The organism is Caballeronia sp. A2-2 (assembly GCF_057612605.2).
In genome coordinates this window covers 2,623,524-2,680,749 of record NZ_CM172587.1, presented here as the reverse complement: position 1 = coordinate 2,680,749, position 57,226 = coordinate 2,623,524, and the positions used below count along the sequence as shown (strand labels likewise).

The following is a 57,226-nucleotide window of genomic DNA, read 5'->3' as shown; positions in this document are numbered from 1 at the left end:
GCTGCTGACGTGGCGAGAGCGACAGCTCGGCGCGTACTCTGCGCGGCGGCCGCGTTATTTTCGGCGCCGCGGCGCGCGCCCGCGGTCCGCGTCCGAAGTTCGGATCGATGATGTCAGGCGGCACGTAGTGACCTCCGATCATTACCATTTCGAAGGCGCGAAGCACCAGAACAGAGTCCAGCGTGCGGGGAATGATGCCCATGGCGCCCGCGCCCATGAGTGTGAAGACGTGCATCGCCGTAGGCCGATTGACCACGATCGCCGAGGGCACACCCCGCGCGCTGTCGAGCAGGCGCTGAAGGTCGCTGACGCGCAGCGCGGAAGACCAGTCGATGACGATCAATTCCGGCTTGCACCGCTTTTGCGCAGCATGCGCTTGCTGCCAGTTCTCCACTTCGATGAACTGAGCGTGGCGTGCGACCCGGCGCAACAGCGTTTTCAGACCCGCGCGACGTTCCGCATCGAAGCCAATAATGTTGATTTTCATGCTTTTTACCTCGTTCCATTTCTACCCGTGCCATGTCTCGGGACTTGATGCCTTCAAATTGTCAGCAACAGGGAGAATGGTGACAAAAATTTCGTGTTTCCGCCTCCTGTCCGAATGGCATAGGCCAAAAGCACAAAAACCCCGTGTTTACAGGGTTTTTGCATGCCTTTTAGTTAATTTTAATGCTTGATGTCAGTGAAAATGAGGTTGTGCTGGCTCCGCGTCCTCCGGCATTTCGGCGTGGACGATTTCGCCCAGCGGATCTGCGTAAAGCGGAACGCCGCAGTCGTCGCAGAATTCGGGTTCAAAACGGCCGGCGTGGCGGCGCACATCCGACACCCCTGCCTTCTTCAACAATTCAACGATTTCTTCGACCGGACCTTCCGGACCTTCGAGATCCGCGGCTTCGTCTTCCATGCCGAGTTCGCCATTTTCGCGTCCGTACAAGGGCCACACGACACCGTAGATCACGTCGTTGCTGCCACGGCGTGTGAAACCGATGCGATATTCATCGATGCGCCGCTCCCCGAACCCCGCGATGACCGCGCGCAACTCCTGCGGCGCACTGCCGAGCGTGTCGAAAAGATAGCGCACGGCAGTCCGTACGGTATGCGGGCGAACTTGCTCATCGGCATCGCGACAGGCCGAATAGTAGGCATCAGGCAGCAAGCATTCGAATTCGCAGCCAGGAAGAATGGTGCCGAAACTTGGGCCACCCTGAGCCATCCACTGTTCGAGGCATTGACCGCGTTCGATCCGACCGCCGTTTTCATGCTCCTGCCAGCGAAAGAACGCGGCGCCGTCCGGCACGACCGCGACGGCGAGCAGGAAACGCGGGTCAGCGAGAATAGGTGACGTTTCCGGCAGATCCGACAAATTCAGGCGCGACGTGGGTCCGCCGAGTGCGGTCTGCATCAACTGTTGCGCCATGCGTGCCGTATCCACGTGATGACGCGGTAACTGGTCGATGCTGAAGAGATAGGGCGCCACTGCCACGCGCGCGCCTTCCGCGAGAACGTGAGCCTGTAGCTGCGTTTTCAGTGCGTCGATCGTGTCGGGTTTCAGCGTGCCCGACGGAATCGCATAGCGCGTCCACGCGAGCACGGGCGCGGCTATCAGCAAGGCCTCATGAGGCGCGCCGTCCACCTCGATTCGGAACGACTCGCTATGCGTTTCGGCCATATCGGCGAGCGCGCCGTACGCGTCCGGGTGATTTTGTTGTAGATGATCAAGCGCAGCGTCGAGCGTGGTTTGATTGCCGTTACGCACGAGCTTGGCAATCAATTCGTCGAGGCGTGCTTCCCAGAAGCGATCCTCGACGCGGCTGCCCGACGCGAACAGCGCGAGCGACAGGCTGACGAGCTTGTCGGCATCCGGGGGAATACGTTTTGCGATTCGCGAGCGCATATAAGTACAAGTTGTTGGGCAGGGAACCTTTGATTGTAGTCGCTCGGTCGCCGGTTGATCGCTGAACTTGGACGCTAAGTCTTTGTTGGCCGTCAGGACTATGACTTCTTACGAACGACCTCGGCCTTCAAGATTTTCTGCTTTGCCCCCTTGCGCCCTGTGTTCCGAGCCACTAGAATTCCGTTCCTTCGCGATTCAACGAACGCGAAGGGAAGCGGGAAAAGGCGGTTTGGTTGGAAGTGTCGGGCAAAGGTGGTTTGAAGCGCTTGACAGGTTCTCAGGTGAATAAAGTTTCAAAAACCTGTTGACACTCCCCGAAACGTTGTTCATAATCTCGTTTCTCTGCTGCTGATGCAGCGACGCAGAACGGTCCGGGTGGTGGTGAAGTGGTTCCGGGCGGTGTGCGATGTGCTCTTTAAAAACTAACAGCCGATAAGTGTGGGCGCTTGATGCGAGTGCGGTTTCAGTCTTTCGGGGCTGGAGCAAAAGCAAAAGTATCAAGAGTCTCACACGAAGTATAGAGGAAGGTTATTTCATCTTCGGATGGAAGCAATCATCGTCAGTACGTTGAGTGAGCGACCGGTTCTTAACGGAACCGAAAAACAGTAACAGGGTTTGAACTGAAGAGTTTGATCCTGGCTCAGATTGAACGCTGGCGGCATGCCTTACACATGCAAGTCGAACGGCAGCACGGGGGCAACCCTGGTGGCGAGTGGCGAACGGGTGAGTAATACATCGGAACGTGTCCTGTAGTGGGGGATAGCCCGGCGAAAGCCGGATTAATACCGCATACGATCTACGGAAGAAAGCGGGGGATCGCAAGACCTCGTGCTAGAGGGGCGGCCGATGGCAGATTAGCTAGTTGGTGGGGTAAAGGCCTACCAAGGCGACGATCTGTAGCTGGTCTGAGAGGACGACCAGCCACACTGGGACTGAGACACGGCCCAGACTCCTACGGGAGGCAGCAGTGGGGAATTTTGGACAATGGGGGCAACCCTGATCCAGCAATGCCGCGTGTGTGAAGAAGGCCTTCGGGTTGTAAAGCACTTTTGTCCGGAAAGAAAACCTACCTGTTAATACCGGGTGGGGATGACGGTACCGGAAGAATAAGCACCGGCTAACTACGTGCCAGCAGCCGCGGTAATACGTAGGGTGCGAGCGTTAATCGGAATTACTGGGCGTAAAGCGTGCGCAGGCGGTCTGTTAAGACCGATGTGAAATCCCCGGGCTTAACCTGGGAACTGCATTGGTGACTGGCAGGCTTTGAGTGTGGCAGAGGGGGGTAGAATTCCACGTGTAGCAGTGAAATGCGTAGAGATGTGGAGGAATACCGATGGCGAAGGCAGCCCCCTGGGCCAACACTGACGCTCATGCACGAAAGCGTGGGGAGCAAACAGGATTAGATACCCTGGTAGTCCACGCCCTAAACGATGTCAACTAGTTGTTGGGGATTCATTTCCTTAGTAACGTAGCTAACGCGTGAAGTTGACCGCCTGGGGAGTACGGTCGCAAGATTAAAACTCAAAGGAATTGACGGGGACCCGCACAAGCGGTGGATGATGTGGATTAATTCGATGCAACGCGAAAAACCTTACCTACCCTTGACATGGTCGGAAGTCCGCTGAGAGGTGGATGTGCTCGAAAGAGAACCGGCGCACAGGTGCTGCATGGCTGTCGTCAGCTCGTGTCGTGAGATGTTGGGTTAAGTCCCGCAACGAGCGCAACCCTTGTCCTTAGTTGCTACGCAAGAGCACTCTAGGGAGACTGCCGGTGACAAACCGGAGGAAGGTGGGGATGACGTCAAGTCCTCATGGCCCTTATGGGTAGGGCTTCACACGTCATACAATGGTCGGAACAGAGGGTTGCCAAGCCGCGAGGCGGAGCCAATCCCAGAAAACCGATCGTAGTCCGGATCGCAGTCTGCAACTCGACTGCGTGAAGCTGGAATCGCTAGTAATCGCGGATCAGCATGCCGCGGTGAATACGTTCCCGGGTCTTGTACACACCGCCCGTCACACCATGGGAGTGGGTTTTACCAGAAGTGGCTAGTCTAACCGCAAGGAGGACGGTCACCACGGTAGGATTCATGACTGGGGTGAAGTCGTAACAAGGTAGCCGTATCGGAAGGTGCGGCTGGATCACCTCCTTTCTCGAGCTTCGCACGAAGGTACTGGGTGTTCGCACACAGTACCGTGCATTCAAGCGCTCACGCTTATCGGCTGTTGTAGAAGACAGGCTAAGGGTCTGTAGCTCAGTCGGTTAGAGCACCGTCTTGATAAGGCGGGGGTCGTTGGTTCGAATCCAACCAGACCCACCACGAGTCGGGATGTATGACAGGGGGGATTAGCTCAGCTGGGAGAGCACCTGCTTTGCAAGCAGGGGGTCGTCGGTTCGATCCCGTCATCCTCCACCACGCATGACCTTTGAGTCTTCAATGCACAGCGTTCGACCCCGAGCGCTGTGCATTGGCGACTGTAGCCAGTTGATGTCGCGGGCAGTGAAGTAGCTTGTCGGCTAAACGTTCTTTAACAATCTGGAAGAAGTAGTAGAGAGATGCACTGAAAGCACTTAGAGATGGGTGTGAGTAGGGGCATCAGGGTAGTGATTGTATCGAGTATGAAAAGTGATCTTAAATGATGACTTGGAATACGGCACAACGCGAATACTCAGCCTATAGCGGGACGTGACAAGCGCAAGCAGACACACTCGTTATAGGGTCAAGCGAACAAGTGCATGTGGTGGATGCCTTGGCGATCACAGGCGATGAAGGACGCGGTAGCCTGCGAAAAGCGGAGGGGAGCTGGCAAACGAGCTTTGATCCTCCGATATCCGAATGGGGAAACCCGGCCCGTATGGGTCATCCTAAGCTGAATACATAGGCTTAGCGAAGCGAACGCGGTGAACTGAAACATCTAAGTAACCGCAGGAAAAGAAATCAACCGAGATTCCCAGAGTAGTGGCGAGCGAAATGGGATCAGCCTGTACCTTTTATCTGTATTGTTAGTCGAAGGCGCTGGAAAGCGCGGCCATAGCAGGTGATAGCCCTGTAGACGAAAACAGTATGGAAGAACTAGGGGTACGACAAGTAGGGCGGGACACGTGAAATCCTGTCTGAAGATGGGGGGACCATCCTCCAAGGCTAAATACTCGTGATCGACCGATAGTGAACCAGTACCGTGAGGGAAAGGCGAAAAGAACCCCGGGAGGGGAGTGAAATAGATCCTGAAACCGCATGCATACAAACAGTCGGAGCCTGGAAACGGGTGACGGCGTACCTTTTGTATAATGGGTCAGCGACTTACGTTCAGTAGCGAGCTTAACTGATTAAGGCAGGCGTAGCGAAAGCGAGTCCGAACAGGGCGATCAGTTGCTGGGCGTAGACCCGAAACCAAGTGATCTATCCATGGCCAGGTTGAAGGTGCGGTAACACGTACTGGAGGACCGAACCCACTAACGTTGAAAAGTTAGGGGATGAGCTGTGGATAGGGGTGAAAGGCTAAACAAACTTGGAAATAGCTGGTTCTCTCCGAAAACTATTTAGGTAGTGCCTCGTGTATCACCTTCGGGGGTAGAGCACTGTCATGGTTGTGGGGTCCATTGCGGATTACTACGCCATAGCAAACTCCGAATACCGAAGAGTGCAATCACGGGAGACAGACATCGGGTGCTAACGTCCGGTGTCAAGAGGGAAACAACCCAGACCGCCAGCTAAGGTCCCCAAGATTGGCTAAGTGGGAAACGAAGTGGGAAGGCTAAAACAGTCAGGAGGTTGGCTTAGAAGCAGCCACCCTTTAAAGAAAGCGTAATAGCTCACTGATCGAGTCGTCCTGCGCGGAAGATGTAACGGGGCTCAAGCCAGTCACCGAAGCTGCGGATACACGTTGAAAGACACGTGTGTGGTAGGAGAGCGTTCCGTAAGCCTGCGAAGGTGCGTTGAAAAGCGTGCTGGAGGTATCGGAAGTGCGAATGCTGACATGAGTAGCGATAAAGGGGGTGAAAAGCCCCCTCGCCGTAAGCCCAAGGTTTCCTACGCAACGTTCATCGGCGTAGGGTGAGTCGGCCCCTAAGGCGAGGCAGAAATGCGTAGCTGATGGGAAGCAGGTCAATATTCCTGCACCATTGTTAGATGCGATGGGGGGACGGATCGCGGAAGGTTGTCCGGGTGTTGGACGTCCCGGTCGCTGCGTTGGAGAAGGCACTCAGGCAAATCCGGGTGCGTAATTCAAGGGCGTGGCGCGAGCTTCTTCGGAAGCGAAGCAATTGGAAGTGGTTCCAAGAAAAGCCTCTAAGCTTCAGTCTAACGATGACCGTACCGCAAACCGACACAGGTGGGCGAGATGAGTATTCTAAGGCGCTTGAGAGAACTCGGGAGAAGGAACTCGGCAAATTGGTACCGTAACTTCGGGATAAGGTACGCCTCTGTAGCTTGACTGGCCTGCGCCAGGAGGGTGAAGAGGTTGCAATAAACTGGTGGCTGCGACTGTTTAATAAAAACACAGCACTCTGCAAACACGAAAGTGGACGTATAGGGTGTGACGCCTGCCCGGTGCCGGAAGATTAAATGATGGGGTGCAAGCTCTTGATTGAAGTCCCGGTAAACGGCGGCCGTAACTATAACGGTCCTAAGGTAGCGAAATTCCTTGTCGGGTAAGTTCCGACCTGCACGAATGGCGTAACGATGGCCACACTGTCTCCTCCCGAGACTCAGCGAAGTTGAAGTGTTTGTGATGATGCAATCTCCCCGCGGCTAGACGGAAAGACCCCATGAACCTTTACTGTAGCTTTGCATTGGACTTTGAACCGATCTGTGTAGGATAGGTGGGAGGCTATGAAGCGTGAACGCTAGTTTGCGTGGAGCCGTCCTTGAAATACCACCCTGGTTTGTTTGAGGTTCTAACCTTGGTCCGTGATCCGGATCGGGGACCGTGCATGGTAGGCAGTTTGACTGGGGCGGTCTCCTCCCAAAGTGTAACGGAGGAGTACGAAGGTACGCTAGGTACGGTCGGAAATCGTGCTGATAGTGCAATGGCATAAGCGTGCTTAACTGCGAGACCGACAAGTCGAGCAGGTGCGAAAGCAGGTCATAGTGATCCGGTGGTTCTGTATGGAAGGGCCATCGCTCAACGGATAAAAGGTACTCTGGGGATAACAGGCTGATACCGCCCAAGAGTTCATATCGACGGCGGTGTTTGGCACCTCGATGTCGGCTCATCTCATCCTGGGGCTGTAGCCGGTCCCAAGGGTATGGCTGTTCGCCATTTAAAGAGGTACGTGAGCTGGGTTTAAAACGTCGTGAGACAGTTTGGTCCCTATCTGCCGTGGGCGTTGGATATTTGAAGGGGGCTGCTCCTAGTACGAGAGGACCGGAGTGGACGAACCTCTGGTGTACCGGTTGTCACGCCAGTGGCATCGCCGGGTAGCTATGTTCGGAAGAGATAACCGCTGAAAGCATCTAAGCGGGAAACTCGCCTTAAGATGAGATATCCCCGGGGCTTCGAGCCCCTTGAAGGGTCGTTCCAGACCAGGACGTTGATAGGTCAGGTGTGTAAGTGCAGTAATGCATTGAGCTAACTGATACTAATTGCCCGTAAGGCTTGATCCTATAACCAGTGTGTTTGCGTCTCCTCAGGAGCCAACACTGGCGAGTACAGCGTGTGTGATCAATCACCACCCGAATTCAATACTGCTTCTTCCCAGATTGGTTGTGTGCCCCCAAGGCCCGCAACAACAAGTCATGCCTGATGACCACAGCGAGTTGGTACCACCCCTTCCCATCCCGAACAGGACCGTGAAACGACTCCACGCCGATGATAGTGCGGATCTCCCGTGTGAAAGTAGGTAATCGTCAGGCTCCTCTTGCCGAAAACAAAAACCCCACCCCGAAAAGGTGGGGTTTTTGCATTGGGCAGCGAAAAGTAACCAATCAACCATTCTTCCAGGCCCTACCTCGCTAGGCGCCTAAAGCAATTCCTTTCCTCCTACGTTTACCGCAACCACGTCAAATACTGTATAAATATACAGTACAAGTCGAGGCCATCGAGCTGATCTCGAACCGGCCCTTGCTGCATCGGACGGGGAACGCATGGGCGCAGCGCTTTCATTAGTCGATATCGGGTTGGCATCGCGCCTGCAGCAGCAGTTATGGCAAGGCGAAGGCGTCAACGTTCAGGACTCGGACATCGTCTCGAGTGGGCATCGCATGCTCGATCGGGCTTTGCCAAATGCGGGATGGACGCCCGGCGCCGTCACCGAATTGTTGATCGAAGAGAGCGGTGTCGGCGAAATCAGGCTGCTCGCGCGTTCGCTTCGGGAACTGACAGTGAACAAAAGCCGGTTTGTCGTCTTCGTTGCGCCGCCCTGGCAACCCAATTTCGCGTGGTTCCGGAGGATGAAGATCGCGACGAGCAAGCTCGTGTGGGTCAAAGCGGCCGAGGATCAAGTGTTGTGGGCCGCAGAGCAATCGCTGAAGCAGGAAGGCATCGGCGCGGTGTTGATCTGGCTACCAGAGGCGCATCCTCAGGCCCTGCGCAGACTTCAGGTAGCGGTGCAGGAATCGCAGTCGCTGGCGTTCGTGTTTCGGCCGCTCAAGGCGGCGAAGCAATCATCCGCCGCGCCGCTGCGCATGGTGTGCAAGCCGATTCTCCCCGCCCACGCGCAGACGATGAACCGTCGCGAATGGATGCAGACCGTCATGCTCGAAATCGACATCATCAAGCGGCGCGGTCCTTTGTTGGTGAAGCCGTTGCAATTGCGCCTGCCTTTGCAGATGCCCGCGCTGCCCGAACCCATCCGCCGTGCGCAGCAGGCCAGGAAAGCACGAGAGGTCAACCATGTTGTGGATAGCGGTGACATTGCCGCTTTTGTCGCTCGAAGCAGTCAGGCCGCCATCGATGCCGCCCGTATCGGGAAGTTCGATTTCGCCTGGAGCGACGTCGATATCGACGTCGAATGATGACATCGAGCAGCCTTGTTTCGCGCTCGCCGATCACGCTCGCATTCTGCTGCCGGATCTCATCGCGTTCAGGCTTGGTGTGCGGCCGGGCTGCACACGCTCGCACGCGTTCGCGCTGGCGCCGCGGCTGAGCTTGCTCGCCGTCGATATCGACGAGGAGCAGCACGCGCTCGAATCGGTGGCGCTGGCGTTGCTCGCCTTCACGCCGAAGGTCGTGCTCGCGCACGCCAACACGGTGTTGCTCGAAGTCGGCGCGAGCATGCGGCTCTTCGGCGGATTGCGGACCTTGCTGTCGAAAGTGATGGCGACGGTGAAAGGCTGCGGCTTCACCTCCCGCGCGGGCTGCGCGCCGACCGCGTGGGGCGCGTGGCTGCTCGCGCATGCGCGCACGCGCCGCGTGACGCGTCGGGTGCGTATCGTGAAGCCGGAAACGCTCGTGCGCGTGCTCGATGCCCTGCCGGTTTCGCTGGTGCCATCGGCGGAATCGCACGGCAACGCGTTCGAGCAGATCGGCTGCACGACGCTCGCAGACTTGCGCCATCTGCCGCGCAAGGGCGTGGCACGCCGCTTCGGACCGGGCATTTTGCTGTGGCTTGCGCAAGCCTACGGTCAGGCCGCCGATCCGCGCGAGGCGTTTTGCGCGCCGGCATCGTTCGAGGCGCGGCTCGAATTGCAGGCGCGCGTGGACAGCGCCGAAGCGTTGTTGTTCGCGGCGCGTCGTCTGGTGCTGCAACTCGCAGGCTGGTTGAGCGCGCACCACGCAGCGGTCAGTGAGTTTTCGCTGCTGCTCGAACACGAACTGGCCGCACGTCACGCGCCGAAAACATCGACATTGAGAGTCGCGTGGGCCGTGCCGACGCGCGATGCCGATCACGTCCTCTGGCTCTTGCGCGAAAAGCTGAACCAGACCGCGCTCGCCGCGCCCGTGATCGAAATGAGGTTATTTGCCGACAAGATCAGCGAACATGCGCCTCCTGCCGACACGTTGTTTCCCATGCCGGGTTCGGGCGATGACTCCATGGCGCAACTGCTCGAACGCCTGAGCGCGCGGCTCGGTGCGGAGAACGTCGTGCAACTGACCGCGCATGAAGATCACCGCCCGGAAGCCGCAATGACGGTCGAGCCGTATCAGGCAAAAAGCGAAGCCAAATCGAAGCGCAAGAAAAAGACTACACAAGAGAAAACCGAAGTCGAAACAGAAAGCGAGGAAGCCGAAGAGCAACCCGTAGAAATCGACGAATCGCTGGCACTCCCAGACCGCGCCGTTCCGTCCCAACCCCGCCCGTCGTGGATACTCGAAACGCCGCAAAAGCTGATGTTGCGCAACGAGCGGCCGTTCTATCGCCGTCCGCTGAAGCTGATCAGCCGGACCGAGCGCATCGAGTCGGGCTGGTGGGACGGCAACGGCGTCCAGCGCGATTACTACGTCGCCGCCGACGAGCGCGGCCGCATGTTCTGGGTGTATCGCGAACGTCTGACCGGCGCCTGGTTCCTGCACGGATTTTTCGGATGAGCGCGCGATGGAAGACCTGAGCGACATCATCGGCTTCGAGAATCTCGGCACTCTCGGCAATCCGGACGCGTCGGTGTTTTCATCGTCCCTGTTGCCGGGTTATGCCGAACTGCATTGCCTGAGCAATTTTTCGTTTTTGCGTGGCGCGTCGCATCCGCAGGAACTGGCCGCGACGGCGCTCGAACACGGCTATACCGCGCTCGCGATCACCGACGAATGCTCGCTCGCGGGCGTCGTGCGCGCACACGGCGCGATCAAGGATATCGAGGCGCAAGTGAAAGCCGCCGCCGATGCAGCGCGCAAGGCCGGTTTGCCGCTGCCGCAAAAGCAGCCGTTGAAGCTGATTATCGGCAGTGAACTGCATCTGACCGATGCCGATGGCGCGCCGTTCTGCACGCTGATTGCGCTCGCGACCAACCGCGAAGGCTACGGCAATTTGTCGGAACTGATTTCACTCGGACGCTCGCGTTCGCCGAAAGGCACCTACCACCTCACGCCCGATGACTTCACCAATCCCGCTGCGTCTTCCGATACGAGCGATCTTCGCGGCGACATCGCGCATCTGAAACACTTGCCCGATTGCCTGCTGATTCTCGTGCCGCAGCGCGCCGCGACGCTCGCCGACACGCTCGACCGCGCGCATTGGCTGGCAAGTTTCGCGGCGGGCCGCGCGTGGCTCGCGCTGGAGTTGTGGCAAGACGGCAGCGACGACGAACGTCTCGCGTCCTGCCGCGTGATCTCGCAGGCGAGCGGTCTGCCGCTCATCGCGGCGAGCGGTGCGCTCATGCACGCGCGCTCGCGCAAGCCCTTGCAGGACACGCTCACGGCGGTTCGTCTCAATCGCTCGCTCGCCGAATGCGGCTACGCGCTCGAAGCGAACGCGGAACGGCATTTGCGCACGCGCTTGCGGATCGGCGCGCTCTATCCGAAAGAGGCGATCGCCGAGACGCTGAAAGTGGCCTCGCGCTGCACGTTTTCGCTCGACGAACTGCAATACGAATATCCCGAGGAACTCGTGCCGCCGGGCGAGACGCCGGCGAGTTATCTGCGCAAACGCGTGATGTTCGGTGCGCGCATCCGCTATCCCAATGGTCTCGATGCCGACACGATCGGTCTGATCGAGAAAGAACTGGCGCTCGTCGCCAAGCTCGAATACGAGAAATACTTCCTGACGGTCTACGACATCGTTTCGTTCGCGCGCAGCCAGAAGATTCTGTGTCAGGGACGCGGTTCGGCGGCGAATTCGGTCATTTGTTATTGCCTGTTCATCACCGAACTCGATCCGATCAAGATGAACCTGCTGATCGAGCGCTTCATTTCGAAGGCGCGCAACGAGCCGCCGGACATCGACGTGGATTTCGAGCATCAGCGGCGCGAGGAAGTCATCCAGTACATCTACGGGAAGTACGGGCGGCATCGCGCGTCGCTGGCGGCGTCGGTCACGACGTATCACACGCGCAGCGCGCTCAAGGATGTCGGGCGCGCGCTCGGGCTGGATGCATCGCTGATCGAGCGCATTGGGAAAGCGCAGCAATGGTGGGATGGGCCGTCGGCGGTCGCGGGCTATCTGAAGGAAGCGGGCTTCAAGGAGGACTCGCACGTCACGAAGCATCTGATTCGCCTGACGCGCGAACTGCGCGGATTTCCGCGTCATCTGTCGCAGCACGTCGGTGGTTTTGTGATCGCGCGCGAACGTCTGTCGCGCCTCGTGCCAATCGAAAACGCCGCGATGAAAGACCGCTGCGTGATCCAGTGGGACAAGGACGACATCGATCAACTCAAGCTGTTGAAGATCGACGTGCTCGCGCTCGGCATGCTCTCGGCGATCCGTCGCGCGCTCGAATTCATCGCGCTGCGGCGGGGCATTCCGGATTTCGGCCTGAGCCACGTTCGTCGCGAGGATAAAGCCGTCTACGAGATGTGCTGCCGCGCGGACACCATCGGCGTGTTTCAGATCGAGTCGCGCGCGCAGCAGAGCATGCTGCCGCGCCTGCGTCCGGAGACGTATTACGACCTCGTGATCGAAGTGGCGATCGTGCGGCCCGGTCCGATCCAGGGCGGCATGGTGCATCCGTATTTGCGGCGCAAGCAAGGTTTGGAACCTGAGGATTATCCGAAGGAAGAACTGCGCCCCGTGCTCGGCCGCACGCTCGGCGTGCCGATCTTTCAGGAACAGGTGATGAAGCTCGCGATGGTCGCCGCGGGCTACACGGCGGAACAGGCCGATCAGTTGCGCCGCGCGATGGCGGCATGGCGACGCGGCGGGCATCTGGAAAAGTATCAGGCCGATCTCATGACGAAGATGCTCGCGCGCGGCTACGAGCAAGAGTTCGCGGCGCGCGTGTGCAAGCAGATCGAGGGCTTTGGCGAGTACGGTTTTCCGGAAAGCCATTCGGCGAGTTTCGCGCTGCTCGTCTACATCAGCGCGTGGATCAAGCGTTACGAACCGGCGGCGTTTCTGGCCGGTTTGCTGAACAGCCAGCCGTTGGGCTTTTATTCGCCGTCGCAACTCGTGCAGGATGCGAAGCGTCACGGCGTGCAAGTGTTCGCGCCGGACGTGTCTTTGAGCGACTGGGAATCCGTGCTCGAAAGGCCGCCGGGCGTGGGCGAGCGAGTCGTGTTCGATGGCGATCGCGAGCGGCTTCGTCAGCAGTTCTACGGCGTGCCGTTGCCGGAGCAAGTATTTCGCAAGACCACGCGGCGCGGTGCGCGCAGGCTTCGGAAGCGCGTCTATTTGGCAGCGGAGAAATACGGCGCGGGCGGGCCGGGCGTGCGCATCGGTCTGCAACTCATCAAGGGGTTTTCCGAAGCGGCGGCGCTACGAATCATGATCGCGCGCGCACAGGCGCCGTTTTCCGATGTCGATGACCTCACGCGCCGCGCCGACCTGTCGCGTCGCGAACTGGAAGCGCTCGCCGCCGGGAATGCGCTGGCGAGCATCGCGGGGCATCGGCGTCAGGCGTGGTGGGCGGTGACCGCGCAACAGCGCGCGCCCGAACTGCTGCGCGACGCGCCGATGACCGAACTACCGCTCGCGCTGCCGCACGCATCGGAAGGCCGCGAGATCGTTGATGATTACGCAAGCCTCGGGCTCACGCTCAATCGTCATCCTTTGGCGCTGCTGCGCGAACGGCTATCGCGGATGCGCTTCAAGACCGCAGCCGAACTCGGCGATACGCGCAACGGCCGCATCGTGCGCGCGTGCGGCATCGTGACGGTCCGGCAGCGGCCGGGCACCGCGAACGGCACGATCTTCATTTCGATCGAGGACGAAACCGGTGCGATCAACGTGATCGTCTGGCCGGCGCTCGTCGAGAAGCAACGCAAGGTGTTGTTGGGCGCGTCGCTGCTCGGTGTGCACGGCGTCTGGCAAAAGGACGGCGACGTGCGGCATCTGGTCGCCCAGCGTCTGGAAGATCACAGCGCGTTGCTGGGCCGCCTGTCCGCATCGAGCCGCGATTTTCACTGATCTTGCGGCAAGGCCGGATAGTGCTCGATGATCGATGCAATCGCGCGATCGAACGGCGTGCGCCTGCCGATGCCGAGCGCTTCCAGCCGTCCCGAATCGAGATGACAGTCGCGCGGGCGCGGCGTCGAATCCGTCGGCGTGCGCTGCGCGACGAGTTTCGCGTCCAGCTTCAACACCCGCGCCATGCGTTCGGCGATGTCGAACTTCGTCATCGGTTCGTCGCCGGACCAGTGCGCGATGCCGGAAATGGACTCGCCGCGCGCACGATGTTCCAGCATGCCGCGAATCACGACGGCGACATCGGGCGTGAAAGTCGGATAGCGCGTGGCCCACGCATCCATTTTCGCGGGCGCGCTCGCCGCGTTCGCGGATTCGACGATGGCCGGCGTCAGGCTCGTCACCGCCGATTCGCTCCATTCCACGCACGGTCCGTAAAGCAGCGGCAGACGCAACACGCAGGACGACGGATCGCGCGCGAGCAGGGCGCGTTCGCCGTCGAGTTTGCTGTGACCGTAGGCGTTGAGCGGCGCGGGCGTGCTGTCGGGGAAGTAGGGCGGCGACGTGCCGTCGAACACGTAGTCGGTCGATATGGACAACACCCACGCGCCGATTTCGCGCGCTTCACCGGCAATCGCCGACAGCGCATCGACGTTCAGCGCGCGTGCGAGGGCCGGGTCGTTCTCGCAGACATCGGGACGGCGCTCGGCTGCCGCGACGACGATCGCGTCCGGCGCTTTGGCGCGCAGGAAAGCGCGGATCGCGTCGTGATCGCGGATGTCGAGGCGCACGCTTTCCGCATCGGCGCGCCGGTGTGCAGTGCGCACGACACGCCAGTTCGGCACATTTGCGAGTTCACGCGCGACCGCCCGCCCCAGCAAGCCCGATGCGCCGATCAGCGCAACGGTGAACGGTTTCGCCGCGCTCATGCCGACGCGACGCCCAGCACGGTGTAACCGGCATCGTCGATGGCCGCCTTGAGTGCATCGTTCGATTGCGTCGATTCGACGCTGACCTTGCCGTTTTCCAGATCGACGCGCACTTGCGCTGTGCCATCGATTTCATGGATCGAGCGCGTCACCGCAGCGACGCAATGCTGGCAACTCATGCCTTCGACATCGAATTCGGTCATTTCGGGTGTCCTCGGTTGAAAAATGCATCGATGAACGTCATCGTATACGTTCCCATCATGGGAAGGTGTAGAGTCGGGGCGAGAAAATTTTGGGAGCGACGGATGAACATCGGCGAAGCGGCGCGCGCATCGGGCGTGACCGCGAAAATGATCAGGTATTACGAGAGCGTTGGATTGTTGAATCCCGTGGGGCGTACTTCGTCGGGATATCGCGTCTATGGCGCGCAGGAAGTTCACGCGTTGCGGTTCGTCCGGCAGGCGCGGCGGTTGGGTTTTCTCGTCGAAGACATTCGAAAGTTGCTGGCGTTGTGGCAGGACAGATCGCGCGCCAGTGCGGAAGTCAAGCTGATCGCGCTGGAACATGTCGCGGAATTAGACCGCAGAATTGCAGAACTGACCGACATGCGCGACACGCTCTCGCACTTGGCTCATCACTGTCACGGCGATGAACGGCCCGATTGCCCCATTTTGGATCGTCTCGCCGAGTGATGCACATAAGTAGTGCGTGAAACTTGACCGACTCGTCAGAAACGGCCAGAAATCAACAGAATAATCATCGACTTATAGCCCTTATAAAGCACGCACCTTTTCGAGAAAAAATGCACAGTCTTCACGCATTTTTCTAACACAATGTCAAAAAGTTAGGTATACTCCGGGTTATCCCTTACGCGGGTAATCCCGTACCCGACCAACGCCAGGGACTCATTCTCTGGAGCACATCATGTTTGCCATCGTCATCGAAAAATTGAGCCTGTGGTTCGAAGCTGCTGAACAACGCCGCCGCGAAGAGTACCTCGCGCAATCGTCGGATATCGTTCAGCTCGAAAAGCGCATCCGCTCGCTGGAACAGAACGGGTACAACGCCTGAAGCTGTTCGCCGACTGCGCCGAGGCGCATCGGACAAAAGAAAGCCCCGCATTGCGGGGCTTTGTCGTTTCTGGAGCAACGCCTTCCTTATTGATTGTGCGGATGCGCCGCTATCCATTGCTTCATGAACGCGATTTCCTTCTCCTGCGCCGCGATGATGTCCTTCGCCAGCTTGCGCAGCTTCGCGTCCTTGCCATACTTCAACTCGACTTTCGCCATCTCCACCGCGCCTTCATGATGCGGAATCATGTGCGCGACGAAATCTCGGTCGGCGTCGCCGGTGAACTGAACGCCTGACATGCCCGACATCATCGACTGATCCGCTGCCTTGAACACGGCGGTCGACCCGTCGCCCGTCTTGCTCGCTGAATGCTGCGTCATGTCCATGCCGGGCATCGCGTCGCCGCTTGAGGCCGCGGTTTGCGCGAAGGCGGTGACGCTTGAAACCGCCAAGAGCGCGGCGAGCAGGATTCGTGTCGGTTGCATCGAGACTCCTTTGAAAAGCGGGTTGTGTGACGAAACGCCTAGCCTAAAGCTTGACACCGGGGTAAGGTAAAGCCGTTTTCGTCTGAATATAAGAGCGAGCGATGCAAGGCCAAATCAAACTAAATGGCGTAATCCTGTTTGCATTACTGAGCGTCGTGCGGAGTGCATGTGCGACGCCGGGCGGTGAGCCGTTCGTACTCGATACAGAGACGGGCATTCACAGCGGCGTGCCGGGAACGGTGCTTCAAACCGCGCCGCTCGGTTCGTCCGGCATGGTGCAGATGCAGACCTTGCCCGAGTTGCAGCCACAGGGACAACAGCAGCCGATCGTGGTTTCGCCGTATGTCGAATATGGTGGCCAAACTACTTCGGCACCTTCGAGCGGAAATGGCTACGGCGGACGCAATCGCCCACGCGCGCCCTCCGGCCAATAAATTTTCAGTCCGCGCGATATTCCAGCTTGAACGACGCGTCCGCATCTTCACCGAGCGTTTCGGCAAGAAACGGCAGCGCGGTCTTCAATTCCTTCGCGAGCGTGTAGGGCGGATTCAGCACGAACATGCCGCTGCCAAATAAACCGAAGCCATCGGACGGCGGCGCCTTCACAGTCAGCGACGCGTGCAGCCAGCCGGTCGGGCGAATCGCTTTCAGTTGCTCCGCGAACCGTTGCGACTCCGGACGCGTGACGATCGGATACCAAACCGCATACGTGCCCGACGCAAAGCGCTTGAGCGATTCCTGCAAGCAAGTCAGCGTGCGCGCGTAATCGCGCTTGTCCTCATACGACGGATCGATCAGCACGATCGCGCGACGCGGCGGCGGTGGAAGAATCGCCTTGATGCCTTCGAAACCATCGCCGTCGTAGATCATCGCGCGGCGGCCAGCATCGCGGAAATTATGGCGCAGCACATCGATCTCTGTGCTGTGCAGTTCGTACAGACGCATGCGATCCTGCTCGCGCATCAGCCGCCACGCGACATACGGCGAGCCGGGATAAAACCGCAGCGTGCCGTCCGCGTTGAGCGCTTTCACTTCATCCACGTAATCCGCGACGAGCGGCGGCAAATCCTTCCGATCCCACAGCTTCGCGATGCCCGACTCGTACTCCGCGTTCTTCGCCGCGAACCCTTCGTTCAGCGCGTAGACGCCCGCGCCCGCGTGCGTGTCGATGTACCAATACGGTTTGTCCTTCTGACCGAGATACCGAAGCATCTGCAGAAGGATGGCGTGCTTGAGGACATCGGCGTGATTGCCCGCGTGGAAGGCGTGACGGTAACTGAGCATGGCGAGCGGTTGAGACAGGTTGAGTGTGTCATTCTAGCCGAGGCCTTCGCTGCGGCGCGTCACGTCCTTCATGCACAATAGCCGCTCCGGATGGCTGCAAACAAGGAGCGACGACGCATGGCGGAAAACGACGACAACCCGGCACTGCAAACATCGGCGGAGCGCGCGGCGCGGCGCATCGCGCTGCCGCCTTACGAAACCGTTGCGCTGATGCTTCAGGGCGGCGGGGCGCTCGGCGCGTATCAGGGCGGCGTCTATCAAGGGCTGCACGAGGCGGGCATTCATCCGAACTGGATCGCGGGGATTTCCATTGGCGCGCTGAACACGGCGATCATCGCGGGGAACGCGCCCGAGAATCGCGTGACGAAGCTCGCGGAGTTCTGGGACACCATTTGCCAGCCGGCCTTCGGTTTCCCGATTCCGCCGTTCATCGAGCGCGCGTTGTTCGATTCGGCCGATGAAATCCGCAAGGCGTTCACCGCGTGGCAGGCGTTCGATGCGGTCGTCGAAGGGCAGAAGGGCTTTTTCGTGCCGCGCTTTCCGCCGCCGTCGCTAATTACGTCGAGTTCGCCGCAGACGGCGAGTTACTACGACACCACGCCGCTCAAGGCCACGCTCGAACGTCTCTGCGATTTCGACCGCATCAATTCCGGCGAGACGCGCGTGTCGGTCGGCGCGGTCAATGTGGCGACGGGCAATTTCGCGTACTTCGACAACACGCAGATCACTTTGCGCGCGGAGCATTTCATCGCGTCGGGCGCGTTGCCGCCGGGGTTCGCGGCGGTCGAGATCGACGGCCAGTTCTACTGGGATGGCGGCCTCATGTCGAACACGCCGCTTTACGAGATCGCGCAAGCCACGCCGCGCCGCGACACGCTCGCGTTTCAGGTCGATTTGTGGAGCGCGCGCGGGCCGGTGCCGGACAGCATCGTCGATGTCATGGGCCGCGTGAAAGACGTGCAGTTTTCGAGCCGCACGCGTCTGGTCACCGATCAGATGCAGCGCGCGCAGCGATACCGCAACGTGCTCCGGCACGTGCTCGACCTACTGCCTGAAGATGTCTGCAAGAGCGATCAATGGTGCAAGCTCGCCGAAGAACTCGCGTGCTCGAAGCACTACAACATCGTTCACCTGATCTATCGGCACAAGGAATACGAAGGGCATTTCAAGGATTACCAGTTCGGTTTCTCGACCATGCGCGAGCATTGGGAAAGCGGGCTGTCGGACATTCGACGCACGCTCGCGCATCGCGACTGGCTGGACATGCCGACCAACGAATCGCGCTTCATCACACACGATATTCACCGCGACGAACGCTGACGCGCTTTCGGACTTATCCGGCAGATTTGCGCGGAAATTCGTGCCCCTTTGTATAATCCGGGACGCATTCGGGCAGCGTCGCCCGCGTCCGACCGGAAATGCTTTCGATGAAACCCATCGCCGTCTGCTTCGTCTGCCTTGGCAACATCTGCCGGTCGCCCAGCGCCGAAGCGGTCATGCGTGACCGCGTCGAGCAATCGAAGCTGGCGGATCGCATCGTGATCGATTCGGCGGGGACGGGCGTCTGGCATATCGGCGCGTCGCCGGACGAACGCGCGCAGCGCGCGGGCAAGAAGCGCGGCTACGACCTGTCCGCCATTCGCGGACGCCAGATCGAAGCGGACGATTTCTCGCGCTTCGACTTGCTCATCGTGATGGACGACGACAACGCCGCCGCGCTCGCCGCGCTCTGTCCGGCGGAGCATCGCGACAAGATTCGTCTGCTGATGGAATTCGCCACGCGCGACGACAGCCGCGTGGTCGCCGACCCTTTCTTCGGTGGCGACGAAGGCTTCGAAAAAGTGCTCGACCAGTGCGAAGACGCCTGCGACGGCCTGCTCAAGGCGCTCCGCACGCAGCTTGTAGTCTGACAAGCGCGAAAAAGCCTGTTAAACGGCTACATATTTCGCCCTGCATACTTGACTAAATTTGTGGGCTATTTATACTTGATCAAAACCATCGAGTATTAGCGGTAGCCCCCAATTATGAGACTCACCACGAAAGGCCGTTTCGCTGTAACAGCGATGATCGACCTGGCCCTGCGCCAGGAGCATGGCCCGGTGACGCTGGCAGGCATCAGCCAGCGCCAGCGCATCTCGCTGTCCTATCTCGAACAACTGTTCGGCAAGTTGCGCCGGCATGAGATTGTCGAGTCGGTCCGCGGGCCGGGCGGCGGGTACAACCTCGCGCGCCGGGCGGAAAACGTCACGGTCGCGGACATTATCATCGCGGTCGATGAACCGATCGACGCCACGCAATGCGGCGGCAAGGGCACGTGCGAAGGCACCAAGCAGCACGACGGCCACTGCATGACGCATGAACTGTGGGCGACCCTGAACCAGAAGATGGTCGAGTATCTCGATTCCGTCTCGCTCAAGGATCTCGTCGATCAGCAGCGCGCGCGCGAAGGTTCGCCCACGGTGTTGCGCGACCGGCGCACCGAATCGTCCAGCGTCGAGGCGACGCGCGTGGTGCCCAAGGGCCCGAATTCCATTTTCAATCTGGCCGGATGACTTCCCGCGCTGCGCCGGCATCAGCGAGCCCGCGCGCGAACGAAGTCCCGAGCCCGATGCATTGACCGTTTCCCGGAGCGACTGATGAATAACGATATTCCCCACCTGCCCATCTACATGGACTACAGCGCGACGACCCCCGTCGATCCGCGCGTGGCGGACAAGATGATTCCGTATCTTCGCGAGCAGTTCGGCAATCCGGCCTCGCGCAGCCATCAATATGGCTGGGATGCGGAGCGTGCAGTCGAGGAAGCGCGCGAGAACGTCGCGGCGCTCGTGAACTGCGATCCGCGCGAAATCATCTGGACCTCGGGTGCGACGGAATCGGACAACCTCGCCATCAAGGGCGCGGCGCATTTCTACAAGAGCAAGGGTAAACACCTCATCACGGTGAAGACGGAGCACAAGGCCGTGCTCGACACCATGCGCGATCTGGAGCGCGAGGGCTTCGAAGTCACGTATCTGGATGTGAAGGACGACGGTCTGATCGATCTCGACGTGCTCAAGGCGGCCATTCGCCCGGACACGATCCTCGTTTCCGTGATGAGCGTGAACAACGAGATCGGCGTGATTCAGGACATCGAGGCAATTGGCGAGATCACGCGTGAGAAGGGCATCATTTTTCACGTCGATGCAGCGCAGGCTACCGGCAAGATCACCATCGATCTGCAAAAGCTGAAGGTTGACCTCATGTCGTTCTCGGCGCACAAGACGTACGGTCCGAAGGGCATCGGCGCGCTGTATGTGCGACGCAAGCCGCGCGTGCGGATCGAAGCGCAGATGCACGGTGGCGGTCACGAGCGCGGCATGCGTTCGGGCACGCTGGCGACGCATCAGATCGTTGGCATGGGCGAGGCGTTCCGCATCGCGCGTGAGGAAATGGCGACGGAGAACGAGCGTATCCGCATGTTGCGCGACCGGTTGCTCAACGGTCTGCAAGCAATGGAAGAAACGTACGTGAATGGCGACATGGAACGCCGCGTGCCGCACAACCTCAATATCAGCTTCAATTTCGTCGAAGGCGAATCGTTGATCATGGCGGTGAAGGATGTTGCGGTGTCGTCGGGTTCGGCGTGCACGTCGGCGTCGCTGGAGCCGTCGTATGTGCTGCGCGCGCTCGGCCGCAACGACGAACTCGCGCATAGCTCGATCCGCTTCACGGTGGGCCGTTTCACCACCGAGCAGGACGTCGATTACGTCATCAACCTGCTGAAGAACAAGATTGCGAAACTGCGCGATCTGTCGCCGCTGTGGGAAATGCACAAGGACGGCATCGACATTTCGAGCATCCAGTGGGCCGCGCACTGAAGCTGCGGGCGCACGACCGAACGACATCGAATATCTGGAGAGTGTGAATCATGGCTTATAGCGACAAGGTTCTGGACCACTACGAAAACCCGCGCAACGTCGGTTCGTTCGCGAAGGACGACGACACCGTCGGCACCGGCATGGTCGGCGCGCCGGCCTGCGGCGACGTGATGAAACTGCAGATTCGCGTGGGCGCGGATGGCGTGATCGAAGACGCGAAGTTCAAGACGTATGGCTGCGGTTCGGCCATTGCGTCGAGTTCGCTCGTGACGGAATGGGTGAAGGGCAAGACGCTGGATCAGGCGCTCACCATCAAGAACACGCAGATCGCCGAGGAACTGGCGCTGCCGCCGGTGAAGATCCACTGCTCGATTCTGGCCGAAGACGCGATCAAGGCAGCGGTTGCCGATTACAAGCAGCGTCACGGCGTTGCGGCGCCGGAAGCGCAGGCATCCGAAGCCAAGCAACACGCAGCTTAAACGTTGGAAGCGGGCGTCACGCGTGTGCGCGGCGCCTTGACAAGAGAAGAAGCGAAGATCATGGCAATCACGTTGACGGATAAAGCGGCACAGCACGTGCAGAAGTATCTGACGCGACGCGGCAAGGGCGTCGGTCTGCGTCTGGGCGTGCGCACGACGGGCTGTTCCGGGCTCGCGTACAAGCTCGAATATGTCGATGAACTCGCGCCGGAAGATACCGTGTTCGAATCGGCGGGCGTGAAGATCATCATCGATCCGAAAAGCCTCGCGTATCTCGACGGCACCGAACTGGACTTCGCGCGCGAAGGCCTGAACGAAGGCTTCAAGTTCAACAACCCGAACGCGAAGGACGAGTGCGGCTGCGGCGAATCGTTCCGCGTCTGACGCGGCAAGCGCCGGCGGCATCGGCAAAAGAGGCGGCGCGTGCCGCCTTTTTCATTCGCGCGAGCTAAAACACACATGACGTCATGGCTTCATTGAGCGACACCCATTTCGAGTTGTTCGAACTGCCGCCGACCTTTGCCGTCGATCAGGCGAAGCTCGACGACGCCTATCGCACCGTGCAGACGCAGGTTCATCCCGACCGGTTCGCCTCCGCCGGCGATGCGCAACGCCGCCTCGCCATGCAATGGGCGACGCACGCGAACGAGGCGTACCAGACCTTGCGCGATCCGCTCAAGCGAGCGCGCTACATGCTCTCGCTGCGCGGCATCGATGTCGGCGCGGAGAACAATACCGCGATGGAGCCCGCTTTCCTGATGCAGCAAATGGAATGGCGCGAGAATATCGAGGATGCCGCGGGCGCGAAGAATATCGGCGCGCTTGAAGCGCTGCTCGACGAACTGCGCGACGAAGAACGCGTGCGCTTCACGAAGCTCGAAGCGCTGCTCGATAGCCAGTCGAATCAGGCGGCGAGCGAAGCGGTGCGTCAACTGATGTTCATCGAGCGCGTGGCGACGGAAATCGGCGCGCAGATCGACAGGCTGGAGCACGCTTAAAGCGAACCTGCCATAACCCCATAAGACTCAACGATGGCATTACTGCAAATCTCAGAACCCGGCATGGCGCCCGCGCCGCATCAACGGCGCGTGGCAGTCGGCATCGATCTCGGCACCACGAATTCGCTCGTGGCGGCCGTGCGCAACAGCGTGCCCGAAGCGCTGCCCGACGAGGACGGCCATGTGCTGCTGCCGTCGGTCGTGCGTTATCTGGAAAAGGGCGGACGGCGCATCGGGCGGATCGCGAAAGAAGAAGCCGCCACGGACCCGCGCAATACCATCGTGTCGGTGAAGCGCTTCATGGGGCGCGGCAAGAGCGAAGTGGAAGGCGCGGAGAACGCGCCCTACGATTTCATCGACGCGCCCGGCATGGTCCAGATTCGCACCATCGATGGCGTGAAAAGTCCGGTGGAAGTCTCGGCGGAAATTCTCGCGACGCTGCGTTATCGCGCGGAAGATTCGCTCGGCGAGGATCTCGTCGGCGCGGTCATCACGGTGCCGGCTTATTTCGATGAAGCGCAGCGTCAGGCGACCAAGGACGCGGCAAAGCTCGCCGGTCTGAACGTGTTGCGCCTGCTGAACGAACCGACTGCGGCGGCAATCGCCTACGGTCTGGACAACGCCGCCGAAGGGCTTTACGCGGTCTACGATCTCGGCGGCGGCACCTTCGATCTGTCGATTCTCAAGCTGACCAAGGGCGTGTTCGAAGTGCTCGCGGCGGGCGGCGATTCCGCGCTCGGCGGCGACGATTTCGATCACGCGTTGTATCGCCATGTGCTGGAGCAGGCGGGCATCGCGCTCGATACGCCGGAAGACGTGCGGCTGCTGCTCGATCGCGTGCGCACCGCTAAGGAAGCGTTGTCGTCCGCACCGGAAACGCGCGCGCAGGCGGCGCTTTCCAACGGACGCGAAATCGATGTCGCCGTGACCGAAGCGCAATTCGCCGCGCTGACCGAAGCACTTGTCGCGCGCACGCTCGGGCCGACGAAGAAAGCCCTGCGCGATGCGAAAGTCACGACCAAGGAAATCAAGGGCGTCGTATTGGTCGGCGGCGCGACGCGCATGCCGGTGATTCGTCGCGCGGTGGAAACGTTCTTCGGCCAGCCGCCGCTCGTCAATCTCGACCCGGATCAGGTCGTCGCGCTCGGCGCGGCAGTGCAGGCCGATCTGCTCGCGGGCAACCGTCGCGGCGATGGCGACGACTGGCTGCTGCTCGATGTCATTCCGCTGTCGCTGGGCGTCGAAACCATGGGCGGGCTGACGGAGAAGATCATCCCGCGCAATTCGACCATTCCGACCGCGCGCGCGCAGGACTTCACGACCTTCAAGGACGGCCAGACCGCGATGGCCATTCACGTCGTGCAGGGCGAGCGCGAACTCGTGTCCGATTGCCGGTCGCTGGCGCGTTTCGAGTTGCGCGGCATTCCGCCGATGGCGGCGGGCGCGGCGCGCATCCGCGTGACGTATCAGGTCGATGCGGACGGCTTGCTGTCCGTGTTCGCGCGCGAGCAGTTGTCGGGCGTGGAAGCGTCCGTGGTCGTGAAGCCGTCCTACGGCCTCGCCGATGACGAAGTCGCCCGCATGCTCGAAGAAAGCTTCAAGACCGCCGAAGTGGACATGCACGCCCGCGCGCTGCGCGAGGCGCAAGTGGAAGCGCAACGCCTGATCGAAGCGACGCAAGCCGCGCTTGAAGCGGACGGCGAATTGCTCGACGACGCCGAACGCGCGCAAATCGCCACGCTCACCGCGCAACTCGCGGAACAAGCGCAGGGCGATTCCGCCGAACGCATCGAGGATGCCAACAAGGCGCTGGCCGTGGCCACCGACGAATTCGCCGCGCGGCGCATGAACAAGAGCATCCGGCGCGCGCTCGCGGGCCGCAAGCTCGACGACGTCTGATCCCATCTCAAGCATTCACAAAAAATCATGCCTCAAATCGTTGTGCTGCCTCACGTGGAACTCTGTCCGGACGGCGCGGTGATCGATGCCGATGTTGGCAAGAGCATCTGCGACAATCTGCTGGAACATGGCATCGAAATCGAGCACGCGTGCGAAAAATCCTGCGCGTGCACGACGTGTCACGTCATCATCCGCGAAGGGTTCAACGCGCTCGAACCGTCCGAGGAACTGGAAGACGATCTGCTCGACAAGGCGTGGGGACTCGAACCCACATCGCGTTTATCATGTCAGGCGATGGCGCCCGCGGACGAGGATCTGGTGGTCGAGATTCCGCGCTATACCATCAATCACGCCAAAGAAAATCACTGACGGGAGGCTCGCTCATGAAGTGGACGGATACTCAGGACATCGCGATGGCACTCACCGACGCGCATCAGGATATCGATCCGCAGTATGTGCGTTTCACGGACTTGCATCGCTGGGTGACGGAGCTGGACGGTTTCGACGACGATCCGCAAAAATCCAACGAAAAGATTCTCGAAGCGATTCAGGCGGCATGGATCGAAGACGCGGATTATTGACGGTCGATTCCGTCGTCCGGTTTAGAAAATCTGATTTACGACAAACGGCGGCTTCCTTGTGAAGCCGCCGTTTTATTATGCCTGCGGTGTTTGCTCGTTCGCGCGACCACAAACGTTTCAGTCTTTGACACAACTTGACGTGATGAACGTCATTTGGCGATTGCCCGCGACTTAAAATCGCGCCCGCTGCGGGTGCTAAGTCGATCTATTGCATTCGCGCACGGCGCAAGTCCGCGTCATTGTTTCGGATTGCAAACAAATTTTACATGCCTGCGTCAACGCGGCGCGCGGCCGTTTCCATTTCATTGGGCGAACGGCTTTCGGGCGATCATCTGAAGGAGAAGTACATGGGGAAACTCGGCCTCTCGCGTCGCGGTTTTCTGAAGGCGAGCGCGATCGCCGGCGTGACGGTATTCGTCGCGCCGCTCGGCAGCCGCGCTTTCGCCGCATTGTTCGAAGAGAAAATCCTCACGCCGGTTCAATGGGATGCGACGAGCGGCAACGCGAAATTCCGCATCGACGGCATTGCCAAGGTGACGGGTTCGAAAGTGTTCGCGCGCGACATCCGCGCCGCCGACATGCCGCACTGGCCGAACTCGCAATCGCACGCGATGATCCTGCGCACCACGCAAGCCGACCGTCTCTACGAAGGCTTCGACCTGTCGATGCTCGAAGCGGCGGGTCTGGCTCCGGATCGCGTCGTGACCGCGGACGACCTCGCGCGCGATCACATCGCGTTCCCGGCGTTCTATGGCGACGACATGCTCTTGCCCACGGGCAAGACGCCCGCGTATCTGGGCCAGGCGGTCGCCATCCTGATCTATCACGACTTCGCGCGTTTCCGTTTCGCCAAGAACAAGCTGCAATTCCGCGATGACGTCATCCGCTACGGCGCGCAAACCGGGCCGCTCGAACGCGATCCGTGGGCGGCGTTCCGCTTCGTGCGCGTGGGTGGCAACACGCCGTACGACGACGACACCTTCTCCAGCATGAAGGACTCGCCGCTCTTCCCACACATGATGAAGAAGCGCGAGCCGGTCTGGGCCGATGCCAGCGAACACGGCAAGCTGGACGAGCAGGGCATGTACTACGCGGACATGATTTCGCGCGCGCTCGATCATCCGCAGGAACATTGGCTCGTCGTCGAGCGCGAATACCGCACGCAGTCGACCGACACGGCCGCGCTCGAACCCGACAACGCCAACTGCTGGTACGACCCGGCGACGCAATCCCTGCACATGGTGATTCCGACGCAAGGCCCGTTCGAGGTCGCGCAGAGCACGATCGAAATGGCGTCGAAGTCGCACTTTCCGGTGAAGAACCTGTTCCTGCATCCGTGCTACACGGTCGGCTACGGTTCGAAAGATCACTACAACATGCCGTTCTACGGGCTCGTCGCCGCCATGTACGGCGATGGCCGTCCGGTGCGTCTCGCCAACGACCGCTTCGAACAGTTCCAGACTTCGCTCAAGCGCCACGCGTTCGACATGCGCTATCGCATGGCGGTCAATAAGAAGACCGGCCTCATCCAGTCGTTCAAGGGCGCGTTCGAAGCGAATGGCGGCGGACGCAGCAACTTCTCGCCGTCCGTCGCGATGGTCGGCGCGACCGCCGCGCAATCGATCTACTACATCCCGCAGAGCGATCTCACGGCGGTCGCCATCGCCTCGCGCGCGATCGATGCCGGTTCCGCGCGCGGTTACGGCACGCTGCAAAGCATGGCCGCGACCGAGATGATGATCGACGACATCGCCGCGCAACTCGGCATGGACCCGATCGAACTGCGCCTTAAGAACGTGATGCGCACCGGCATGAAGAACACGCAGGGCGCGATTCCCGCAGGCGCGATGCGCGCCGAGGACGTGCTGCTCAAGGCACGCGCGCATCCGCTATGGCAGGAGCGCGCGAAGCGCAAGGCGAACTATGAGCTTGCGCATCCCGGCAAGCGTTACGGCGTGGGTTTCGCGTGCGTGCAGAAGGACTTCGGCACCGGCGCGGAAAGCTCGTTCGCCAAGGTGGAATTCACCGCCGACGGGCGCATCGTGCTGACGCATTCGGGTTCGGAAATCGGCACGGGTTCGTCCACGTCGCAGGCGCTGGCGGTGGCGAAGTGGCTCGGCAAGCCGGCCGCCGAAGTGCACATGGCCGTCACCGACTGGGCCGATTTGCCCGTGGTGACGAGCGGCGATCCGTACATCATGTCGCAGGCGGAGCAGGACAAGCTCGTGACGAATCCGCGCTGGTCGCCGGCGCTGGCATCGCCCGCGAGCGCGACGAACTCGGCCTACTACTTCACGCATGCGACGCACGAGGCGGCGCGCGTGGTGTTCCGCCACGGTCTGTGGCCGGCGGCGATGGCGATCTGGGGGCAAGGCATCGGCGGCGGTCAGGCGGCGTCGTTCGTCGTGCGTATCGAAGATGCGCGCTGGGTCGACGGCAAACTCACGGCGAACGGTCTCGAACCGCTGGCGCTCGACACGCTGATGAACAAGGCGCACGAACTCAATCTGGTGACGGGCGCCGCCGTGCACGTGTTCAACCGCTGGCAATGGGCCGAAGCGGAGTTCGACATCGGCGGAAACGTGGATCGCGTGCCGCTGGATGGTTTGTCAGTACGTCTGGGCAATGGCCAGTCCGGCAAGGTCACGGCCAACGGCTACACCGTGCTGGACCGCAAGAAGGTCTTCATCCCGCCGGTTCAGCGTAACAACGCGACGGTGACGTATTACAGCGCCGTCGGCACGCTGGTGGAACTCGCGATCGATGAAGCCAGCGGCAAGGTCGATCTGCTCTCGCATCACTCGATCATGGAATGCGGCAATCAGATTGCGCCGCCGCTCGTGTCGGGTCAGTTGCAGGGCGGTCTGGCGATGGGCATCGGTCACGCGCTGCACGAGTATCTGCCGCTCTACGAAGACGGTCCCGGCAACGGCACCTGGAACTTCAACCGCTATCACATGCCGCTCGCGAGCGATGTCGCCGTGTGGAAGCAGACGGGCGAAGTGCTGCCGCCGCTGTCGGAAACCGATCCGCCCAAGGGCATCGCGGAAGTGGTGATGATTCCGGTGGTCGGAGCCATCGTCAATGCGATCGCGCACGCGATCGACCATCGCTTCACCGCGCTGCCGGTGACGCCGCAAAACATTCAGGAGGTGCTCGCATGACCGCGACCCAATCCGCGGGCATCGAAACGCGCTCGCTCTCCATGACGCTCAACGGCAAGAAAATCGGCCCGATGGACGTGCCATCCGGCCTGCCGATGATCGATTTCCTGCACGAGTACGTGGGCCTGACCGGCACGCGTCTCGGCTGCGGCCAAGGCATCTGCCACGCGTGCGTGGTGATCGTCGATGGCGCGGACGGCGTGAGCGAAGAAGCCCGCACCTGCATCAAAGGCGCGCATTTCTTCGACGGCAAGACCGTGCGCACCGTCGAAGCCCACGCGAAGCGCAACGAGCAGGGCGAAGTGGTCGAACTCGCGGCCGTGCAGCAGAAGTTCCTCGAACACTTCAGCTTCCAGTGCGGCTACTGCACGCCCGGTTTCGTCAACGCGGCGATGGTGCTGCTTGAAAAGCTCAAGCGCGAGCCGATCGCGAAAGACCAGATCGAGCCGGTCATCATGGACGCGCTCAACGACCACATCTGCCGATGCACGGGCTACGTGCGCTACTACGAGGCCGTCAAGGACCTCGTGCTCTCCACGCCCGGACTCGTGAAGGACGCCGCATGAAGAAACTCAATCTGATGCGCGGCGCGCTCGCGATCGTGGCGCTGGCGCTGTTCGGATGCGGCCAGCCGCAGGATTCCGCCGTGAGCGTGAAGAGTTCGCCTGAACAGATTGCGCGCGGCCGTTATCTCGCGCACGCGGCCGATTGCGCCGCCTGTCACACCGCGTCGGGCGGCGCGCCGTTCGCGGGCGGCGTGAAGCTCGCCTCGCCGTTCGGCACGTTCTACGGCAGCAACATCACGCCGGATGCGACCAACGGCATCGGAAAGTGGAGCGCGGACGAGTTCTACACCGCGCTGCACGATGGCGTCGCGCCAAGCGGCAAGCTGTATCCGGCGATGCCGTACACGTCGTACCGGCAGATGTCGCGTGAGGACAGCGATGCCATCTACGCTTACCTGATGGCGCAGAAGCCCGCCGCCGTGCCGAGTATCGACGCCGATCTGCGGTTCCCGTTCAACCTGCGTTTCGCCGTGCGTTTCTGGGACATGCTGTATCTCAAGGACACGTTGCCGGATGCATCGACGGGTCAATCGGCCGACTGGCGGCGCGGGCGTTATCTGGCCAACGCGCTCGGTCACTGCGCGGAATGCCACACGCCGCGCGGCGTGTTCGGGCAACTGGACTTGTCGAAGCCGTTGCAGGGCGGCGCGCTCGGACGTGTCGGCGCACCGGATATCACGCCGGGCGCATTGGCGGCGCGGGGTTGGGCGAGCGCCGATCTTCAGGCGTTCTTCTCGACGGGGATGGCGAAGCAGGGCAGCGCGTTCAGCGAGATGCATCCCGTGGTCTATCTGAGCACGCAGCATTTGAGCAGCGATGACCTGCGCGCGCTCGCCACGTATCTGCTCGGCGATGCACCGGCCACGCCCGCGCCCGTCGTCCCCGGCGATTCGAGCAAGCTCACGGTCGGCCACGATCTGTATCTCGACTCCTGCGCGGGCTGTCACGGCAGCGAAGGTCAGGGCAAGCCGCACGTCGCGGTCGCGATGGATGGCAATTCGACCTTGCGCCAGTCCGATCCGCGCAATCTGATCGTGTCGATGCTCGACGGCATCGAAGCGCAGCCGTTCACCGGCACGGACGCGATGCAGGCCATGCCCGGTTTCGCCTCGACCTACAGCGACGAACAGATCGCGCAACTGGCGAACTATCTGCGCGTGCGCTACGGCGGCCGTCGCGCCGATGTAACGGCGGCGGAAGTGAAGTCGCTGCGTTGAAGTTAAAAAAGAGGCCACGCAGATACGTGGCCTCTTTTGCTTTCAAACGCGCACGCCGCGCTGCTGCAATTGATCCTTGAGCGCCGGCCACATCTTCGTGACCGCTTCCTCGCCCGCCAGGATCGACGCGTTGCGTTGACTGAAGTCGCTGCTGCTCATCGCGTTGAGATTCGGGCGGATCACGACATTCGCGTACTTGTCGAGTTCGTAGGTCTTGATCGACTGGCTCATGATCGTGAAGGTCTGCATCAGCACGTCGAACGAGCTATGCGTGATGGCGTCTTCCGGGCGCGCGGAAATATCCACGGCGATCACGAAATCCGCGCCCATCTTGTGCGCGAACGCGGCGGGCACCGGACTAACGAGCCCGCCATCCACATACTCGTGATCGCCGATCTTCACCGGCTCGAAGATCGACGGCACGCTGCACGACGCGCGCACCGCGATGCCCGTGTTGCCGCGCTGAAAGAGGATCGGCTGGCCGTTGCGCAAATCCGTGGCGACGATGCCGAGCGGCTTCGTCATCTTCTCGATCGGGCGATTGTCGAGCGTCTTGTTCAGATAGTTCTGCAGCGCGACGCCTTGCAGCAGACCGCGCGTGCGAAAGGGCGTGGCCCAGTCGCTGATCGAGGCTTCGTCCATCGTCAGGGCGAGCTTGTTGATGGCGATGCCGTTCATCCCCGACGCGTACAGCGCCGCGATCACCGAACCGGCGCTCGTTCCCGCGACGAGATCCACCGGCACATTGCGCGCTTCCAGCGCCTTGATGACGCCGATGTGCGCGAACCCGCGCGCCGCACCGCCGCCCAGCGCCAGCCCGATGCGCACGGGACGCTGCGGTTCGGTCTTGGGCGTGGCAGTGGCGAGCGTATTACCCGACGTGCTTCCGCCCGTAGTCGTGCAGGCAGCAAGTACAGACGAAGCCGCCGCGAGCGAAAACGCGCGGCGCGACAAGCGAGGTGAGGATTGCGTCAAAATGAACTCCACCGATGCGGCAAAAACAAGGCGCGCACATCATAAAGCAAAGCGCTGCGGCCCGGCAGAAAGCGCCCGGCGGGTATAATTCGGGCTCATTTGATCGAGCGCCCGCCGCGCATGTTCGAAGGCCGACAGTTGAATTTGAACCGGCTTTATCGAACGGCCTCGCGCAACACGCGCGCTTCTTCCGCCGCGCTCGCATCCACCATCCGAGTACAACCGCAATGACCACCCAAGTCCGCACCCGTTTCGCGCCGAGTCCGACCGGCTTCATCCATCTCGGCAATATCCGCTCCGCGCTGTATCCGTGGGCGTTCGCGCGCAAGATGAAGGGCACTTTCGTGCTGCGCATCGAGGATACCGATGTCGAGCGTTCCACGGATGCCTCCGTCGATGCGATTCTCGAAGGCATGGGCTGGCTCGGTCTGGACTACGACGAGGGCCCGTTCTATCAGATGCAGCGCATGGACCGCTATCGCGAAGTCGTCGCGCAGATGATGGACAAGGGTCTGGCGTACCACTGCTACATGTCTACGGAAGAACTCGATGCGTTGCGCGAGCGTCAGCGCGCTGCCGGTGAAAAGCCGCGCTACGACGGCACGTGGCGGCCCGAGCCGGGCAAGGTGCTGCCGCCGGTGCCCGAAGGCGTGAAGCCTGTCGTGCGCTTTCGCAATCCCCTGACGGGCGCGGTCGCGTGGGACGACGCGGTGAAAGGGCGCATCGAGATTTCGAACGAGGAACTGGACGATCTCGTGATCGCGCGTCCCGATGGCACGCCGACCTACAACTTCTGTGTCGTCGTCGATGACCTCGACATGAAGATCACGCACGTGATTCGCGGCGACGATCACGTGAACAACACGCCGCGCCAGATCAACATCCTGCGCGCGCTGGGCGGCGAAACGCCGGTGTATGCGCATCTGCCGACCGTGCTGAACGAGCAGGGCGAGAAGATGAGCAAGCGTCACGGCGCGATGAGCGTGACGGGTTATCGCGATGACGGTTATCTGCCGGAAGCGGTGGTGAACTATCTCGCGCGCCTCGGCTGGTCGCATGGCGATGCGGAAGTTTTCTCGCGCGAGCAGTTCGTCGAATGGTTCGATCTGGAGCATCTCGGCAAGTCGCCCGCGCAATACGACCACGACAAGCTCAAGTGGCTCAATGCGCATTACATCAAGGAAGCGGACAACGCGCGTCTGGCGGACCTCGCACGTCCGTTCCTGCGGCAAGCCGGTATCGATGCCAGCGCGATCGACGGCGGCGCGCCGCTGGATCAGGTGGTCGGGCTGCTGAAGGACCGCGCATCGACGGTCAAGGAAATCGCCGACAGCGCCGCGATGTTCTACCGCGAGCCCGCCATCGACGCCGATGCCTTCGCGCAGCATGTGACGGAGGCGGTGAAGCCGGCCATCGCCGACTTGCGCGCTGCACTCACCGACGCCGAATGGACGAAGGAATCGATCGCCGCCGCGATGAAGGCCACGCTCGGCGCGCACAAGCTCAAAATGCCGCAACTTGCTATGCCGGTGCGCCTGCTCGTCGCCGGTACGACGCACACGCCATCGATCGATATGGTGCTCACGCTGTTCGGCCGCGAAACGGTGCTCAAGCGACTGGAACGAGCGGCCGACTGAAAATGTCGTCAAGTCAATAACTTGCGCGTGAATGGCGAAATCCGAGTCAAAAAAATTTCGCTTTGAGCGTCGAACGGTATTTACAGCTTCAAAAATGGCCTATACAATCTCGTTTCTGTTCTGCAAGGGGGTATAGCTCAGCTGGGAGAGCGCTTGCATGGCATGCAAGAGGTCAGCGGTTCGATCCCGCTTACCTCCACCAAGCAAGAACAGATGAAGTGACCGCGAAAATCACTTCACAGGAAACGCTAAGTTGTATAGAATCTCGGTCTTTGCCAAATAGCAGTAAGTGTTCGGCAAAAAAGCCAGTAGAATCAAGCGTTAAAGACAGAATCACAAGTTTCTGTCCCCTTCGTCTAGAGGCCTAGGACATCACCCTTTCACGGTGAGTACAGGGGTTCGAATCCCCTAGGGGACGCCAGAACATCGGCGGCTGCTAGTAAATAGCGCTGCGAGATTCGCGGGTGACGCCGCGAAGAGTAAGGAAGCGCTGGAGCGGTAGTTCAGTTGGTTAGAATACCGGCCTGTCACGCCGGGGGTCGCGGGTTCGAGCCCCGTCCGCTCCGCCAACAACCTTGCGAGCAGGAATACTCCGGCTGACCAGCCGGTTTTTTTTCGCCGCAGGGTCGTGTTTGAAGTTGAAGTCCCCTTCGTCTAGAGGCCTAGGACATCACCCTTTCACGGTGAGTACAGGGGTTCGAATCCCCTAGGGGACGCCAGAACATCGGCGGCTGCTAGTGAATAGCGCTGCGAGATTCGCGGTTAAAACGCGGATCGATGAAAGAGTTGGAGCGGTAGTTCAGTTGGTTAGAATACCGGCCTGTCACGCCGGGGGTCGCGGGTTCGAGTCCCGTCCGCTCCGCCAGCCAAGCGTTGAAAAACGCTAGAAAAATCCAGCCTTCGGGCTGGATTTTTTTTGGCCTTCGTTTTCGATCGAAGCGAAAGTTCATCGATTGAATTCATCAGACGGTATTTGCATCCATTGCAAGGCGGCGCGTGCTGTCATAGTGTTGAGGCACTTGTTATCGTGCCCGGCCTGCGTGCAATGCTCGACCCGACCGAAGACCTCTCTCTTTTCCAACTCCGCCAGGCGTCGATGGCCGACTTTCCGTTCGCCGAGGCGCTCACGCACGACAACATGGTCGGCTACTACCGGCGACATGGGCTCGTCTGGCGCGGCGATCTTTTCCTATCAAGCTGGCGCGAGTCGGAGAACTTCGTTCTTCAGGCGGACGGCGTGCCGATCGGCGTGATGCGCGTGACCGAAGAAGACGATTCCCTGCATATCCGCGATGTGCAGATCGCCAAGGGTTACCGCGGTCGCGGAGCGGGCACGTTCCTGCTGAATACGGCGCATCGCTGGGCGCGGGCGCGCGGGTTGTCCGAATGCCAGTTGCGCGTGTTCGTCGACAATCCGGCGGCGCGGCTGTATGTGCGGCTGGGTTATCGGCCAGCGGGTTCGCGTCTCGCGCAACTCGGGGCCATCCGGCACATGGTTCGTCGCGTTTAAGCCGTTGCTGCGCGAGCGTCACGCTTCGTCCGAACGCTCCACATGCGCATCGCTACCGTCACGCGCGAAGAATTCGCGTGGGCTTTCGCCGAAGGCGCGTCGGAACATCGCTGAGAAAGCGCTCTGACTTTGATATCCCAGTTCCCGTGCAACTTGCGCCAGCGGCCGCCCCTGGCTCAACAGCGGAATCGCGCGCGCAAGCACGGCCTGCTGACGCCATTGCGAAAAGCTCACGCCCAGTTCGCGCTGAAACAGCCGTGCGATGGTGCGCGTACTTGCGCCCGCTTCGGACGACCATCGTTCGAGATCGGAATTCGACGGGTCGGCAAGCACGGCATCGCACAGGGCGCGCAGGCGCTTTTCATTGGGCATCGGCACAGACAAGGGCAGCGGCTGCGAGCGGATGATTTCATCGAGCGCGAGCGTGCCGAGCAACCGCTCGCGATGACGCGGCAACGTGCCTTCATCCAGCGCGGCGATCACTTCACGCAACAGCGGCGACACTTCGACGACGCGGCACGCGCCCAGACCGGCCGGCACGACGCTCGCATCGACATAGAGCGTGCGCAGGTAAGCGTCTTCCACGATCACGACTTCGTGCGTCACATTCGGCGGAACCCAGATCGCGCGCGACGGCGGGACCATCCACGTCGAATTCGCCGTGGCGACGCGCAGCACGCCCCGCGACGTATAAGCGACTTGCGCCCACGAATGCGTATGCAGCGCGATGCGCACGCCATACGGCATCGGCCGCGAGCGCACGCGAATGGGATGATCGAGCGTCGGAGCATGCTCGACAGGGATGTCCAGATGCTCGACCTTTTCGCTCCGTGGTTTCGAGTCGATGAGCGTCGTCATGAAGGTTTGTGCCCGGCATTGATGCTCCGATGGTAATCGAAACATGGGAGCGCCATGCCAAAGCAATGAGCGCATTTCGGCACGGCATAATCGCGGAGACGACTTCACCACGAAAAGGCGCTCCTTCCGATGCAACACGTCTTTGTCTACGGCACGCTGCGCGCGGGCGAAATCAACGATATCAACCGGGCAGCGGATCGCAGCGGCGTCACGCGGCCGACCTTGATCGGCGCGGCGACCGTGCGTGGCTCCTTGTTCGACTTCGGAAGTTATCCGGGACTGGTGCTGGATGAAAATGCCTTGCCGGTTCGCGGCGATGTCTACGAAATCGAAGAAGCGCTGGTCCCGGTTCTCGATGAGATCGAAGAGGTGTATCCGGGCGTGGAGGGCTTGTTCCGCTCACATCGGCTGCATGTCGAGGTCGAGCTGCAGGACGGGCGCAAGCATATCGATTGCCTGATCTATCCCGTGGCCGCCGAGGCCGTGAACGGCTTGCCGCGCATAGAAGGCGGCGACTGGGTGAAGCATCGCGCAGCGCGCGGGTAATGCGTCGATACACGACCGCACGACGGCCGTGTATCGACGCTGCGCTCCTAAGTTAGAGCGAGAAACGCGCTTACTGGCTGGCGGCCGGCTTCGCGTGCTTCTTGTGATGCATCGGCTTGTGCGAGCCGCTCTGCATTTGCATGTTTTGCATGCTTTCCTGCTGCGATTGCAGGCTCTGCGCGCGCGCTTCGACGTCTTGGGCGACGGCGGGGTCGGTGCTCATCCGCACGCCTTGATCGCTCTGCGCAAACGCGCTCGTCGTGAGCGCGCCAAGGGACAACAGAACAGCCAGGGACACTTTCTTCATTGTTACCTCCTAGTAGTAGTTGAACCCGGGAATCGTCTGTCCGATCCGGTTGGGAAAAGCGCTTCGTTCAAAAGCGCTTAGGTCAGAGCAAAAAACGCTCCTGTCCGCCTCGTGGCAAACGTTGGCGTAAGCTGACGCAAACCGCCGGCATTCATCTGACTCACCGCCTGCTGCACGTTTGGAACCCGGACAGACGACATCATAGGCTCAGAATCGGTCAGCGGTGTGTCGTGCATGGTTCGATTCCTTCAGCCATGAAAGCCGGTCTGAAATCATAGAGGCGCGATGCCTTGGTTTCCAGTCCTGATTAATCATAATTTGTGTTCGCGACGCCTCGACGCAGACGTCGCATCTTGCTTAGTACAGCTTGAGCCAGCGCCACACGCGAAAGCGCGCCAGGCCGACCAGTTCGTGCACTGCAAGCTCGCTGTTCTCGAAGCTGCGAAAGCGCGGAAAGAGCGTGACGGGATTGAGCCGGACATCGGACACATAAGGCTGCGGATGGTAGCCGAATGCCTCGAACGCTTCGAGCGAACGCTGCATGTGATACGCCGATGTCACGACGATCAAACCGGTGTCACGCGCATGGCCCACGATGCGGGCGACGTTCTGCGCATTCTGGTACGTGTTGAGGCTCTGGTTCTCACGGATGAGATGCGCGGAATCGACACCCTGCGCGACGACGTAAGGCGCGTAGTTATCGGCTTCCGCCTGTCCGTGATGTTGCGGATCGCCGCCGCTCAGAATCACGCGACAATCAGCGCCGGACGCGTGGCACGCCTTGTAAAGCGTCGCCGCCGCCGCGATGCGCGCCATCGAATCCGCCTTGGGAATCAGCGCGCCGGAATCGGTCTTGTCGGTGCCGCCGCCCATCAGCACGATGGTCGTGTCAGGCGCGAAGCCGGGCGTGTTCGTCTGCGGAAAGTCGTGTTGCGTCAGGTCGAGAAGCGGGGTGGCGAACCATCCCGCACCGCATGCCCATGTCAGCAGAATGATCGTGACGGCAATTTGCGCACGGCGGCGTCGCCAAAGCGCAAATAATGCAAAAAAAAGCAGCAATAAGGTGATGAGAACCAATTTGATTGGGGTAACGTATTGGTTTAAGGACGAAACGTTCCGTCATCGCGTGCCTGGGAACGCATCGGCGGGTGTCGCAGTAAAGCGCGTGATCAGCGCGCTGTCACGGGGGCTTTTAATAGAAAGCAGCACCTAACGCAAGCGGCGGCCAAACATTCGCACGGCATCTCTCTTCACGCCGGCGCGAAATTCGGCGTGCCGCGTTCAGGCGACGTCGCGGACCTTCTCAGCGACCGTCTCGCGCGTCGTCATGGCTGCACAGGAAGAAACAACGAGATGACCACGTATTCTAACGAAGCCGTACTCGAAGCACTTCGCCGGGCTCAATATCGTCAGGTTCCGTGGGCGAAACGCCCTAACGTTTTCGATCTTCTGCGCGCCCTCGGGCTGCTCGAACTGACGCGTCAGCGCACCGTCGCCCCCGCGCCCGGGTTTCATGCCCCGGTCGATATCGCGGTGGTGACCGAACGCGGCAGGCTCGAGTTCTCGCGGCTCTCGCGCGACGAACGTTCCATCGACTGGGATCTGCGGCGCATCGAACCTTATTCGTTCGGTGGCCACGAAGCCGTTCTGGAGGCGAGGGTTTAACGACAGCGCGCCGCGAAGAGGGAACCGCGGTCCCCTCGTTTTTAGGCGCTTTGTCCGATGAAAGCCGATCGGCCGGTGCCGAGGGACGCGTGTCGTTTCGAGAAATGCGCGGTAAGCCATGCGCAAGCAGCACGAAAAAAAGCCCGTATCGCGAGACACGGGCAGACCGGATTCCACTGTTGCCACAATGCTCATGGCTAAGGTGTGACTGACGCGCATCGGACTGGTTCCGCCGATGCGCGCATTCAGTGATGTCGCGACCTTTCCTCGCGTTCGTTGTCCGGACGCGCGCGTGCGTTGCTGGCGATATCCCCGCGCAGGTCGCCGCGCGGCGCGGGCGGCGCTACATCGCGCGTGCGTGCGAATTCCTGCGGCGAACCCGCTGAGTTTCGGCTTGCCAGATCGGATAAGGGCGGCGGCTGAGCCTGGCCCGATGCCATCACCGCGAGCGCGGACAGCGTGCCGGCGGCGAGCAGTATCGATACCTTCATGATGAATGTCCTCAAGCTCACAAAGAGCCTGTTGGGTCATCCATCAAACTAAGCGGAGCGGCGTCATGCCGCTGTAAGCATTAGTAAAGAGTTGTATCGGCGGAAGGTCGTCGCGAACGCGCCGCGCATGACGAGAACCGCGAAGAAGGAAGTGCGAACCGAAGCCGGCGCGAAACCGGCTTCGATGTGGCGGAGCGATGTGGTACTCAGGCCATCTTGGCCGGAGCGCGCCAGGATTCCGGGTTGGTCCAGAACGCGCCACGCAGGCGATCGCGGCTCGGCGGCGCGGGCGGCTTTGCCGCGCTCGAACCGATCCGGCCACGCAGCGAGACTTCGCGGCCGTTGCTGGCAAGACGCTTCACGATTTCGGCCAGCGTGCCGTCCGCTTGCCACTCGTCGAAACGACGACGGCAGGTCGGGGGCGAAGGATAGCGGCCCGGCAGCTTCGACCAGCCTTCACCCGTCGAAAGCACCCAGAGGACCGCATTCACCACCGCGCGAGCTTCAACACGCGGCCTGCCGCGCCGCTCACTACGTGCGGGTTCGGAACAAAACAAAGCCTCAACCAGCGCCCACTCGTTATCTCTCAAATCGTCGAACAGCACCATATTTCACCTCAGCGAAGCTAACCCCGGTGCGCTGCCCCGCGCCGCGCACTCTGGTCGAATCCGAAGAACGAATACCAGGGGAGGACGAAGCGCTGCGGTGAGCGATTTTTTCGAGAACCGCGTGGCTTCGACCTCTGTGCGCAATGAAATGCGAGAACCGTGCCATGCGTGCCTGAAAACCCGGGAAAGCCGCATGGCAGTAGGCTGACGCGATGTCAGCATGGCCCGTATGAGACCCGAAACAGACTAATTCCGAAATCGGGACAATCACCAATCGAGTGCAAAAGGCCCTCCGAGCGTGCGTTGAGGCGCTTTTGCTGCACCGCAGCGAAACGCTCGTTCGGGTCGATCTGAAGCCGCCATCTTATAATTCGGGAATGAAAACGCGTTATCCATGAGTTTGGCGAATGAACGTACCCTTGAATGTCACGTTACGGCAGTTGCGCGTGTTTATAGCGGTATCGCGGTTGCGCAGCTTCAGCCGCGCCGGCGATGAAATCGGCCTCACGCAATCCGCCGTCAGCCGCTGCGTGCGGGAACTGGAGGGCGAGATCGGCCTCAAGCTCATCGACCGAACCACGCGCGAAGTGCAACTGACCGACATGGGCGTCAATCTCGTCGGCACGGTGTCGCGCCTGCTTTCCGATCTCGACGAGGCGCTGCGCGAAGTCCGCGACCTCGGCCAGCAAAAACGCGGGCGCGTGATCGTTGCGGCGAGTCCGACCATCGCGTGCCGGTTGATGCCGCGGGTCATCGCCTCGTGCATGCAGCAGTTTCCGCTCGTCACGCTGAGTCTGCGCGATGACGTCCAATCCGATGTCCTGCGCCGCGTGAAGTCCGGCGAAGTGGATTTCGGCGTCGTGATCGGGCCGTTTTCATCGGACGAGCTTCTTGGCCAGCGGGTGATGACCGACTCGTTTTGCCTCGTCGCGCGCCGCGATCATCCGCTCGCGCGCGAAACAGCCGTGCCGTGGGGCGCGTTGACGGGCGAGCGGCTCGTGATGCTCGATTACGCGTCCGGCAGCCGTCCGATCATCGATGCCGTCATGCAGGAGCACGGCATCGAGGCGCAGGTGGTGCAGGAACTCGGTCATTCGGCGACCGTGTTCGGGTTGGTCGAGGCGGGCGTCGGCGTGAGCGTGCTGCCGTGGCTCGCACTGCCGCTGCCTGCGGATTCGTCGCTGGTCGCGCTGCCGCTCATGCCGCGCGCCGAACGCACGGTCGAACTGGTGCGGCGGCGCGAGCGTTCGCTTTCGCCGGTCGCCGAATCCGTGTGGTCGCTGATCGCCGCGCTGCCGGGCCGCGCGGAGGAACTCGGCTGATATCTCGAAATAAACATGCACACGTTAGACTTGAGCCTTGATCGACAAGGGCGAGACAGACAATGAGCGAATCGGAAGGCGCGGTGAGGGCGGAACTCAGTGAACTGACGAACACGCACGGCCACGGCGCGCCCAACGCGCGCGATGCCGTTCGGGCGCTGCGTCCGTCGCAGATTCGCGAGGTAGCGAACGCGGGCTTCGGCGTGCCGGACGTGCTGCCTTTCTGGTTCGGCGAGTCCGACCGCGTCACGCCCTCGTTCATTCGCGATGCCGCGAGCCGCGCGCTCGCCGATGGCGCGACCTTCTACACGCACAATCTCGGCGTCGCGCCGCTGCGTGAGGCGCTGGCGCGTTACGTCGGTGGTCTGCACGGCGCGACATCGGCGGACCATATCGCGGTGACGAGCGCGGGCGTCAACGCGCTGATGCTCGCGGCGCAACTCGTCGCGGGCGCGGGCGATCGCGTCGTCGCCGTCACGCCGTTGTGGCCGAACCTCGTCGAGATTCCGAAGATTCTCGGCGCGAGCGTCGAAACCGTGTCGCTGACGTATGGTTCGCGCGGCTGGACGCTCGATCTGGATCGGCTGCTCGCCGCGCTCACGCCGTCCACGCGCATGCTGATGATCAACTCGCCGAACAACCCGACCGGCTGGACGATGACGCGCGACGAGCAGCGCACCGTTTTAGAGCACTGCCGGCGTCACGGTATCTGGATCGTCGCGGACGAAGTGTACGAACGCCTCTATTACGGCGATGGCGGCCGCGTCGCGCCGTCGTTTCTGGATCTCGCCACGCGCGACGAACGCGTGATCGCGATCAACTCGTTCTCGAAGGCGTGGCTCATGACCGGCTGGCGGCTCGGCTGGATCGTTGCGCCGACGTGTCTCATGGACGATCTCGGCAAGCTCGTCGAGTACAACACGTCGTGCGCGCCATCATTCGTGCAGCAGGCGGGGATCGTCGCGGTCGAGGAGGGCGAGTCGTTCACACGTTCGTTGGTCGACGAAATGCGCGCGAGCCGCGATCACCTCGTCGCCGCGCTTCAGTCGATCGAAGGCGTCGACGTGCGCGCACCGGATGGCGCGATATATCTGTTCTTTTCCTTGCCCGGCGCGGCGCGCAGTCTCGACCTGTGCAAGCGTCTCGTGCGCGAGGCGAGGCTGGGACTCGCGCCCGGCAGCGCGTTCGGCGCGGAAGGCGAAGGCTTCGTGCGATGGTGTTACGCATGCGATCCGGCGCGTCTGGATGTCGGCGTCGAACGACTGAAGCAATTCTTGGCGACGCCCCCACGCTGAACGCCCGTGCCGAAGTGAGCGCCGAAGCCCGTTATCGATTCACCTTTACGCCCCGATTCTTTTTGCGTAATATGGCGCTCAGTCACGCGCTTTCGCCTTGGAAAGCGCCACCTCGTCCGGCTGGATGGCCCGGCGGTTCGCTGATCGACCGCCCAGTTTCGCCTCCCCCGGTGCGTGCTCCCAATCAATATGACCGACCAAAATCGGGCGAGCGCGTCTTGAACATCCGCGTCCAGGTTTATCGTCCGCTGCGCTCCAATGGTGCTTCCGTGGCGCGCGAACCTGCATAAGCTCGAATTCGTATCGGATCATTGACCATATAGGGTTGGCTCAAGCTGCATGAATACCCAAGAGGCGAAAATCGTCCTCGAGACTGCTTTGATTTGCGCGCAGGAACCGTTGCGGTTGAGTGATTTGCGCAAGCTCTTCACCGAAGATATTTCGGTGGATACCGTTCGCACCTTGCTGGAAGCCCTGCAGACAGACTGGACGGGGCGCGGCGTGGAACTGGTGGCGCTCGCATCGGGCTGGCGTTTTCAAAGCAAACCCGCCATGCGGGCTTATCTCGATCGTTTGAATCCGGAAAAGCCGCCGAAGTATTCGCGCGCCGTGCTCGAAACGCTGGCAATCATTGCTTATAGGCAACCGGTTACGCGTGGCGATATCGAAGAAATTCGCGGCGTGACGGTCAATACGCAAGTCGTGAAGCAGCTTGAAGATCGCAGTTGGATCGAAGTGATCGGGCATCGGGACGTACCGGGCCGTCCGGCGCTGTATGCCACGACCAAGCAGTTTCTCGACGATTTGGGTCTCAGCGCGCTCGACGAACTGCCTGCGCTCGATAACCCTTCCGCGACGCTCGAAGCATCGCTGCTGGCGCAGCATTCGATCGAATTCGCGGATGCCGCGGCGGTGCAACCCGCCGGCGACGAAGCCGAAGCGGCGCCAGAAGAAAACGCAGGACAAACACACGAAGATATCGGAACGATTCCTGCGAACGAGGACGTGTCGACGCCGCCCGAGTTTCTGCACGCTGCGTCTCACGCAACGGGCGAGATCGCGCCGGACGCGGCCGCGCAAGACCCGGCGCCGCGCGATGACATCGACCAGGACGACGATTCCGAAGAACCCGAGGCGCGACGCGCCTGAACGATTGCATGGCCCCTGATTCCGCGACCCGGCTCTCCAAAAAGATCATTTCGAGACGACCAGCCGGAAGAATCAGCGGAAATTTCTGACGCGCCCGCGATGGGCGCGCGATTCGACATTTGAGGTTGTTTTGACACACTCCCACGACAGCGATTCGCCTGAATCCGTGCGCCACGCGCATGCCGCGGACGCCCCAGAGTCGGCCGATGCCGGCGAACGCACGCGCACCGACGAAAGCGGTGAGGGCGAAGATCGTCCGCGCCGCGGCTTGCGCCGAGGCCCGCGCAGTCTGATTGCGCGGCGTCGCGCTGTCGCCAAGACGAAGGGCACGGAAGGCACGGCGACGCCGGGCGAAACCGAAAACGAGACGCCGGCCGACGGCGTCGCCGATGCGCCAGCGCGCGCGCCGCGTAATGCGCGGCCCCGTCGAGAGGCGAGCGAAGGCGGTGCGTCCGGGCCGCGTCGCAACGGCAAAGCGCGAGGCGCGAACGGGGAAGCGAGAGCGGAAGGCGCAGGCGAATCGACCACGCCGCCGCCGCGCGGCAGGAACGCACAGCAAAAGCGCGGCAAGCCACGCGGTGACGCGGCGGCTCCGGCAGCGGTCGAAAATGCGGCCGCCGCTGCCGTGGACGACGTCTTCGCCTACGTGACATCCCCCGCGTTCGACGCCGATAACAACGCCGCCGGCGTGCGCGCGCCGATGCTCCGCCGTGGCCGCAACGCCCCGCAACAAAAGCGCGTGCTGGAACCCGACGACGACGCACCGAAGCTCCACAAAGTGCTCGCGGATGCCGGCATGGGTTCGCGTCGCGACATGGAAGAACTGATCATCGCGGGGCGCGTGTCGGTGAACGGCGAGCCTGCGCATATCGGGCAGCGCATTCTGCCGACCGATCAGGTTCGCATCAACGGCAAGCCGATCCGGCGCAAGCTGGCAAGCAAGCCGCCGCGCATCCTGCTGTATCACAAGCCCACGGGCGAGATCGTCAGCCACGCTGACCCTGAAGGCCGTCCGACCGTATTCGACAAACTCCCGTCGATGAAAACCGCCAAGTGGCTCGCGGTCGGTCGTCTGGACTTCAACACGGAAGGCCTGTTGCTGCTCACGACGTCGGGCGATCTGGCGAACCGCTTCATGCATCCGCGTTACAGCGTCGAGCGTGAATATGCGGTGCGCGTGGTCGGCCAGTTGTCGGAAGGGATGAAGCAGAAGCTGCTCAAAGGCGTCGAACTCGACGACGGCCCCGCGAACTTCCTGCGTATTCAGGATGGCGGCGGCGAGGGCACGAATCACTGGTATCACGTTTCGCTGGCCGAAGGCCGCAATCGCGAAGTGCGACGCATGTTCGAAGCCGCCGGCCTGATGGTCAGCCGGCTGATCCGCACGCGCCACGGTCCGATCGCGCTGCCGCGCAATCTGAAGCGCGGCCGCTGGGAAGAGCTGGAAGACAATCAGGTGCGCAGCCTGATGGCGACGGTCGGACTCAAGGTGCCGACTTCCGAGAAGGGCGGACGCGATTCCGCACCGCGCGTTCAACCCGATCCGATGCAAACGTCGATGGGCATCATCACGCGCGAGCCGGTGCTGAGTTCGCACTCACGCATGATGCAGCAGCAGACGCCGGGACGCGGCGGCCGGCGCGGCGCGCAAGGCAATGGCATGCCCGGCGCGTTCGGGCTGGGCGGTGCCGGTGGTGCGTCCGGAAACGGCTTCGGTGGCAACGCGGGCGGCGGTATGAATCGTCGCGGACGCGAGGCGAACGGCAACCGTTTCGGCGAGGAGCCGAATGGCAATCGCGCGAACAACGGGCGCGGCGGTCCGCGCGGTCCGCGTCCGCAAGGCAGCGCGCCGGGCATGGGCGCGCAGGGCAAGCGCACCGCAGACGGCAACGGTCCGCGCGGCAATCGTTCGGGCGGTGGCCCGCAAGGCACCGGTCAGGGCAAGCCGGGCGCGCCGCGCGGCACACGCAATCGCACGCGGGGACGTTGACCCGCAGCGATGACGGATCGGCCGGAACATCGTTTTCCGGCCGGTTTCGTTTACCGCAATGCGTAAGCGTGTTCAGTCGCGGCCAGCCGCTCCGAACATGCCGCCAAACCCGGCAAAACAGGCGCGAAACGGCCCCCAACACGGGCTCTACGTTTGCGTTTATCGCGAAAAACGGCTAAAATCTTGAAGTCGCTGGGCACGTAGTTATTCTTCGCTGCCCGGGTGCGACCTCGGTTGAAGAAGATGGGCGTTGGCCCATTTTTTTTTGGCTTTTCGGTTCGGCATCTCGGGAGCAAGGGTGCGCGCCCGCTCGGTAGGCGCTGCCCGCAGGTGTTTCGGCGTGGAGCGCGCGAACACCTTGGAGTTACTGTGCAACTGACGGAATTGATTGAAACCACGGTTTCGGGCCTGGGTTATGAGTTTGTCGATCTCGAACGCGCGGGAGGCGGCATGCTGCGTGTGTATATCGACCAGCCGGCCGGTATCGCCATCGAAGACTGCGAGAAGGTCACACGTCAGCTCCAGTACTTGCTCGAAGTCGAGAATATCGACTACAACCGGCTCGAAGTCTCATCGCCGGGACTCGACCGTCCGCTCAGGAAGCTGGCCGATTTCGAACGCTTCGCGGGCAGCGAAGTCGTCATCACACTGAAGAAGCCGCTGGACGGGCGCAAGTCCTTCCGGGGCATCGTGCACGCCCCCGAAGGCGAAACGATCGGTTTGGAATTTGAAGGGAAGGACGGCGCCGCGATGTTGGATTTCACGCTCGCGGACCTCGATAAAGCACGTCTCGTCCCCAAGGTTGACTTTAGGAGCCGCAAACAATGAGTCGCGAAGTTTTGATGCTGGCGGATGCGCTGGCGCGCGAAAAAAACGTCAACAAGGACGTGGTGTACGCAGCACTGGAAGCCGCTCTGGCTTCGGCAACGAAGAAGCTGTTCGAGGAAGACGTCGATATTCGCGTGGCCATCGACCGTGAAAGCGGCGAGCACGAGACTTTCCGCCGCTGGCGCGTGGTGCCGGACGAAGCCGGTCTGCAGGAGCCGGATCAGGAAATCCTGCTGTTCGAGGCGAAAGAGCAAAAGCCCGACGCCGAAGTGGACGATTTCATCGAGGAGCCGATTCCGTCGATCGAATTCGGCCGGATCGGCGCGCAGGCCGCCAAGCAGGTCATCCTGCAGAAGGTGCGCGACGCCGAGCGCGAGCAGATCCTGAACGACTTCCTCGAGCGCGGCGAAAAGATCATGACCGGCTCGGTCAAGCGGCTGGACAAGGGCAATTTCATCGTCGAATCGGGTCGCGTGGAAGCGCTGCTGCGCCGCGACCAGTTGATTCCGAAGGAAAACCTGCGCGTGGGCGACCGCGTGCGGGCGTATATCGCCAAGGTCGATCGCACGGCGCGCGGCCCGCAGATCGAACTCTCGCGCACCGCGCCCGAGTTCCTGATGAAACTGTTCGAGCTGGAAGTGCCGGAAATCGAACAAGGGCTGCTGGAAATCAAGGCGGCCGCGCGCGATCCCGGCGTGCGTGCGAAAATCGGGGTGATCGCCTACGACAAGCGCATCGATCCCATCGGAACATGCGTCGGCATCCGCGGTTCGCGCGTGCAGGCCGTGCGTAACGAGCTTGGTGGCGAGAACGTGGACATCGTGCTATGGTCGGAAGACCCCGCGCAGTTCGTGATCGGCGCCCTTGCGCCGGCAGCCGTCCAGTCGATCGTCGTCGATGAAGAAAAGCATTCGATGGACGTGGTCGTGGACGAAAACGAACTCGCCGTCGCCATCGGCCGTGCCGGCCAGAATGTGAGGCTCGCCTCAGAACTCACCGGCTGGCAGATCAACATCATGACGCCGGACGAGTCTGCGCTGAAGCAGAACGAAGAACGCGGCAAGTTGCGCGATCTGTTCATGGCGCGTCTGGATGTGGACGAGGAAGTCGCCGACATCCTGATCGACGAAGGCTTCACGAGCCTCGAAGAAATCGCGTACGTGCCGCTCAACGAAATGCTCGAAATCGAAGCCTTCGACGAAGACACCGTGCACGAGTTGCGCAACCGTTCGCGCGACGCATTGTTGACCCAGGCGATTGCGAACGAAGAAAAGGTCGAGGGCGTGGCGCTCGATCTGAAGAGTCTCGACGGCATGGACGACGAACTGTTCGCGAAACTCGCCGAGCAACAGATTTATACCCGCGACGAACTCGCGGAGTTGGCAGTGGATGAACTGGTCGAAATGACCGGAATGCAAGAGGATGCCGCTAAGGCGTTGATCATGAAAGCACGTGAACACTGGTTCCAGTGAGAAATGACCATGGCGCACTGAAATTTGGCGGCCTGTCTGGCCGCGTGACCCCGATCTAACAGCAAGGACTTTTCCTTGCATCAAGAGGAATGAATGGCGAGTAACAACGTAGCCCAATTTGCCGCGGAACTGAAAATGCCTGCAGGCGTGCTGCTGGAGCAACTGCAGGCGGCTGGCGTACAGAAAGCGAGCGCGAACGACGACCTGTCCGAGACGGACAAGGCGCGTCTGCTCGATCATTTGCGCAAGTCGCACGGCTCCGCCGATGCCGACAAGCGCAAGATCACTCTGACCCGCCGGCATACGTCGGAAATCAAACAATCCGACGCAACGGGTAAAGCTCGCACCATTCAGGTCGAGGTGCGCAAGAAGCGTGTTTTCGTGAAGCGTGACGAAGCCGGTGCCGAGCAGTCGGAGCCGGTGGCGAATCACGTCGAGGAACCGGAAGTCGACGAAGCCGAACTCCAGCGCCGCGAGGAAGAAGCGCGCCGTGCCGCCGAGCAGCTCGAACGCGAGGAGCGCGAGCTGAAGGAGCGTCAGGCGAAGCTGGAACAGGAAGAAGCCGAACGTCGCGCCCGCGAGGAAGCGGCGGAAGCCGAGCGCCGCAAGCAGGAAGAAGAAGCGGCGCGCCGTGCCGCCGCTGCCGCTCAGGCCGCGGAACTGTCGCGTTCGGCGCAGGCCGCGCGTCAGGAAGCGCGTACGCCGGCTGCTGCCGAAACCAAGCCCGAGCCGAAGCCGGTCGAGAAGGACGACAGCGCCATGCGCGAAGCCGCCGAGAAGGCCGCCGAGGAAAAAGCCGCCAGCGAACGTGCTGCGCAGCGCGAAGCCGCCAAGAAGGCGGAGGAAACCGCACGCGCGGCAACCGAGAAGGCGCGTCTGGAACAGGAACAAATCGCGAAGCGTCGCGCGGCGGCGGAAGCCGAGGCACGCGCCATCCGCGAAATGATGAACACGCCGCGCAAGGCGCAGGTCAAGGCGCCGGAACCGGCGAAGCCGGCAGAAGTACCGGCCGCCGCTGCCGCCGCCAAGGCTGCCGAAGCCAAGGGCACGCTTCACAAGCCTGCACGGCCGGAAGGCGCGCCTGCCGCGCGTCCGCCTGCGGCGAAGAAGCCGGCCACGACGGGCGCGGCTGCACCGGCATCGACCGCACCGGCGGGCGCGGGCGACAAGAAAAAGGCCGGCGGCAAGGCTGGCTGGCAGCAGGACGATGCATCGAAGCGTCGCGGCATGAAGACACGCGGCGACTCCAGCGGCGGGGTCGATCGCGGCTGGCGCGGCGGTCCGAAGGGTCGCGGCAAGCATCAGGATCAGAACACGTCGTTCCAGGCGCCGACCGAACCGATCATCCGCGAAATCCATGTGCCGGAAACCATTTCGGTGGCGGATCTCGCGCACAAGATGTCGGTGAAGGCTTCGGAAGTCATCAAGGTGATGATGAAGCTCGGCCAGATGGTCACGATCAACCAGGTGCTGGACCAGGAAACCGCGATGATCGTCGTCGAGGAACTGGGCCATCGCGCGGTCGCGGCGAAGCTGGACGATCCGGAAGCGCTGCTGGTCGAAGGCGAAGCCACGGAAGACACGGCGGAAAAGCTGCCGCGTCCGCCGGTCGTCACGGTCATGGGTCACGTCGACCACGGCAAGACCTCGCTGCTGGACTACATCCGTCGCGCGAAAGTGGCGGCGGGCGAAGCGGGCGGCATCACGCAGCATATCGGCGCGTATCACGTCGAAACGCCGCGCGGCGTCGTCACCTTCCTCGACACGCCGGGTCACGAGGCCTTCACGGCCATGCGTGCGCGCGGTGCGAAGGCGACCGACATCGTTATTCTGGTGGTCGCGGCGGATGACGGCGTGATGCCGCAGACGAAGGAAGCGATCGCCCACGCTAAGGCGGGCGGCGTGCCGATCGTCGTCGCGATCAACAAGATCGACAAGCCGGATGCGAATCCGGAGCGCGTGAAGCAGGAACTCGTCGCGGAAGGCGTGGTGCCGGAAGAATACGGTGGCGATTCGCCGTTCCTCGAAGTGTCGGCGAAGACCGGCAAGGGCATCGACGATCTGCTGGAAAACGTGTCGCTGCAGGCCGAAGTGATGGAACTCACCGCACCGGTGGAAGCACCGGCCAAGGGTCTCGTCATCGAAGCGAAGCTGGACAAGGGCAAGGGCGCGGTCGCGACCATCCTCGTGCAGTCGGGCACGCTGAACCGCGGCGACGTGGTGCTGGCGGGCAGCGCGTACGGCCGTGTTCGTGCCATGCTGGACGAAACCGGCAAGCCGACCAAGTCGGCAGGCCCGTCCATTCCGGTGGAAATTCAGGGTCTGTCGGAAGTGCCGGCAGCGGGCGAGGAAGTCATCGTGTTGCCGGACGAACGCAAGGCGCGTGAAATCGCCTTGTTCCGTCAGGGCAAGTTCCGCGATGTGAAGCTCGCCAAGCAGCAGGCAGCGAAGCTCGAAAACATGCTCGAACAGATGGGCGAAGGCGAAGTGCAAAACCTGCCGCTCATCGTCAAGGCGGACGTGCAGGGCTCGCAGGAAGCGCTGGTGCAGTCGCTGCTCAAGCTCTCGACCGGCGAAGTGCGCGTGCAGATCGTGCACAGCGCGGTCGGCGCGATCAGCGAGTCGGACGTCAACCTGGCGACGGCATCGAAGGCGGTCATCATCGGCTTCAACACGCGCGCGGATGCTCAGGCGCGCAAGGTGGCCGAGGCGAATGGCATCGACATCCGCTACTACAACATCATCTATGACGCAGTGGATGAAGTGAAGGCAGCGATGTCCGGCATGCTCTCGCCGGAGAAGCGCGAAACGGTGACGGGCATGGTCGAGGTGCGTCAGGTGATCCGCGTGCCGAAGGTCGGTCTGATCGCGGGTTGTATGGTCACGGACGGCGTGGTGAAGCGTTCCTCGTCGGTGCGCGTGATCCGCAACAACGTCGTGATCCATACCGGCGAGCTGGATTCGCTCAAGCGCTTCAAGGACGACGTGAAGGAAGTGCGTCAGGGCTTCGAGTGCGGTATGTCGGTGAAGAACTTCAGCGATATCGTCGAAGGCGATCAGTTCGAAGTCTTCGAAGTGACGGAAGTGGCTCGTACGCTGTAATGCACTGAGTACGCCGAGCCCACGGGCGGAGCGGGCCTCGCGGCTCGCTCCGCCTTTTTTATTGGCGCGGCGCACGCAAGAAAACGGATAGAACATCATGGCTAAAAAACGGACGTCGGCGAACCGCAACGTGCAGATTGCGGATCAGATCCAGCGCGATCTTTCCGACCTGTTGCGCGAGGTGAAAGACCCGCGCATCGGGATGGTGACCATTCAGAGCGTGGAACTCACGCCCGATTACGCGCACGCGAAGGTGTATTTCACGACGCTCACGGGCGATCCTCAACAGACGCAGGAAGGGCTGAACCACGCGGCGGGGCATCTGCATAATCTGCTGTTCAAGCGGCTGCACATTCATACGGTGCCGACGCTGCATTTCCACTACGACCAGACCATCGAGAAAGCCGTCGAGATGTCGCGTCTGATCGATGAAGCCAACGCTTCGCGCGCCAAAGATGACGAAGAAGGCGCGTAAATGAAGGGCGGCACGAAGATTCCGCGCCGCGCGCTAGACGGCGTGCTGTTGCTCGACAAGCCGCTCGGTTTGTCGAGCAACGATGCGCTCATCAAGGCGAAGCGCTTGTATCTGGCGAAGAAGGCCGGCCATACGGGCACGCTCGATCCGCTCGCCACGGGCCTCTTGCCGCTGTGTTTCGGCGAAGCGACGAAGTTCTCGCAGGATCTGCTCGAAGCCGACAAGACATACGAAGCCACGATGCGTCTGGGCATCCGCACGACTACGGGCGATGCGGAAGGCGAAGCCATCGACACGCACGACGTGACGTGCGACGAGTCCGCCGTCGAGCAAGCGATGGCGAAATTTCTCGGCGACATCGTGCAAATTCCGCCGATGTACTCCGCGCTCAAACGCGATGGCAAGCCGCTCTACGAATACGCTCGCGCCGGTCAGACGGTCGAGCGAGAGGCGCGTCCGGTGACGATTCTCGCGTTGCAGATGATCGCGTGCGCGTTGCCGCTCGTGACGTTTCGCGTGACGTGCAGCAAGGGCACGTATGTGCGCACGCTTGCCGAAGATATTGGCGAAGCGCTCGGATGCGGCGCGCATCTGACGGCGCTCAGGCGCACGGGCGTGGGCGCGCTGACGCTCGAACACGCGGTGACGCTGGATGCGCTGGCCGATCTTGCCGAAACCGAACGCGACGCACGCCTTCAGCCGGTAGACGCGCTGCTCTCCACATTCCCCGCCGTGCGCCTCGACGATGAAGCGACAAAACGTTTTCTCCACGGCCAACGCCTGCGTCTGGCGGATGTCGCCAAAACGCGCCTCGAAGAAGGCCGTGTGCGTGTCTACGCGCAGGAGAGCGGTCGATTACTCGGCGTGGCGAAAGCAGGCGAGGGCGTGCTCGCGCCCGAGCGCTTGATCGTTATCGCGCAATAACAAAAAGCCCGGATCGTCTCCGGGCTTTTTGTCTTCCTGCCTAAGTTCAAAGATTCAATGCGCCGCCGATGCCGCCGCCGCCGAATCCCCGCCCGCGCGTTCCGGTTTGGTAATCCAGATCAACGCAATCAGCGCGACGAAAATCCCCGCCGAGATATAGAACATATCGTTCACGCCGAGCTGCGCGGCCTGCTGCGTCGCCATGCTGTTAAAGAGGCCGTAGGTCTGATCGTGCGAGAAACCCAGCGCGTTCATTTGCTGCATGGAGTTGGAGAAGGTCGGATTGAACGCGTTCGCCTGCTCCGTCAACTGAACGTGATGCACGATCGAGCGATGCTCCCACGCCGTCGAGAAAATCGACGTGCCGATACCGCCGCACATGATCCGCACGAAGTTCGACAAGCCCGACGCCGCCGGAATGCGATGTCCCGGCAAGCCCGACAGCGTGATCGACACCAGCGGAATGAAGAAGCCCGCCATCGCGATACCCTGAATCAGCGTCGGCACGGTGAGCGAGAACGTATCGACGCCGGTGGTGTAGCGGGAACGCATCCAGAAGCACAATGCGAACACGAGGAACGCGGCCGTCGCGATGCGGCGCGGGTCCGTGCGCGGCAGGAACTTGCCGGTGATCGGCGAGAGCAGCACCGCGAACACGCCGACCGGCGCCATTACCAGACCGGCATCCGTTGCCGTATAGCCGATGATCGTCTGCAGCCACAGCGGCAACAGCACCAGATTGCCGAAGTACAGGCCATAGCCGACCGATAGCGCGATCGTCCCGCCCGAAAAGTTGCGCAGCGCGAACAGCGACAAATCTACCACCGGATGTTCCGCCGTCAGCTCCCATACGAGGAAGAACGCGAACGCGATCACCGCGACCAGCGCCAGCACGACGATGGTCGTCGAATTGAACCAGTCGAGGTCCTTGCCCTTGTCGAGCATGATCTGAAGCGAGCCGACCCAGACCACGAGCAGGCCGAGCCCGACGGCATCGATCGGCGCCTTGCGAATGGCCGAATCGCGGTCGCGGAAGATGGCGTACGTGGCGAGCGCCGCGCCGATGCCCACCGGAATGTTGACGTAGAAGATCCACGGCCACGCGATGTTGTCCGAAATCCAGCCGCCGAGAATCGGGCCGGCGACCGGCGCGATGAGCGTGGTCATCGACCACATCGACAAGGCCATCGGCGCTTTCTCGCGTGGATAACTCGCGAGCAGCAGCGTTTGCGAGAGCGGGATCATCGGGCCGGCGACCGCGCCCTGCAACACCCGCGCGGCGAGCAGGAACGGCAGCGTCGGCGCGAGCCCGCACAGCCACGACGCGATCACGAACAGAATGATCGAGCCGAGAAACAGGCGCACTGTGCCGAGCCGCTGCGTGAGCCAGCCGGTCAGCGGCACCGAGATCGCATTGGCAACCGCGAACGAGGTGATGACCCACGTGCCCTGATCCGACGACACGCCGAGGTCGCCCGAGATCGACGGAATCGACACATTGGCGATCGACGTATCGAGCACATTCATGAACACCGCGAGCGACACGGCGATCGTCCCGATGACGAGCTTCGCGCCCTGAAGCGGTGGATGAACGATGTTTTGCTGAGACATGACGGATACGCGCTTACATCAACTTCGTGGCGGAAGCGGTCTTCGCACGCGATGACGACGACGTAGCCGTGCCCTGCGTGCCCGGACCTTCACCCGCGTTCTGCTGGATGATCCGCGCGATTTCCTGATCGGCCTGCGCGCCGTAGTTGTCGAACACGTTGGTCTGATAGACGGTGTTGGTCGCCTGACCGAGCTGGCCGCCCTGATCGTCCTTGATGGTCACATCCACGTCCATCGACAGGCCGATACGCAGCGGATGCTGTTCCAGTTCCTTCGGATCGAGCTGAATACGCACCGGCAGACGCTGCACGACCTTGATCCAGTTACCCGTCGCGTTCTGCGCGGGCAGCAGCGAGAATGCCGAACCCGTGCCCGCCGAGAAGCCGATCACCTTGCCGTGATAGACGACGCTCGAACCGTACAGATCGGCGGTCAGTTCCACCGGCTGACCGATGCGCATGTGCTTCAGTTGCACTTCCTTGAAGTTGGCATCGACCCAGACGCCGTTGAGCGGCACGATCGCCATCAGCGGATTGCCGGGCGCGACGCGCTGGCCGACCTGCACCGAACGCTTCGCCACATAACCCGTGACCGGCGCGGGCAGCGTGTTGCGCGCGTAGTTGATGTACGAATCGCGCACCTTGGCGGCCGCGGCCAGCACGTTCGGATGCTGCGCGATGCTCGTGTTCGCCGTGAGCGAGCGGTTCGACGCGAGTTCCTGTTGGGCGGCGTCGAGCGCAGCCTGCGCGCCGCGCACCGCATCGCGCGCGTGCGAGATTTCTTCCTGCGACACCGCGCCCGTCTGCGCCACCTGCATGCGGCGCTTCAGGTCGTCCTGCGCGCGCGACAAGTCCGAGCGGCGCAGCGCGATCTGCGCTTCGTACTGACCGTTGTTCACGAAGTACGTGCGCACCTGACGCACCATCTGCGCGAGATTGGCTTCGGCGGTATCGAGCGCGACTTTCGAATCGGCGGGATCGAGCGCGACGAGCGGATCGCCGACCTTGACGGTCTGCGTGTCGTCCGCGTTCACGGAGATGACCGTGCCCGTGACCTGCGGCGTGATCTGCACGACGTTGCCGTTCACGTAGGCATCGTCGGTGGATTCGTGGAAGCGCGCCACGAGGAAGTAGTACAGCCCGTAAGCCACGGCGGCGATGATGATGACGAGCACGATCAGCGTCATCAGCAGGCGGCGTCGGCCGGTGTTCTGCTTGGGCGCCGGCGCGTTCGCGGCGGCTGCGGCGGCGTTTTGTTGAGGGTCGCTCATGAAAGACTCCGAGTATTTCGTATTGTCGTGATGCGTATGCTGTTGCTGTGCGTGGCTTAATTCGCCGATGGCTTCTGTCCGCTGCCATCGATCGCGAGATTCGCGCTCGTCGCGTCAAACCCGCCGCCGAGCGCGCGGATCAGCGCGATCTGCAGGTCGCTGCGGCGCATGCGCAGATTCGTCAAGGTCTGCTCGTTGGCGAGGCGGTTTTCATCGGCCGTCAGCACTTGAAGCTGCGGCGACAAGCCGGCCTTGTAGCGAATCACGGCGAGGTTGTACGCGCTGGATGCCGCCGTCAGCGCGCGTTGTGCATCGCCCATTTGCTTGTCGACGGCGCGGATCGCGGAGATGTTGGTCGCCACGTCGTTGAGCGCGTTGATGATCGTCTGGTTGTAGTTCGCGACATCGTTGTCGAAGTCGGCGTAGCGGCCTTTCAACTGGGAACGCAAGGCGCCGGCATCGAAGATCGGCAGATGGATCGCGGGACCGGCCTGAATCTGACGGCTGCCCGCGGTCAGGAAACGGCCCCAGCCGAACGCGTCGAAACCGAAGCCTGCCGCGAGGTTGATGTCGGGGAAAAACTCCGCCTTCGCTTCCTTGATGTTGTGCGTCGAGGCTTCCACTTGCCAGCGCGCCGCGACGATATCCGGGCGGCGCGCGATCAGATCGGCGGGCACGTTGTCCGGCAGCGCCACGCTCACTTTAGTGTTGATCGAAGGCTTGGCGATCTGCAATCCGCGATCCGGGCCTTTGCCGAGCAGCGCGGCAATCTGATAACGCACGGATTCGATCTGGCCGTCGAGGTCGCTCAGGTTCGTCTGGCTCGTCGCGACGTTGCCTTCCGCCGTGCGGACTTCCACTTTGGTATCGAGCCCCGCCGTCACGCGCCCGTTGGTGATGCGCCCCACGTCCTGGCGATTGGCGATCTCGCGCTGCGTGACATCGCGCAACGCGTAGAGCAGCGCAAGCTGGTTATACGTGCGCGCCACCGACGCCGCGAGCGTCACGCGCGCCTGCTGCATATCCGCTTCGGCGGCCTTTTCCTGCGAGACGGCCTGATTCAGCCGCGCGCGGTTCTTGCCCCAGAGATCGAGATCCCACGAGGCGCTGGCCAGCACGTTGTTCTCGCTGTACCACGTCCCGCCATACGGCGGCGGATACAGCGCATTGCCGGAAAACAGTTCGCGATTCCACGAATACGACGCGTTGACCTTCGGATACAGTGCCGAACGCGAGTTTTCGATATACGCCGATGCCTTCGCGATGCGCGCCTGCGCCTGCGCAATCGTCGGCGAATCCTGAAGCGCCTCGGCGATCAGTTGCGAGAGTTGCGGGTCGCCGAACTGCTGCGCCCAGTCGAGCGTCGGCCACTGGCCGCCCTGACCGGGCACGCTCTGCGCGCTGTCGTAGTGACCGGGCGTGGCGATTTTCTTGTCGCTCGAAATGCCCGAGTAGTTCGCGCAGCCCGCGACCGCGAGCGCCGCCGCGATGACTGCCGCGCGTTGCGCGAAACGCAAGGCGGCAGGCGCGGACGAGGAAAGGTGTTTCATCGTTCGTCTCGTGAGAGAGGAATTAAACATGGACGTTGCAATCATTTTGTAGGCTTCGTTTGCCTTGATCGTGTCTCGATTTACTTGTCGTTGCAATCACGTGCCGGGCTTGTCGCTGCCCGTTAGCAGCGCGGCGGCGGCGGGATCGCAGGAGTTCGCCAGAATGCGCCTGAGCATGTTCTTCAGGAAGCCGACTTCCTCCGGCGTGAAGCCCGTGAGGAGATTGTCGAGCACGCGCGTGAAGATGGCGGGCACCTGCTCGGCCATCGCGCGGCCGTCGCCGGTGAGGGCCAGTTGCACCACGCGCCGGTCGGCCTCGCTGCGCACGCGTGACAGCAGCCCGCGCTTCTCCAGCCGGTCGATCAGGCGCGTCACCGCGCTCGCATCGATACCATATTCCCGCGCGATATCCGCCGCCGTGGCGCACTTGCCCTTAGCCAGCATGAACATGATGCTCGCCTGCGTGCCGGTGATGCCTAGCTCGGATGTGGTGTGCTGCGTGACCATGTTCCACATCGTCGAGCGCACGCGGCTGATCAGGTAGCCGACGCTTTCGTTCAGCGCGTAATCGCTGATCAGGCTCGGGGTGGGTGCGTCGCTCATTTGTGAATAATCGTGCGTTTGCAATAATTGACTAGGCAGGATTATAGGAGCGGCTTAACGACGCTGCAAGGATCTATTCTGAAAATGCTTAACAATTCCGGCACGCGGCTGGTGCAAGAGGGCGGCTCAAATAGCTGCAAAACGGCAACACTGTTAGGGGTAGCGTCCTATTGTCAGGAAATGACACTTGTGCGTGCTATAATTTTGGGTTCTCACCGCGCCGGGCCCACGATTTTCATGCGTTGCATGACAGTGAGGGATGGGTTTGCCGAGCCATGACATCTTCATGTTCGAGATGTTCAATCCAGGGCTCGCTCCGACGGTGCACAACCAAGACATCCTCATATGACTCGCGCCCTTCGCAATATCGCCATCATCGCCCACGTCGACCACGGCAAAACCACGCTCGTCGACCAGTTGCTCCGCCAGTCGGGCACCTTCCGGGAAAATCAACAGGTCGCCGAGCGCGTCATGGACTCGAACGACATCGAAAAGGAACGTGGCATCACGATCCTGGCGAAGAATTGCGCGGTCGAGTACGAAGGCACGCACATCAATATCGTCGATACGCCGGGACACGCGGACTTCGGTGGCGAAGTGGAACGCGTGCTGTCCATGGTCGATTCCGTGCTGCTGCTGGTCGATGCCGTTGAAGGCCCCATGCCGCAAACGCGCTTCGT

The 57,226-nt window shown here is 61.6% G+C and carries 48 protein-coding genes, 7 tRNA genes, 3 rRNA genes and 1 pseudogene (2 of these 59 only partly in view); 43 read left to right on the top strand and 16 right to left on the bottom strand.

The genetic code is table 11. The features are described 5' to 3' along the window. Together ACZCWR_RS12725 and ACZCWR_RS12720 are read right to left on the bottom strand one after the other, a co-directional pair. On the bottom strand, positions 1-487 hold the 5' portion of the coding sequence (locus tag ACZCWR_RS12725; RefSeq protein ID WP_487301103.1) for a LuxR C-terminal-related transcriptional regulator. The gene continues 479 nt to the left of window position 1, outside the view; 487 of the gene's 966 nt are visible here — the first part of the coding sequence; it begins with the start codon at positions 485-487; its stop codon lies off the left edge, out of view. A 192-nt stretch (positions 488-679) separates the two neighbouring features. After that, positions 680-1,894, bottom strand: a complete 1,215-nt coding sequence (locus tag ACZCWR_RS12720; RefSeq protein WP_487301102.1) for a DUF2863 family protein — start codon at positions 1,892-1,894, stop codon at positions 680-682. A 617-nt stretch (positions 1,895-2,511) separates the two neighbouring features. Here ACZCWR_RS12720 and ACZCWR_RS12715 point away from each other — a divergent pair. The 8 genes from ACZCWR_RS12715 (at position 2,512) to ACZCWR_RS12680 (ending at position 13,828) form a co-directional block, all read left to right on the top strand. Then, positions 2,512-4,043, top strand: a 16S ribosomal RNA gene (locus ACZCWR_RS12715). A 91-nt stretch (positions 4,044-4,134) separates the two neighbouring features. Then, positions 4,135-4,211 (top strand) — tRNA-Ile (locus ACZCWR_RS12710). A gap of 20 nt (positions 4,212-4,231) precedes the next feature. After that, positions 4,232-4,307 (top strand) — tRNA-Ala (locus ACZCWR_RS12705). A gap of 302 nt (positions 4,308-4,609) precedes the next feature. After that, positions 4,610-7,496, top strand: a 23S ribosomal RNA gene (locus tag ACZCWR_RS12700). Positions 7,497-7,631: 135 nt separating this feature from the next. Continuing rightward, positions 7,632-7,745, top strand: a 5S ribosomal RNA gene (gene rrf, locus ACZCWR_RS12695). Together the 16S, 23S and 5S rRNA genes with 2 tRNA genes alongside form the textbook arrangement of a ribosomal RNA operon. A gap of 231 nt (positions 7,746-7,976) precedes the next feature. Further along, positions 7,977-8,846, top strand: coding sequence for a translesion DNA synthesis-associated protein ImuA (gene imuA, locus ACZCWR_RS12690; protein ID WP_487301101.1), 870 nt, complete (start codon positions 7,977-7,979; stop codon positions 8,844-8,846). Then, positions 8,785-10,359: a Y-family DNA polymerase gene (locus tag ACZCWR_RS12685; protein WP_487303321.1), complete on the top strand. Its 1,575-nt coding sequence runs from the start codon at positions 8,785-8,787 to the stop codon at positions 10,357-10,359. Before imuA ends, ACZCWR_RS12685 begins: the two co-directional genes overlap by 62 nt. A gap of 7 nt (positions 10,360-10,366) precedes the next feature. Further along, entirely contained in the window at positions 10,367-13,828 is a 3,462-nt protein-coding gene (locus ACZCWR_RS12680) for an error-prone DNA polymerase (RefSeq protein WP_487301100.1), read from the top strand. On the opposite strand, the gene ACZCWR_RS12675 is transcribed toward ACZCWR_RS12680, so the two are convergent. Both ACZCWR_RS12675 and ACZCWR_RS12670 read right to left on the bottom strand, forming a co-directional pair. Continuing rightward, positions 13,822-14,754 (bottom strand): dTDP-4-dehydrorhamnose reductase family protein, encoded by a 933-nt coding sequence (locus ACZCWR_RS12675; protein ID WP_487301099.1) that lies wholly within the window; start codon positions 14,752-14,754, stop codon positions 13,822-13,824. The two genes, ACZCWR_RS12680 and ACZCWR_RS12675, sit on opposite strands and share 7 nt — an antisense overlap. After that, the gene (locus ACZCWR_RS12670) at positions 14,751-14,957 is read right to left on the bottom strand and encodes a heavy-metal-associated domain-containing protein (RefSeq protein WP_487301098.1); all 207 of its coding nucleotides are present in this window, start codon (positions 14,955-14,957) and stop codon (positions 14,751-14,753) included. The genes ACZCWR_RS12675 and ACZCWR_RS12670 overlap by 4 nt, the downstream gene beginning before the upstream one ends. Before the next feature lie 102 nt (positions 14,958-15,059). Between ACZCWR_RS12670 and cueR the strand changes: the two genes are divergently transcribed. Together cueR and ACZCWR_RS12660 are read left to right on the top strand one after the other, a co-directional pair. After that, complete coding sequence (gene cueR, locus ACZCWR_RS12665; protein ID WP_487301097.1) at positions 15,060-15,446, top strand: Cu(I)-responsive transcriptional regulator; 387 nt, start codon at positions 15,060-15,062, stop codon at positions 15,444-15,446. 232 nt (positions 15,447-15,678) lie between these two features. Beyond that, on the top strand, positions 15,679-15,825 hold the full coding sequence (locus ACZCWR_RS12660; protein ID WP_487301096.1) for a DUF3563 family protein: 147 nt from the start codon (positions 15,679-15,681) through the stop codon (positions 15,823-15,825). Between the two features lie 86 nt (positions 15,826-15,911). On the opposite strand, the gene copM is transcribed toward ACZCWR_RS12660, so the two are convergent. After that, on the bottom strand, positions 15,912-16,310 hold the full coding sequence (gene copM, locus ACZCWR_RS12655; protein WP_487301095.1) for a CopM family metallochaperone: 399 nt from the start codon (positions 16,308-16,310) through the stop codon (positions 15,912-15,914). A 101-nt stretch (positions 16,311-16,411) separates the two neighbouring features. Here copM and ACZCWR_RS12650 point away from each other — a divergent pair, with 101 nt between their 5' ends. After that, positions 16,412-16,744 carry a hypothetical protein gene (locus ACZCWR_RS12650; RefSeq protein WP_487301094.1) on the top strand — a complete coding sequence of 111 codons (333 nt, stop codon included), beginning with the start codon at positions 16,412-16,414 and terminating at the stop codon, positions 16,742-16,744. Positions 16,745-16,748: 4 nt separating this feature from the next. On the opposite strand, the gene ACZCWR_RS12645 is transcribed toward ACZCWR_RS12650, so the two are convergent. Next, positions 16,749-17,594, bottom strand: coding sequence for a 23S rRNA (adenine(2030)-N(6))-methyltransferase RlmJ (locus ACZCWR_RS12645; protein ID WP_487301093.1), 846 nt, complete (start codon positions 17,592-17,594; stop codon positions 16,749-16,751). A gap of 117 nt (positions 17,595-17,711) precedes the next feature. Between ACZCWR_RS12645 and ACZCWR_RS12640 the strand changes: the two genes are divergently transcribed. The 13 genes from ACZCWR_RS12640 to ACZCWR_RS12580 all read left to right on the top strand — a co-directional run bounded on the left by ACZCWR_RS12640 (position 17,712) and on the right by ACZCWR_RS12580 (position 30,358). Continuing rightward, complete coding sequence (locus tag ACZCWR_RS12640) at positions 17,712-18,914, top strand: DUF3734 domain-containing protein (RefSeq protein ID WP_487301092.1); 1,203 nt, start codon at positions 17,712-17,714, stop codon at positions 18,912-18,914. A gap of 107 nt (positions 18,915-19,021) precedes the next feature. Continuing rightward, positions 19,022-19,504 carry a low molecular weight protein-tyrosine-phosphatase gene (locus tag ACZCWR_RS12635; protein ID WP_487301091.1) on the top strand — a complete coding sequence of 161 codons (483 nt, stop codon included), beginning with the start codon at positions 19,022-19,024 and terminating at the stop codon, positions 19,502-19,504. A 114-nt stretch (positions 19,505-19,618) separates the two neighbouring features. Continuing rightward, positions 19,619-20,146 (top strand): Fe-S cluster assembly transcriptional regulator IscR, encoded by a 528-nt coding sequence (gene iscR / locus ACZCWR_RS12630; RefSeq protein WP_487301090.1) that lies wholly within the window; start codon positions 19,619-19,621, stop codon positions 20,144-20,146. A gap of 84 nt (positions 20,147-20,230) precedes the next feature. Further along, a complete protein-coding gene (locus tag ACZCWR_RS12625) occupies positions 20,231-21,454 on the top strand; it encodes an IscS subfamily cysteine desulfurase (protein ID WP_487301089.1) in 1,224 nt (407 codons plus the stop codon). Positions 21,455-21,504: 50 nt separating this feature from the next. Then, positions 21,505-21,933 carry a Fe-S cluster assembly scaffold IscU gene (iscU, locus tag ACZCWR_RS12620; protein ID WP_087127582.1) on the top strand — a complete coding sequence of 143 codons (429 nt, stop codon included), beginning with the start codon at positions 21,505-21,507 and terminating at the stop codon, positions 21,931-21,933. Positions 21,934-21,993: 60 nt separating this feature from the next. Next, the gene (iscA, locus tag ACZCWR_RS12615) at positions 21,994-22,317 is read left to right on the top strand and encodes an iron-sulfur cluster assembly protein IscA (RefSeq protein ID WP_487301088.1); all 324 of its coding nucleotides are present in this window, start codon (positions 21,994-21,996) and stop codon (positions 22,315-22,317) included. Positions 22,318-22,400: 83 nt separating this feature from the next. Further along, a complete protein-coding gene (gene hscB, locus ACZCWR_RS12610; protein WP_487301087.1) occupies positions 22,401-22,931 on the top strand; it encodes a Fe-S protein assembly co-chaperone HscB in 531 nt (176 codons plus the stop codon). A gap of 33 nt (positions 22,932-22,964) precedes the next feature. Next, positions 22,965-24,830: a Fe-S protein assembly chaperone HscA gene (gene hscA, locus ACZCWR_RS12605; protein WP_487301086.1), complete on the top strand. Its 1,866-nt coding sequence runs from the start codon at positions 22,965-22,967 to the stop codon at positions 24,828-24,830. 27 nt (positions 24,831-24,857) lie between these two features. After that, entirely contained in the window at positions 24,858-25,199 is a 342-nt protein-coding gene (gene fdx, locus ACZCWR_RS12600) for an ISC system 2Fe-2S type ferredoxin (RefSeq protein WP_487301085.1), read from the top strand. Positions 25,200-25,213: 14 nt separating this feature from the next. Then, entirely contained in the window at positions 25,214-25,411 is a 198-nt protein-coding gene (gene iscX / locus ACZCWR_RS12595; protein WP_061169811.1) for a Fe-S cluster assembly protein IscX, read from the top strand. 347 nt (positions 25,412-25,758) lie between these two features. Continuing rightward, entirely contained in the window at positions 25,759-28,575 is a 2,817-nt protein-coding gene (locus ACZCWR_RS12590; protein ID WP_487303320.1) for a xanthine dehydrogenase family protein molybdopterin-binding subunit, read from the top strand. Beyond that, a complete protein-coding gene (locus ACZCWR_RS12585) occupies positions 28,572-29,141 on the top strand; it encodes a (2Fe-2S)-binding protein (protein ID WP_487301084.1) in 570 nt (189 codons plus the stop codon). The genes ACZCWR_RS12590 and ACZCWR_RS12585 overlap by 4 nt, the downstream gene beginning before the upstream one ends. Next, the gene (locus ACZCWR_RS12580; protein WP_487301083.1) at positions 29,138-30,358 is read left to right on the top strand and encodes a c-type cytochrome; all 1,221 of its coding nucleotides are present in this window, start codon (positions 29,138-29,140) and stop codon (positions 30,356-30,358) included. The genes ACZCWR_RS12585 and ACZCWR_RS12580 overlap by 4 nt, the downstream gene beginning before the upstream one ends. A 42-nt stretch (positions 30,359-30,400) precedes the next feature. Here the strand turns inward: ACZCWR_RS12580 and ACZCWR_RS12575 are convergent, their stop codons facing one another. Continuing rightward, the gene (locus ACZCWR_RS12575) at positions 30,401-31,333 is read right to left on the bottom strand and encodes a patatin-like phospholipase family protein (RefSeq protein WP_487301082.1); all 933 of its coding nucleotides are present in this window, start codon (positions 31,331-31,333) and stop codon (positions 30,401-30,403) included. Positions 31,334-31,560: 227 nt separating this feature from the next. Here ACZCWR_RS12575 and gltX point away from each other — a divergent pair, with 227 nt between their 5' ends. The 7 genes from gltX (at position 31,561) to ACZCWR_RS12540 (ending at position 34,480) form a co-directional block, all read left to right on the top strand. Then, a complete protein-coding gene (gene gltX / locus ACZCWR_RS12570; protein WP_487301081.1) occupies positions 31,561-32,970 on the top strand; it encodes a glutamate--tRNA ligase in 1,410 nt (469 codons plus the stop codon). A 126-nt stretch (positions 32,971-33,096) separates the two neighbouring features. Beyond that, positions 33,097-33,172 (top strand) — tRNA-Ala (locus tag ACZCWR_RS12565). A 143-nt stretch (positions 33,173-33,315) separates the two neighbouring features. Then, positions 33,316-33,391: transfer RNA gene (locus tag ACZCWR_RS12560), tRNA-Glu, on the top strand. Between the two features lie 71 nt (positions 33,392-33,462). After that, positions 33,463-33,539 (top strand) — tRNA-Asp (locus ACZCWR_RS12555). 74 nt (positions 33,540-33,613) lie between these two features. Continuing rightward, positions 33,614-33,689 (top strand) — tRNA-Glu (locus tag ACZCWR_RS12550). Positions 33,690-33,758: 69 nt separating this feature from the next. After that, positions 33,759-33,835: transfer RNA gene (locus ACZCWR_RS12545), tRNA-Asp, on the top strand. 180 nt (positions 33,836-34,015) lie between these two features. Further along, positions 34,016-34,480 carry a GNAT family N-acetyltransferase gene (locus ACZCWR_RS12540; protein ID WP_487301080.1) on the top strand — a complete coding sequence of 155 codons (465 nt, stop codon included), beginning with the start codon at positions 34,016-34,018 and terminating at the stop codon, positions 34,478-34,480. Positions 34,481-34,498: 18 nt separating this feature from the next. Here ACZCWR_RS12540 and ACZCWR_RS12535 read toward each other — a convergent pair whose 3' ends face one another. After that, entirely contained in the window at positions 34,499-35,338 is an 840-nt protein-coding gene (locus ACZCWR_RS12535; protein WP_487301079.1) for an AraC family transcriptional regulator, read from the bottom strand. A gap of 129 nt (positions 35,339-35,467) precedes the next feature. Between ACZCWR_RS12535 and ACZCWR_RS12530 the strand changes: the two genes are divergently transcribed. Further along, positions 35,468-35,884: a gamma-glutamylcyclotransferase family protein gene (locus ACZCWR_RS12530; RefSeq protein ID WP_487301078.1), complete on the top strand. Its 417-nt coding sequence runs from the start codon at positions 35,468-35,470 to the stop codon at positions 35,882-35,884. Between the two features lie 70 nt (positions 35,885-35,954). Here ACZCWR_RS12530 and ACZCWR_RS12525 read toward each other — a convergent pair whose 3' ends face one another. Further along, positions 35,955-36,191: a hypothetical protein gene (locus ACZCWR_RS12525; protein WP_487301077.1), complete on the bottom strand. Its 237-nt coding sequence runs from the start codon at positions 36,189-36,191 to the stop codon at positions 35,955-35,957. 357 nt (positions 36,192-36,548) lie between these two features. Further along, positions 36,549-37,268, bottom strand: a complete 720-nt coding sequence (locus tag ACZCWR_RS12520; protein WP_487301076.1) for a YdcF family protein — start codon at positions 37,266-37,268, stop codon at positions 36,549-36,551. A 276-nt stretch (positions 37,269-37,544) separates the two neighbouring features. Between ACZCWR_RS12520 and ACZCWR_RS12515 the strand changes: the two genes are divergently transcribed. Continuing rightward, a complete protein-coding gene (locus ACZCWR_RS12515) occupies positions 37,545-37,856 on the top strand; it encodes a hypothetical protein (RefSeq protein ID WP_487301075.1) in 312 nt (103 codons plus the stop codon). Between the two features lie 245 nt (positions 37,857-38,101). Here ACZCWR_RS12515 and ACZCWR_RS12510 read toward each other — a convergent pair whose 3' ends face one another. Both ACZCWR_RS12510 and ACZCWR_RS12505 read right to left on the bottom strand, forming a co-directional pair. Continuing rightward, positions 38,102-38,347 carry a hypothetical protein gene (locus ACZCWR_RS12510; protein ID WP_487301074.1) on the bottom strand — a complete coding sequence of 82 codons (246 nt, stop codon included), beginning with the start codon at positions 38,345-38,347 and terminating at the stop codon, positions 38,102-38,104. A 206-nt stretch (positions 38,348-38,553) separates the two neighbouring features. Next, the gene (locus ACZCWR_RS12505; protein WP_487301073.1) at positions 38,554-38,955 is read right to left on the bottom strand and encodes a transposase; all 402 of its coding nucleotides are present in this window, start codon (positions 38,953-38,955) and stop codon (positions 38,554-38,556) included. A gap of 419 nt (positions 38,956-39,374) precedes the next feature. Here ACZCWR_RS12505 and ACZCWR_RS12500 point away from each other — a divergent pair, with 419 nt between their 5' ends. The 9 genes and pseudogenes from ACZCWR_RS12500 to truB all read left to right on the top strand — a co-directional run bounded on the left by ACZCWR_RS12500 (position 39,375) and on the right by truB (position 51,512). Beyond that, positions 39,375-40,277 carry a LysR substrate-binding domain-containing protein gene (locus ACZCWR_RS12500; protein ID WP_487303319.1) on the top strand — a complete coding sequence of 301 codons (903 nt, stop codon included), beginning with the start codon at positions 39,375-39,377 and terminating at the stop codon, positions 40,275-40,277. A 62-nt stretch (positions 40,278-40,339) separates the two neighbouring features. Beyond that, positions 40,340-41,572 carry a pyridoxal phosphate-dependent aminotransferase gene (locus tag ACZCWR_RS12495; RefSeq protein ID WP_487301072.1) on the top strand — a complete coding sequence of 411 codons (1,233 nt, stop codon included), beginning with the start codon at positions 40,340-40,342 and terminating at the stop codon, positions 41,570-41,572. Positions 41,573-41,911: 339 nt separating this feature from the next. After that, a pseudogene (gene scpB / locus ACZCWR_RS12490) lies at positions 41,912-42,685 on the top strand (SMC-Scp complex subunit ScpB); the annotation flags it as partial. 166 nt (positions 42,686-42,851) lie between these two features. Further along, entirely contained in the window at positions 42,852-44,711 is a 1,860-nt protein-coding gene (gene rluB, locus ACZCWR_RS12485; RefSeq protein WP_487301071.1) for a 23S rRNA pseudouridine(2605) synthase RluB, read from the top strand. A 369-nt stretch (positions 44,712-45,080) separates the two neighbouring features. Then, the gene (gene rimP, locus ACZCWR_RS12480; protein WP_487303318.1) at positions 45,081-45,539 is read left to right on the top strand and encodes a ribosome maturation factor RimP; all 459 of its coding nucleotides are present in this window, start codon (positions 45,081-45,083) and stop codon (positions 45,537-45,539) included. Then, positions 45,536-47,011, top strand: coding sequence for a transcription termination factor NusA (gene nusA / locus ACZCWR_RS12475; RefSeq protein WP_487301070.1), 1,476 nt, complete (start codon positions 45,536-45,538; stop codon positions 47,009-47,011). Before rimP ends, nusA begins: the two co-directional genes overlap by 4 nt. A gap of 93 nt (positions 47,012-47,104) precedes the next feature. Then, on the top strand, positions 47,105-50,113 hold the full coding sequence (gene infB, locus ACZCWR_RS12470) for a translation initiation factor IF-2 (RefSeq protein ID WP_487301069.1): 3,009 nt from the start codon (positions 47,105-47,107) through the stop codon (positions 50,111-50,113). Positions 50,114-50,210: 97 nt separating this feature from the next. After that, complete coding sequence (gene rbfA / locus ACZCWR_RS12465; RefSeq protein WP_487301068.1) at positions 50,211-50,588, top strand: 30S ribosome-binding factor RbfA; 378 nt, start codon at positions 50,211-50,213, stop codon at positions 50,586-50,588. Then, positions 50,589-51,512 (top strand): tRNA pseudouridine(55) synthase TruB, encoded by a 924-nt coding sequence (gene truB / locus ACZCWR_RS12460; RefSeq protein ID WP_487301067.1) that lies wholly within the window; start codon positions 50,589-50,591, stop codon positions 51,510-51,512. Between the two features lie 54 nt (positions 51,513-51,566). Here truB and ACZCWR_RS12455 read toward each other — a convergent pair whose 3' ends face one another. From ACZCWR_RS12455 to ACZCWR_RS12440, 4 genes are all read right to left on the bottom strand, one after another. Further along, positions 51,567-53,123 (bottom strand): DHA2 family efflux MFS transporter permease subunit, encoded by a 1,557-nt coding sequence (locus ACZCWR_RS12455; protein ID WP_487301066.1) that lies wholly within the window; start codon positions 53,121-53,123, stop codon positions 51,567-51,569. A 13-nt stretch (positions 53,124-53,136) separates the two neighbouring features. Beyond that, a complete protein-coding gene (locus ACZCWR_RS12450; RefSeq protein WP_487301065.1) occupies positions 53,137-54,393 on the bottom strand; it encodes an EmrA/EmrK family multidrug efflux transporter periplasmic adaptor subunit in 1,257 nt (418 codons plus the stop codon). A 56-nt stretch (positions 54,394-54,449) separates the two neighbouring features. After that, positions 54,450-55,943 carry an efflux transporter outer membrane subunit gene (locus ACZCWR_RS12445; RefSeq protein WP_487301064.1) on the bottom strand — a complete coding sequence of 498 codons (1,494 nt, stop codon included), beginning with the start codon at positions 55,941-55,943 and terminating at the stop codon, positions 54,450-54,452. Positions 55,944-56,039: 96 nt separating this feature from the next. After that, on the bottom strand, positions 56,040-56,546 hold the full coding sequence (locus ACZCWR_RS12440) for a MarR family winged helix-turn-helix transcriptional regulator (RefSeq protein ID WP_487301063.1): 507 nt from the start codon (positions 56,544-56,546) through the stop codon (positions 56,040-56,042). 345 nt (positions 56,547-56,891) lie between these two features. Here ACZCWR_RS12440 and typA point away from each other — a divergent pair, with 345 nt between their 5' ends. Then, positions 56,892-57,226 carry the 5' end (the start) of a translational GTPase TypA gene (gene typA, locus ACZCWR_RS12435; protein WP_487301062.1) on the top strand. It continues 1,492 nt past the right edge of the window, so the window shows 335 of its 1,827 coding nt (coding positions 1-335); its start codon is at positions 56,892-56,894; its stop codon lies beyond the right edge, outside the window.

Coding starts and splice junctions, on each gene's coding strand:
- ACZCWR_RS12720 (WP_487301102.1), bottom strand. CDS start 1,894: ATGCGCTCGCGAATCGCAAAACGTATTCCCCCGGATGCCGACAAGCTC.
- imuA (WP_487301101.1), top strand. CDS start 7,977: ATGGGCGCAGCGCTTTCATTAGTCGATATCGGGTTGGCATCGCGCCTG.
- ACZCWR_RS12685 (WP_487303321.1), top strand. CDS start 8,785: ATGCCGCCCGTATCGGGAAGTTCGATTTCGCCTGGAGCGACGTCGATA.
- ACZCWR_RS12680 (WP_487301100.1), top strand. CDS start 10,367: ATGGAAGACCTGAGCGACATCATCGGCTTCGAGAATCTCGGCACTCTC.
- ACZCWR_RS12675 (WP_487301099.1), bottom strand. CDS start 14,754: ATGAGCGCGGCGAAACCGTTCACCGTTGCGCTGATCGGCGCATCGGGC.
- ACZCWR_RS12670 (WP_487301098.1), bottom strand. CDS start 14,957: ATGACCGAATTCGATGTCGAAGGCATGAGTTGCCAGCATTGCGTCGCT.
- cueR (WP_487301097.1), top strand. CDS start 15,060: ATGAACATCGGCGAAGCGGCGCGCGCATCGGGCGTGACCGCGAAAATG.
- ACZCWR_RS12660 (WP_487301096.1), top strand. CDS start 15,679: ATGTTTGCCATCGTCATCGAAAAATTGAGCCTGTGGTTCGAAGCTGCT.
- copM (WP_487301095.1), bottom strand. CDS start 16,310: ATGCAACCGACACGAATCCTGCTCGCCGCGCTCTTGGCGGTTTCAAGC.
- ACZCWR_RS12650 (WP_487301094.1), top strand. CDS start 16,412: ATGCAAGGCCAAATCAAACTAAATGGCGTAATCCTGTTTGCATTACTG.
- ACZCWR_RS12645 (WP_487301093.1), bottom strand. CDS start 17,594: ATGCTCAGTTACCGTCACGCCTTCCACGCGGGCAATCACGCCGATGTC.
- ACZCWR_RS12640 (WP_487301092.1), top strand. CDS start 17,712: ATGGCGGAAAACGACGACAACCCGGCACTGCAAACATCGGCGGAGCGC.
- ACZCWR_RS12635 (WP_487301091.1), top strand. CDS start 19,022: ATGAAACCCATCGCCGTCTGCTTCGTCTGCCTTGGCAACATCTGCCGG.
- iscR (WP_487301090.1), top strand. CDS start 19,619: ATGAGACTCACCACGAAAGGCCGTTTCGCTGTAACAGCGATGATCGAC.
- ACZCWR_RS12625 (WP_487301089.1), top strand. CDS start 20,231: ATGAATAACGATATTCCCCACCTGCCCATCTACATGGACTACAGCGCG.
- iscU (WP_087127582.1), top strand. CDS start 21,505: ATGGCTTATAGCGACAAGGTTCTGGACCACTACGAAAACCCGCGCAAC.
- iscA (WP_487301088.1), top strand. CDS start 21,994: ATGGCAATCACGTTGACGGATAAAGCGGCACAGCACGTGCAGAAGTAT.
- hscB (WP_487301087.1), top strand. CDS start 22,401: ATGGCTTCATTGAGCGACACCCATTTCGAGTTGTTCGAACTGCCGCCG.
- hscA (WP_487301086.1), top strand. CDS start 22,965: ATGGCATTACTGCAAATCTCAGAACCCGGCATGGCGCCCGCGCCGCAT.
- fdx (WP_487301085.1), top strand. CDS start 24,858: ATGCCTCAAATCGTTGTGCTGCCTCACGTGGAACTCTGTCCGGACGGC.
- iscX (WP_061169811.1), top strand. CDS start 25,214: ATGAAGTGGACGGATACTCAGGACATCGCGATGGCACTCACCGACGCG.
- ACZCWR_RS12590 (WP_487303320.1), top strand. CDS start 25,759: ATGGGGAAACTCGGCCTCTCGCGTCGCGGTTTTCTGAAGGCGAGCGCG.
- ACZCWR_RS12585 (WP_487301084.1), top strand. CDS start 28,572: ATGACCGCGACCCAATCCGCGGGCATCGAAACGCGCTCGCTCTCCATG.
- ACZCWR_RS12580 (WP_487301083.1), top strand. CDS start 29,138: ATGAAGAAACTCAATCTGATGCGCGGCGCGCTCGCGATCGTGGCGCTG.
- gltX (WP_487301081.1), top strand. CDS start 31,561: ATGACCACCCAAGTCCGCACCCGTTTCGCGCCGAGTCCGACCGGCTTC.
- ACZCWR_RS12540 (WP_487301080.1), top strand. CDS start 34,016: ATGCTCGACCCGACCGAAGACCTCTCTCTTTTCCAACTCCGCCAGGCG.
- ACZCWR_RS12535 (WP_487301079.1), bottom strand. CDS start 35,338: ATGACGACGCTCATCGACTCGAAACCACGGAGCGAAAAGGTCGAGCAT.
- ACZCWR_RS12530 (WP_487301078.1), top strand. CDS start 35,468: ATGCAACACGTCTTTGTCTACGGCACGCTGCGCGCGGGCGAAATCAAC.
- ACZCWR_RS12525 (WP_487301077.1), bottom strand. CDS start 36,191: ATGAAGAAAGTGTCCCTGGCTGTTCTGTTGTCCCTTGGCGCGCTCACG.
- ACZCWR_RS12515 (WP_487301075.1), top strand. CDS start 37,545: ATGACCACGTATTCTAACGAAGCCGTACTCGAAGCACTTCGCCGGGCT.
- ACZCWR_RS12510 (WP_487301074.1), bottom strand. CDS start 38,347: ATGAAGGTATCGATACTGCTCGCCGCCGGCACGCTGTCCGCGCTCGCG.
- ACZCWR_RS12505 (WP_487301073.1), bottom strand. CDS start 38,955: ATGGTGCTGTTCGACGATTTGAGAGATAACGAGTGGGCGCTGGTTGAG.
- ACZCWR_RS12495 (WP_487301072.1), top strand. CDS start 40,340: ATGAGCGAATCGGAAGGCGCGGTGAGGGCGGAACTCAGTGAACTGACG.
- nusA (WP_487301070.1), top strand. CDS start 45,536: ATGAGTCGCGAAGTTTTGATGCTGGCGGATGCGCTGGCGCGCGAAAAA.
- infB (WP_487301069.1), top strand. CDS start 47,105: ATGGCGAGTAACAACGTAGCCCAATTTGCCGCGGAACTGAAAATGCCT.
- rbfA (WP_487301068.1), top strand. CDS start 50,211: ATGGCTAAAAAACGGACGTCGGCGAACCGCAACGTGCAGATTGCGGAT.
- truB (WP_487301067.1), top strand. CDS start 50,589: ATGAAGGGCGGCACGAAGATTCCGCGCCGCGCGCTAGACGGCGTGCTG.
- ACZCWR_RS12455 (WP_487301066.1), bottom strand. CDS start 53,123: ATGTCTCAGCAAAACATCGTTCATCCACCGCTTCAGGGCGCGAAGCTC.
- ACZCWR_RS12450 (WP_487301065.1), bottom strand. CDS start 54,393: ATGAGCGACCCTCAACAAAACGCCGCCGCAGCCGCCGCGAACGCGCCG.
- ACZCWR_RS12445 (WP_487301064.1), bottom strand. CDS start 55,943: ATGAAACACCTTTCCTCGTCCGCGCCTGCCGCCTTGCGTTTCGCGCAA.
- ACZCWR_RS12440 (WP_487301063.1), bottom strand. CDS start 56,546: ATGAGCGACGCACCCACCCCGAGCCTGATCAGCGATTACGCGCTGAAC.